The sequence below is a fragment of the Enterobacter cloacae complex sp. P18RS genome (assembly GCF_014982105.1).
Lineage (GTDB): Bacteria > Pseudomonadota > Gammaproteobacteria > Enterobacterales > Enterobacteriaceae > Enterobacter > Enterobacter hormaechei_C.
This window is the reverse complement of sequence record NZ_JADCKV010000019.1, coordinates 1-57,229: the sequence shown is the minus strand read 5'-3', so window position 1 is coordinate 57,229 and position 57,229 is coordinate 1. Positions and strand designations below refer to the sequence as shown.

Annotated in this window: 54 protein-coding genes; 16 read left to right on the top strand and 38 right to left on the bottom strand. The window is 56.6% G+C overall.

The window, feature by feature from the left end; all coding sequences use genetic code 11:
- The first annotated feature begins 115 nt into the window (after nt 1-115).
- Both INF61_RS15810 and INF61_RS15805 read left to right on the top strand, forming a co-directional pair.
- A complete protein-coding gene (locus tag INF61_RS15810; RefSeq protein WP_032103688.1) occupies nt 116-1,516 on the top strand; it encodes a sensor domain-containing diguanylate cyclase in 1,401 nt (466 codons plus the stop codon).
- A 265-nt stretch (nt 1,517-1,781) separates the two neighbouring features.
- The gene (locus tag INF61_RS15805) at nt 1,782-3,347 is read left to right on the top strand and encodes an EAL domain-containing protein (RefSeq protein WP_015570189.1); all 1,566 of its coding nucleotides are present in this window, start codon (nt 1,782-1,784) and stop codon (nt 3,345-3,347) included.
- 6 nt (nt 3,348-3,353) lie between these two features.
- Here INF61_RS15805 and soxS read toward each other — a convergent pair whose 3' ends face one another.
- A complete protein-coding gene (soxS, locus tag INF61_RS15800) occupies nt 3,354-3,680 on the bottom strand; it encodes a superoxide response transcriptional regulator SoxS (protein WP_003860277.1) in 327 nt (108 codons plus the stop codon).
- A 98-nt stretch (nt 3,681-3,778) separates the two neighbouring features.
- On the opposite strand from soxS, the gene soxR reads away from it, so the two are divergent.
- From soxR to INF61_RS15780, 4 genes are all read left to right on the top strand, one after another.
- Entirely contained in the window at nt 3,779-4,237 is a 459-nt protein-coding gene (soxR, locus tag INF61_RS15795) for a redox-sensitive transcriptional activator SoxR (protein ID WP_003860275.1), read from the top strand.
- Nucleotides 4,238-4,593: 356 nt separating this feature from the next.
- Nucleotides 4,594-5,265, top strand: coding sequence for a glutathione S-transferase family protein (locus INF61_RS15790; protein WP_017694715.1), 672 nt, complete (start codon nt 4,594-4,596; stop codon nt 5,263-5,265).
- 297 nt (nt 5,266-5,562) lie between these two features.
- Nucleotides 5,563-6,912 carry a guanine/hypoxanthine transporter GhxP gene (gene ghxP / locus INF61_RS15785; protein ID WP_006810466.1) on the top strand — a complete coding sequence of 450 codons (1,350 nt, stop codon included), beginning with the start codon at nt 5,563-5,565 and terminating at the stop codon, nt 6,910-6,912.
- Between the two features lie 152 nt (nt 6,913-7,064).
- Entirely contained in the window at nt 7,065-8,711 is a 1,647-nt protein-coding gene (locus INF61_RS15780) for a Na+/H+ antiporter (RefSeq protein WP_003860270.1), read from the top strand.
- Nucleotides 8,712-8,747: 36 nt separating this feature from the next.
- Here the strand turns inward: INF61_RS15780 and INF61_RS15775 are convergent, their stop codons facing one another.
- Nucleotides 8,748-9,662, bottom strand: coding sequence for a LysR family transcriptional regulator (locus INF61_RS15775; RefSeq protein WP_032672108.1), 915 nt, complete (start codon nt 9,660-9,662; stop codon nt 8,748-8,750).
- Nucleotides 9,663-9,764: 102 nt separating this feature from the next.
- Between INF61_RS15775 and INF61_RS15770 the strand changes: the two genes are divergently transcribed.
- Entirely contained in the window at nt 9,765-10,175 is a 411-nt protein-coding gene (locus tag INF61_RS15770; RefSeq protein ID WP_017382632.1) for a CidA/LrgA family protein, read from the top strand.
- Complete coding sequence (locus tag INF61_RS15765) at nt 10,168-10,857, top strand: LrgB family protein (protein ID WP_023295768.1); 690 nt, start codon at nt 10,168-10,170, stop codon at nt 10,855-10,857. The genes INF61_RS15770 and INF61_RS15765 overlap by 8 nt, the downstream gene beginning before the upstream one ends.
- 33 nt (nt 10,858-10,890) lie before the next feature.
- Here INF61_RS15765 and actP read toward each other — a convergent pair whose 3' ends face one another.
- From actP to acs, 3 genes are all read right to left on the bottom strand, one after another.
- Nucleotides 10,891-12,540 (bottom strand): cation/acetate symporter ActP, encoded by a 1,650-nt coding sequence (actP, locus tag INF61_RS15760; RefSeq protein WP_193547902.1) that lies wholly within the window; start codon nt 12,538-12,540, stop codon nt 10,891-10,893.
- Nucleotides 12,537-12,851, bottom strand: a complete 315-nt coding sequence (locus tag INF61_RS15755; RefSeq protein WP_017382635.1) for a DUF485 domain-containing protein — start codon at nt 12,849-12,851, stop codon at nt 12,537-12,539. The genes actP and INF61_RS15755 overlap by 4 nt, the downstream gene beginning before the upstream one ends.
- A gap of 126 nt (nt 12,852-12,977) precedes the next feature.
- Nucleotides 12,978-14,936: an acetate--CoA ligase gene (acs, locus tag INF61_RS15750; protein ID WP_045907627.1), complete on the bottom strand. Its 1,959-nt coding sequence runs from the start codon at nt 14,934-14,936 to the stop codon at nt 12,978-12,980.
- Between the two features lie 423 nt (nt 14,937-15,359).
- On the opposite strand from acs, the gene gltP reads away from it, so the two are divergent.
- Entirely contained in the window at nt 15,360-16,673 is a 1,314-nt protein-coding gene (gene gltP / locus INF61_RS15745; protein ID WP_015570199.1) for a glutamate/aspartate:proton symporter GltP, read from the top strand.
- A gap of 84 nt (nt 16,674-16,757) precedes the next feature.
- On the opposite strand, the gene INF61_RS15740 is transcribed toward gltP, so the two are convergent.
- From INF61_RS15740 to fdhF, 3 genes are all read right to left on the bottom strand, one after another.
- Nucleotides 16,758-17,432, bottom strand: coding sequence for a tetratricopeptide repeat protein (locus INF61_RS15740; RefSeq protein WP_015570200.1), 675 nt, complete (start codon nt 17,430-17,432; stop codon nt 16,758-16,760).
- Between the two features lie 121 nt (nt 17,433-17,553).
- Nucleotides 17,554-17,706, bottom strand: a complete 153-nt coding sequence (locus INF61_RS15735; protein ID WP_023295770.1) for a Hok/Gef family protein — start codon at nt 17,704-17,706, stop codon at nt 17,554-17,556.
- Between the two features lie 321 nt (nt 17,707-18,027).
- Nucleotides 18,028-20,175 (bottom strand): formate dehydrogenase subunit alpha, encoded by a 2,148-nt coding sequence (gene fdhF, locus INF61_RS15730; RefSeq protein ID WP_080024796.1) that lies wholly within the window; start codon nt 20,173-20,175, stop codon nt 18,028-18,030.
- Nucleotides 20,176-20,431: 256 nt separating this feature from the next.
- On the opposite strand from fdhF, the gene INF61_RS15725 reads away from it, so the two are divergent.
- Nucleotides 20,432-21,163 (top strand): response regulator, encoded by a 732-nt coding sequence (locus INF61_RS15725; protein ID WP_015570202.1) that lies wholly within the window; start codon nt 20,432-20,434, stop codon nt 21,161-21,163.
- Here the strand turns inward: INF61_RS15725 and INF61_RS15720 are convergent.
- The 6 genes from INF61_RS15720 to INF61_RS15695 all read right to left on the bottom strand — a co-directional run bounded on the left by INF61_RS15720 (nt 21,145) and on the right by INF61_RS15695 (nt 27,310).
- Complete coding sequence (locus INF61_RS15720; protein WP_193547901.1) at nt 21,145-22,164, bottom strand: carbohydrate kinase family protein; 1,020 nt, start codon at nt 22,162-22,164, stop codon at nt 21,145-21,147. The two genes, INF61_RS15725 and INF61_RS15720, sit on opposite strands and share 19 nt — an antisense overlap.
- A complete protein-coding gene (locus tag INF61_RS15715; RefSeq protein WP_193547900.1) occupies nt 22,164-23,024 on the bottom strand; it encodes a ketose 1,6-bisphosphate aldolase in 861 nt (286 codons plus the stop codon). Before INF61_RS15715 ends, INF61_RS15720 begins: the two co-directional genes overlap by 1 nt.
- Before the next feature lie 10 nt (nt 23,025-23,034).
- The gene (locus tag INF61_RS15710) at nt 23,035-23,721 is read right to left on the bottom strand and encodes a D-lyxose/D-mannose family sugar isomerase (RefSeq protein ID WP_017382640.1); all 687 of its coding nucleotides are present in this window, start codon (nt 23,719-23,721) and stop codon (nt 23,035-23,037) included.
- 106 nt (nt 23,722-23,827) lie between these two features.
- Nucleotides 23,828-24,769, bottom strand: a complete 942-nt coding sequence (locus tag INF61_RS15705; protein WP_003860240.1) for an ABC transporter substrate-binding protein — start codon at nt 24,767-24,769, stop codon at nt 23,828-23,830.
- A 28-nt stretch (nt 24,770-24,797) separates the two neighbouring features.
- The gene (locus tag INF61_RS15700) at nt 24,798-25,793 is read right to left on the bottom strand and encodes a ribose ABC transporter permease (protein WP_003860239.1); all 996 of its coding nucleotides are present in this window, start codon (nt 25,791-25,793) and stop codon (nt 24,798-24,800) included.
- Between the two features lie 2 nt (nt 25,794-25,795).
- Entirely contained in the window at nt 25,796-27,310 is a 1,515-nt protein-coding gene (locus tag INF61_RS15695; protein ID WP_023295773.1) for a sugar ABC transporter ATP-binding protein, read from the bottom strand.
- 182 nt (nt 27,311-27,492) lie between these two features.
- Here INF61_RS15695 and INF61_RS15690 point away from each other — a divergent pair, with 182 nt between their 5' ends.
- On the top strand, nt 27,493-29,790 hold the full coding sequence (locus INF61_RS15690) for a hybrid sensor histidine kinase/response regulator (protein WP_047056452.1): 2,298 nt from the start codon (nt 27,493-27,495) through the stop codon (nt 29,788-29,790).
- Here the strand turns inward: INF61_RS15690 and alsK are convergent.
- From alsK to alsR, 6 genes are all read right to left on the bottom strand, one after another.
- Complete coding sequence (alsK, locus tag INF61_RS15685; RefSeq protein WP_048973993.1) at nt 29,723-30,667, bottom strand: allose kinase; 945 nt, start codon at nt 30,665-30,667, stop codon at nt 29,723-29,725. The genes INF61_RS15690 and alsK overlap by 68 nt on opposite strands.
- Nucleotides 30,651-31,346, bottom strand: a complete 696-nt coding sequence (gene alsE / locus INF61_RS15680) for a D-allulose 6-phosphate 3-epimerase (RefSeq protein WP_015570210.1) — start codon at nt 31,344-31,346, stop codon at nt 30,651-30,653. Before alsE ends, alsK begins: the two co-directional genes overlap by 17 nt.
- A gap of 10 nt (nt 31,347-31,356) precedes the next feature.
- On the bottom strand, nt 31,357-32,337 hold the full coding sequence (gene alsC / locus INF61_RS15675; protein ID WP_017382644.1) for a D-allose ABC transporter permease: 981 nt from the start codon (nt 32,335-32,337) through the stop codon (nt 31,357-31,359).
- Entirely contained in the window at nt 32,316-33,848 is a 1,533-nt protein-coding gene (gene alsA, locus INF61_RS15670; RefSeq protein ID WP_017382645.1) for a D-allose ABC transporter ATP-binding protein AlsA, read from the bottom strand. The genes alsC and alsA overlap by 22 nt, the downstream gene beginning before the upstream one ends.
- A gap of 76 nt (nt 33,849-33,924) precedes the next feature.
- Complete coding sequence (gene alsB, locus INF61_RS15665; RefSeq protein WP_015570212.1) at nt 33,925-34,860, bottom strand: D-allose transporter substrate-binding protein; 936 nt, start codon at nt 34,858-34,860, stop codon at nt 33,925-33,927.
- 64 nt (nt 34,861-34,924) lie between these two features.
- Nucleotides 34,925-35,815, bottom strand: a complete 891-nt coding sequence (alsR, locus tag INF61_RS15660) for a D-allose utilization transcriptional regulator AlsR (RefSeq protein WP_015570213.1) — start codon at nt 35,813-35,815, stop codon at nt 34,925-34,927.
- Between the two features lie 351 nt (nt 35,816-36,166).
- Between alsR and rpiB the strand changes: the two genes are divergently transcribed.
- Nucleotides 36,167-36,616, top strand: coding sequence for a bifunctional allose-6-phosphate isomerase/ribose-5-phosphate isomerase RpiB (gene rpiB, locus INF61_RS15655; RefSeq protein WP_023295775.1), 450 nt, complete (start codon nt 36,167-36,169; stop codon nt 36,614-36,616).
- Between the two features lie 69 nt (nt 36,617-36,685).
- A complete protein-coding gene (gene yjdP / locus INF61_RS15650; RefSeq protein ID WP_017382647.1) occupies nt 36,686-37,009 on the top strand; it encodes a DDRRRQL repeat protein YjdP in 324 nt (107 codons plus the stop codon).
- 54 nt (nt 37,010-37,063) lie between these two features.
- Here the strand turns inward: yjdP and phnP are convergent, their stop codons facing one another.
- From phnP to INF61_RS15570, 16 genes are all read right to left on the bottom strand, one after another.
- Nucleotides 37,064-37,822, bottom strand: a complete 759-nt coding sequence (gene phnP / locus INF61_RS15645) for a phosphonate metabolism protein PhnP (RefSeq protein ID WP_128772141.1) — start codon at nt 37,820-37,822, stop codon at nt 37,064-37,066.
- A 9-nt stretch (nt 37,823-37,831) separates the two neighbouring features.
- On the bottom strand, nt 37,832-38,266 hold the full coding sequence (phnO, locus tag INF61_RS15640) for an aminoalkylphosphonate N-acetyltransferase (RefSeq protein WP_015570217.1): 435 nt from the start codon (nt 38,264-38,266) through the stop codon (nt 37,832-37,834).
- Nucleotides 38,259-38,810 carry a ribose 1,5-bisphosphokinase gene (gene phnN, locus INF61_RS15635; protein ID WP_032104477.1) on the bottom strand — a complete coding sequence of 184 codons (552 nt, stop codon included), beginning with the start codon at nt 38,808-38,810 and terminating at the stop codon, nt 38,259-38,261. Before phnN ends, phnO begins: the two co-directional genes overlap by 8 nt.
- The gene (gene phnM / locus INF61_RS15630) at nt 38,807-39,943 is read right to left on the bottom strand and encodes an alpha-D-ribose 1-methylphosphonate 5-triphosphate diphosphatase (RefSeq protein ID WP_015570219.1); all 1,137 of its coding nucleotides are present in this window, start codon (nt 39,941-39,943) and stop codon (nt 38,807-38,809) included. Before phnM ends, phnN begins: the two co-directional genes overlap by 4 nt.
- A complete protein-coding gene (phnL, locus tag INF61_RS15625; RefSeq protein ID WP_017382651.1) occupies nt 39,940-40,620 on the bottom strand; it encodes a phosphonate C-P lyase system protein PhnL in 681 nt (226 codons plus the stop codon). Before phnL ends, phnM begins: the two co-directional genes overlap by 4 nt.
- 207 nt (nt 40,621-40,827) lie before the next feature.
- The gene (gene phnK, locus INF61_RS15620; protein WP_015570221.1) at nt 40,828-41,583 is read right to left on the bottom strand and encodes a phosphonate C-P lyase system protein PhnK; all 756 of its coding nucleotides are present in this window, start codon (nt 41,581-41,583) and stop codon (nt 40,828-40,830) included.
- Nucleotides 41,580-42,425 (bottom strand): alpha-D-ribose 1-methylphosphonate 5-phosphate C-P-lyase PhnJ, encoded by an 846-nt coding sequence (phnJ, locus tag INF61_RS15615; RefSeq protein ID WP_006810438.1) that lies wholly within the window; start codon nt 42,423-42,425, stop codon nt 41,580-41,582. Before phnJ ends, phnK begins: the two co-directional genes overlap by 4 nt.
- Nucleotides 42,418-43,482 (bottom strand): carbon-phosphorus lyase complex subunit PhnI, encoded by a 1,065-nt coding sequence (locus tag INF61_RS15610; protein WP_015570222.1) that lies wholly within the window; start codon nt 43,480-43,482, stop codon nt 42,418-42,420. Before INF61_RS15610 ends, phnJ begins: the two co-directional genes overlap by 8 nt.
- Nucleotides 43,482-44,066: a phosphonate C-P lyase system protein PhnH gene (gene phnH, locus INF61_RS15605; protein WP_003860219.1), complete on the bottom strand. Its 585-nt coding sequence runs from the start codon at nt 44,064-44,066 to the stop codon at nt 43,482-43,484. The genes INF61_RS15610 and phnH overlap by 1 nt, the downstream gene beginning before the upstream one ends.
- Nucleotides 44,063-44,515, bottom strand: coding sequence for a phosphonate C-P lyase system protein PhnG (gene phnG, locus INF61_RS15600; RefSeq protein ID WP_193547899.1), 453 nt, complete (start codon nt 44,513-44,515; stop codon nt 44,063-44,065). The genes phnH and phnG overlap by 4 nt, the downstream gene beginning before the upstream one ends.
- Nucleotides 44,516-45,241 (bottom strand): phosphonate metabolism transcriptional regulator PhnF, encoded by a 726-nt coding sequence (phnF, locus tag INF61_RS15595; RefSeq protein WP_017694699.1) that lies wholly within the window; start codon nt 45,239-45,241, stop codon nt 44,516-44,518.
- 20 nt (nt 45,242-45,261) lie between these two features.
- Nucleotides 45,262-46,041: a phosphonate ABC transporter, permease protein PhnE gene (phnE, locus tag INF61_RS15590; protein ID WP_032620758.1), complete on the bottom strand. Its 780-nt coding sequence runs from the start codon at nt 46,039-46,041 to the stop codon at nt 45,262-45,264.
- Nucleotides 46,042-46,199: 158 nt separating this feature from the next.
- Complete coding sequence (gene phnD, locus INF61_RS15585; RefSeq protein ID WP_032652248.1) at nt 46,200-47,216, bottom strand: phosphonate ABC transporter substrate-binding protein; 1,017 nt, start codon at nt 47,214-47,216, stop codon at nt 46,200-46,202.
- 23 nt (nt 47,217-47,239) lie between these two features.
- On the bottom strand, nt 47,240-48,028 hold the full coding sequence (gene phnC / locus INF61_RS15580) for a phosphonate ABC transporter ATP-binding protein (RefSeq protein WP_003860210.1): 789 nt from the start codon (nt 48,026-48,028) through the stop codon (nt 47,240-47,242).
- 173 nt (nt 48,029-48,201) lie between these two features.
- Nucleotides 48,202-48,633, bottom strand: a complete 432-nt coding sequence (yjdN, locus tag INF61_RS15575) for a VOC family metalloprotein YjdN (RefSeq protein ID WP_017694695.1) — start codon at nt 48,631-48,633, stop codon at nt 48,202-48,204.
- 80 nt (nt 48,634-48,713) lie between these two features.
- Nucleotides 48,714-49,049: a zinc ribbon domain-containing protein YjdM gene (locus INF61_RS15570; protein ID WP_003860206.1), complete on the bottom strand. Its 336-nt coding sequence runs from the start codon at nt 49,047-49,049 to the stop codon at nt 48,714-48,716.
- A 591-nt stretch (nt 49,050-49,640) separates the two neighbouring features.
- Here INF61_RS15570 and crfC point away from each other — a divergent pair.
- A complete protein-coding gene (crfC, locus tag INF61_RS15565; protein WP_193547898.1) occupies nt 49,641-51,995 on the top strand; it encodes a clamp-binding protein CrfC in 2,355 nt (784 codons plus the stop codon).
- Nucleotides 51,992-52,870 (top strand): diguanylate cyclase regulator RdcB family protein, encoded by an 879-nt coding sequence (locus INF61_RS15560; protein WP_180240690.1) that lies wholly within the window; start codon nt 51,992-51,994, stop codon nt 52,868-52,870. The genes crfC and INF61_RS15560 overlap by 4 nt, the downstream gene beginning before the upstream one ends.
- Nucleotides 52,871-52,903: 33 nt before the next feature.
- On the opposite strand, the gene kdgT is transcribed toward INF61_RS15560, so the two are convergent.
- Entirely contained in the window at nt 52,904-53,896 is a 993-nt protein-coding gene (kdgT, locus tag INF61_RS15555; RefSeq protein ID WP_017382657.1) for a 2-keto-3-deoxygluconate transporter, read from the bottom strand.
- Nucleotides 53,897-54,542: 646 nt separating this feature from the next.
- Between kdgT and proP the strand changes: the two genes are divergently transcribed.
- Complete coding sequence (gene proP, locus INF61_RS15550; RefSeq protein WP_015570231.1) at nt 54,543-56,045, top strand: glycine betaine/L-proline transporter ProP; 1,503 nt, start codon at nt 54,543-54,545, stop codon at nt 56,043-56,045.
- Between the two features lie 33 nt (nt 56,046-56,078).
- On the opposite strand, the gene INF61_RS15545 is transcribed toward proP, so the two are convergent.
- Nucleotides 56,079-57,032, bottom strand: a complete 954-nt coding sequence (locus INF61_RS15545) for a nickel/cobalt transporter (RefSeq protein WP_193547897.1) — start codon at nt 57,030-57,032, stop codon at nt 56,079-56,081.
- Nucleotides 57,033-57,229: the final 197 nt, after the last annotated feature.

Below are 57,229 nucleotides of genomic sequence, written 5' to 3'. Positions count from 1 at the left end.
GATTTTGTATTCTTTGTTTTACACTCGGCATGCTCTTTGATTTCGTGGTCTTATTCTTTTATTCAGATATGAATTATTGCGGTTGCTCTCTCGATTAATGACCTGCGAAAAGATAATGAAAGAAAAAAGACGCGAGATTATTAACGACAGCATGCAGGCGCTGCACGCCCTGGCGAAGCTGATGCCGCAACTCAACGCGCAGTGTTCGCCGGTTGAAATGCTGGAAATTATCAACAGCGCACTGGGGGCAAATCTCTCATGGGTCAGTGTCGAATCCGCAGACGGGCCGCGCGTGGTTTGTGCCGGCGACGTGACGTGTCACGCCTTTAACGTGGCGGATTTTCTTGCCAGCACCCTGTTGCAGCGGCATCACCGCGCCTGGCGGGTGATCTACTGGAAAGAGCATATTGGCCGGGCGGTATTTTCCCCTCAGCACCCAGGCTATGCGCGGCTGCAAAGCGGCGTGCTGTGTAAATTCTCAGCGCATGGCAGACAGTGCAGTGGTTATTTCTTTTTGGCTTTTAATGAAAAACTGACCTCGTTGCCGATATTGAAAAATATCGTGGTGGTATTGGTTGAGAAGCTAAAAGATTATTTTGATGACATCATCGTGCGGGAAAAAACGGCGCAGGAAATGCAGCGCGTCGTCACGCAATATAAAACCTTATTTGAGCGTGCTCCGGTATTAATGAACGCCTTTGACAGGCATAACCGGTGTGTATTGTGGAATGCCGAATGCGAAAAAGTCTTTGGCTGGAGTATGACTGAAATCGGCGAGCATCCCGATCCGCTGGCCCTGTTTTACCCGGATCCTGAGGAGCGGCAGCGCGTGCAGGAGTCGGTTCGTTTCGCACCACTTAAGGATATGTACGAATGGCACCCGGTGCGTAAAGACGGGACGCAGTTAACCATTCTCTGGTCAAACATCCTTTTGCCGGATAACTCCATTCTCAACATTGGCCTGGATATCACCGAACGTAAAAAAGCAGAACAGCAGCTGACCGTCAAAGCCACCACGGACGATCTGACGGGCTGTCTGAATCGCTCGACAATCTTACAGCGTCTCAAAATAGCGCTGGCAGCCAGTTCGCCGCAGGATGTCAGTAGCCACTTCTGTCTCCTGATGTTCGATCTCGATTATTTCAAGCAGATCAACGATCGGTGGGGACATCAGGTTGGCGATGCGGCATTGATCCACTTTTGCGACCGTATTCGCGAGGTGAGCCCGGCAGGGTCGGCGCTGGGACGGGTAGGGGGCGAAGAGTTTGTTCTTCTGCTGGCGCACACGGATGGTATGGCCGCTACGTTGCTCTCTTCCCGGCTGCGTGCCGCGCTGATCTCAAAACCGCTGCGTGTGGGCGATAAAACGCTGGTACTCTCTTTCAGCGCCGGGGTGGTTGAAGTCTGTCAGGGGCAACGGGATACTTCTGCCATACTGATGCGTGCCGATAAGGCATTATATGACGCCAAGCGTACGGGAAGAGGAAAAACGGTCCTGGCGTCTGATTATTTATAAATCAGCATAAGAACAAAGAGCAGGCTATTTCAGCCAGCGAATTTTCCACACCTGTCGCGGGTAATTATTTTCCTTATCAGAAACGAAATGAATACTTTTAGTTTGGCTTACGGGAAAATATTATCGGCATCACGAATTTTAGGATTTTTAATACCAAAAGTCAGTTGCTAACTTCCCATGATTCATGCAACGTAATCACCTGTTTATCAAAGCAGCCGGTCTTCATTGCTACAGGCGTACAACATGCAGGGATACAGAGCGGGAAATGAATCGTAGCGCGCTGCGCAACATGCTCAAAGTGGTCGGGATTATCATGGTAGTTATGCTGCCGGTGATGCTTGCGCTATGGTTTGCCCAGCTTAGAGCCGTGTCGGAAATCAGCGCCCAGCTGCGCACGTTTGCTGAACTTGCTTTAAACAAAACTGAACGGGTTATTCAACAGGTTGATCTGGCCCGGGAAGACGCGGAAAAATATCAGGGAAAAGTGTGTACGCCGGAGCATCGTCAATATATGTTGAACGTTTCCCGCGGTCGTCTTTTTGTTGCCGATTTAATTTATGCTGAAGGCCAGTCGTTTCTCTGCTCGACCCTTTTTACGCCGGATCATCCTTACACCATTCCCGCTGCCAATTACACACGTAAACCCGACGTTGCTATCTATTATTTTCGCGATACGCCATTTTTTGATGGTTATAAAATGATATATATGCAGCGCGGAAATTATGTCGCAGTGGTCAACCCGCTTTCGTACAGTGAGGTGATGTCAGACGATCGTTCCCTGTCGTGGGGGGTGTATGACACCGTCAGCAATGCATTCTTTTCTGTAAGCCAGAAAGCCAATATTTCTTTATTGCATTCGATGCTTCGACATCAGGAAACGACTTTTCAGAAAGGTGACCGTTTTTATACGATCGTGAAATCCGGGCAGCGGCCGATTGCGGCCATCGTTTCAACCTCCAGCGCCCGTTTTTATAAAACGCTTTATCATCAGGCTACCCTGACGCTACCGCTGGGGATAATTTGCAGCATTATTATTCTGCTGGTGTGGTCGCGTACACACCGTGAATTCAATTCGCCTGGCCGACTTCTGCACCGGGCGCTGAATAAACGCCAGCTGTGCGTCCATTATCAGCCCATTATTGATATTAAAAATAACCAGTGCGTGGGGGCAGAGGCGTTGTTGCGCTGGCCTGGATTCAACGGTCAGGTTATGAGCCCGGCGGAATTTATTCCCCTGGCAGAAAAAGAGGGGATGATTGAGCGCATTACGGATTACGTCGTGGAGGAGGTGTTCAGCGATCTGGGCCATTTTCTTGCCGCTCATCCCGATCTGTATGTCTCGATTAACCTGTCGGCGTCGGATTTTCACTCTTCGCGTCTTATCGCCCTGATCTCCGACAAAGCCCGCTTTTACTCGGTTCGCGCGCAGCAAATCAAAATTGAGGTGACGGAGCGGGGGTTTATTGACGTGCCGAAAACCACGCCGGTCATTCAGGCGTTTCGCCAGGCGGGGTATGAAGTGGCGATTGATGATTTCGGAACCGGCTACTCTAACCTGCATAACCTCTATTCGCTGAACGTCGATATCCTGAAAATCGACAAATCCTTTATCGATACCTTAACCACCAACAGCACCAGCCACCTGATTGCCGAGCACATCATTGAGATGGCGCAAAGCCTGCGGCTGAAAACCATTGCGGAAGGGGTCGAGACGGGGGAGCAGGTGAGCTGGTTGCTGAAGCGTGGCGTGCAGTATTGTCAGGGATGGCACTTCGCGAAAGCGATGCCGCCCCAGGCATTTATGGCCTGGCAGCAGCAACCCTTGCGTTAACACGCATTAATTGAGCTGATGGCGGTAGTCGCTCGGTGTACGGTCAAACTCGCGGCGGAAGACGCGGGAAAAGGTCTGCTGCGACACATAGCCCAGATCCATTGCGATATCAAAAATGGGCCGCTGCGTGGAGCGTAACGCCTGCGCCGCCAGCAGGAGCCTGCGCTGGCGAATGTAATCACCCAGCGTTTGATGCATTACGGTGCGGAACATTCTCTGTAAATACCATTTCGAATAGCCCGACTTCTTAGCGACCACATCAATGTTCAACGGCTGGTCGATATGTTCATCAATCCATTCAATAAGTGTCTGAATAATTTGCTGATGCGACATAAGGTTACCCCTCTGTGGAGACATCTGTCCTGGTTGATTCGTCGTTTTCTCTGCGGGGGAGTATAATTCCTCAAGTTAACTTGAGGTAAAGAGGTTTTATGGAAAAGAGATTACCGCGCATCAAAGCGCTGTTAACCCCCGGTGAAGTGGCTAAGCGAAGCGGTGTGGCGGTGTCGGCACTCCACTTCTATGAAAGCAAAGGGTTAATAAAAAGTATCCGTAACGCCGGAAACCAGCGGCGCTACACCCGCGATGTGCTCCGCTACGTGGCGATCATCAAAATTGCGCAACGTATCGGCATTCCTCTGGCCACCATCGGTGACGCGTTCGGTGTATTGCCGGAAGGGCACTCGCTGAGCGCGAAGGAGTGGAAGCAGCTGTCGTCCCAGTGGCGAGAAGAGCTGGATCGTCGTATTCACACGCTGGTGGCCCTGCGCGATGAGCTGGACGGCTGCATTGGTTGCGGGTGTTTATCACGCAGCGATTGTCCGCTGCGTAACCCGGGTGACAGGCTGGGCGAGCAGGGAACGGGGGCGCGGTTGCTGGAGGAGGATTGAGAGGTGTTTGCCGGATGGCGCTTCGCTTACCCGGCCTACGCTCTCGGTTTTGCAGGTCGGGTAAGGCGCAGCCGCCACCCGGCAACAAGCATAAAGAACTAAAGCGCCACTAAGGGCGCTTTAGTTTTTTCCGGTCTTTGTCTTTCTCTCTATCCCGCTGGCTCACGGGAGGGTTTCCCCCGACATCAGTACCCCTCGTGTCGAGCTTGTGGAGGAGGTTCCGGTTTGTACTGACACTTTAATTCTATGCCCGGCCGCCGTTTTTGCCACCGGAGACGGTGAGATTTTAGCCAAATTTTTTTCGTGAAGTTGTTCAGTTTTCTATAGTTAAAAAGTATGAATCACCGGAGAACATCATGCTAACGGTCCACCACCTTAATCAGTCTCGTTCACATCGCGTCCTCTGGGCGCTGGAAGAGCTGGGTCTGACGTATGAGATTGTGCGCTACCAGCGCGAGAAATCCATGCTTGCACCGGATTCGCTCAAAAAAGTGCATCCGCTGGGGAAATCCCCGGTACTGGAAGATAACGGACTGGTGCTGGCCGAATCAGGCGCGATTCTGGAATATCTTCAGGAAACGTACGATTCGGCGTCACGATTCAAACCGTTAGATCCCGCCCATAAAGTGCAGTATCGCTTCTGGCTGCATTACGCCGAAGGGTCTTTGATGCCGCTACTGTTAATGAAGCTGGTGTTTAACAGCCTCGGCAAACCACCCGTCCCGTTTGGCCTGCGCACGCTGGGTAAGGCGCTGGGGCAGGGGGTGCAAAAAGCGTATCTCAACCGCCAGCTGGAAACGCATGCGCGCTTTATTAACGATCATCTTGCCGAAAACAGCTGGTTTGCCGGCGACACGCTGACCATGGCTGATATCCAGATGAGTTTTCCCCTCTTCGCCCTGCTGGCGAGAGGCGGCATTGACAATCTCGACCACATAGCGGCGTGGAAACAGAGAGTGGAGGCACGTCCGGGCTGGCAGACAACGCTTGCGAAAGGCGGCCCGCTGACAATCCCCGGCGAGGGATGAAATGTAACGAAATTGCGCATGGACGATAACGTTTGCGCATCCTCTGCTTAATTGTTCATCGTCATGAGGTAATTTTAGCGAAAAACGAGAAAGTTCAGTTGAAAAGGGCGGGTATTAGGCTAGATAATCGTTTGCCTACATTTGACCACCCGTTTTGTAAGCGCGGAGCTAAACGTTTGCTTTTTTTGTGACGCCCCTTTCGTCGCAAACGCAGCACAAGGATTTGACGTTTCGCTGGCAGTGGAGTCTCCACCACGCTTACGGACTTTCAATAAAAATTTTCAGGGGATGTTTTCTATGTCTACGCCATCTGCGCGTACCGGCGGTTCACTTGACGCCATGTTTAAAATTTCTGCTCGCGGCAGCACCGTGCGCCAGGAAGTTGTTGCCGGTCTGACCACGTTTCTGGCGATGGTGTACTCCGTCATCGTGGTGCCAGGCATGCTCGGCAAAGCGGGCTTCCCGCCAGCGGCGGTCTTCGTTGCCACCTGCCTGGTTGCGGGTGTGGGTTCGATTGTGATGGGCCTGTGGGCGAACCTGCCGCTGGCGATCGGGTGCGCCATCTCCCTGACCGCGTTTACCGCCTTCAGCCTGGTGCTGGGCCAGCATATCAGCGTCCCGGTAGCGCTCGGCGCCGTGTTCCTGATGGGGGTGCTGTTCACCGTAATTTCAGCAACCGGTATTCGTAGCTGGATTTTGCGCAACCTGCCGCAGGGCGTGGCGCACGGCACCGGCATCGGTATTGGCCTGTTCCTGCTGCTGATCGCTGCCAACGGCGTGGGTCTGGTCATCAAGAACCCGCTGGACGGCCTGCCGGTTGCGCTGGGTAACTTCGCGAGCTTCCCGGTGATCATGTCGCTGGTGGGTCTGGCGGTGATCATTGGCCTGGAAAAACTGAAAGTGCCGGGCGGCATTCTGCTGACCATTATCGGCGTGTCCATCGTCGGCCTGATCTTCGACCCGACCGTTCATTTCTCCGGGATTTTCGCCATGCCGTCGCTGAGCGATGACAAAGGTAACTCCCTGATTGGCAGCCTGGATATTGTGGGCGCGCTGAACCCGGTGATCCTGCCAAGCGTGCTGGCGCTGGTAATGACCGCGGTGTTTGATGCCACGGGCACCATCCGCGCGGTGGCCGGTCAGGCTAACCTGCTGGATAAAGACGGACAGATTATTGACGGCGGCAAAGCGCTGACCACCGACTCCCTGAGCAGCGTTTTCTCTGGCCTGGTAGGTGCGGCACCTGCGGCGGTGTACATTGAGTCCGCAGCGGGTACGGCGGCAGGCGGTAAAACCGGCCTGACGGCCATCACCGTTGGCGTGCTGTTCCTGCTGATCCTGTTCCTCTCTCCGCTCTCTTATCTGGTGCCGGCTTACGCGACCGCACCTGCGCTGATGTACGTCGGCCTGCTGATGCTGAGCAACGTGGCGAAAATCGATTTCGCGGATTTTGTTGATGCCATGTCAGGCCTGATCACTGCGGTATTCATCGTGCTGACCTGTAACATCGTGACCGGCATTATGATCGGCTTCGCCTCGCTGGTGATTGGGCGTCTGGTCTCCGGTGAGTGGCGTAAGCTGAACATCGGTACCGTGGTCATCGCCGTTGCGCTGGTGGCGTTTTACGCGGGCGGCTGGGCCATCTGAATTGACTTTTTATGCGAAAACGGGTGGCTCAGGCCGCCCGTTTTTATTTTCAGGACTCATCCTGTTGCCTTTTACGTTACTCTGGAGAGGATAGAATAAGAGGCACGACGCCTCAGGTTTGGCATATAAGAAACACAGCAAACAGGGAACGCATGGAAATTTTCTTCACAATACTCATCATGACCCTTGTGGTCTCATTATCCGGGGTGGTTACACGCGTACTGCCCTTCCAGGTCCCCCTGCCTTTAATGCAAATAGCTATCGGTGCGCTGCTGGCGTGGCCGACGTTCGGTCTGCACGTGGAGTTCGATCCGGAACTGTTCCTCGTGCTGTTTATCCCGCCGCTGCTGTTTGCCGATGGCTGGAAAACGCCGACGCGCGAATTTCTGGAGCACGGGCGAGAGATCTTCGGCCTGGCGCTGGCGCTGGTGGTGGTCACCGTGGTCGGGATTGGTTTTCTGATCTACTGGGCCGTACCGGGGATCCCGCTCATACCCGCCTTTGCGCTGGCCGCCGTGCTGTCGCCTACCGACGCCGTGGCGCTGTCCGGCATTGTGGGCGAAGGGCGCATTCCAAAGAAAATCATGGGCATTTTGCAGGGCGAGGCGCTGATGAACGACGCTTCTGGCCTGGTCGCCCTCAAGTTTGCCGTGGCGGTTGCCATGGGCACCATGGTCTTTACCGTCGGCGGCGCGACCCTGGAATTCTTCAAGGTGGCGATTGGCGGTATCCTCGCGGGCTTCGTAGTGAGCTGGCTGTACGGACGCTCGCTGCGCTTCCTTAGCCGCTGGGGTGGTGATGAACCGGCGACGCAGATCGTCCTGCTGTTCCTGCTGCCGTTTGCCTCTTACCTGATTGCCGAACACATTGGCGTGTCGGGCATTCTGGCGGCGGTAGCCGCGGGGATGACCATCACCCGCTCCGGCGTTATGCGGCGCGCGCCGCTGGCGATGCGCCTGCGCGCGAACAGTACCTGGGCTATGCTCGAGTTTGTGTTTAACGGCATGGTGTTCCTGCTGTTGGGTCTGCAACTGCCGGGCATTATGGAATCCTCGCTGATTGCGGCCGAAGCGGATCCAAACGTTGAAGTCTGGATGCTGTTTACCGATATCGTGCTCATCTACCTTGCGCTGATGCTGGTGCGTTTCGGCTGGCTGTGGACGATGAAGAAATTCAGCGTGCGCTTCCTGACCAAAAAGCCGATGGAGTTTGGCTCGTGGACCACGCGCGAGCTGCTGATTGCCTCATTCGCGGGCGTTCGCGGGGCGATCACCCTTGCTGGTGTGCTCTCCATTCCTCTGCTGCTGCCGACGGGTGACGTCTTCCCGGCGCGCTACGAGCTGGTGTTCCTGGCGGCGGGCGTGATCCTCTTCTCCCTGTTTGTCGGCGTGATTATGCTGCCGATTCTGCTGCAACATATTGACGCGGGGGACTCCTCGCAACAGCACAAAGAAGAGCGGATTGCCCGAGCGGCGACGGCGGAAGTGGCGATTGTCGCCATCGAGAAGATGGAGGAGCGTCTGGCCGCCGATGCCGAAGAGAACATTGATAACCAGCTGCTGAAGGAAGTCAGTTCACGCGTGATCGGTAATTTGCGTCGCCGTGCTGACGGACGTAACGACGTGGAAAGTTCGTTGCAGGAAGAGAACCTCGAACGCCGTTTCCGCCTGGCGGCGCTGCGCTCCGAGCGTGCCGAGCTGTATCACCTGCGCGCCACGCGGCAGATCAGTAACGAGACGCTGCAAAAGCTGCTGCACGATCTGGATCTGCTGGAAGCGTTGTTGATAGAGAATCAGTAGCGCTGTAATTGCCCGGTGGCGCTGCGCTTACCTGGCCTACGTGCTCGATCGGTACCCTCTCCCTGTGGGTGAGGGTACCCAAAACCCCTCACAACATTGCAACCACGCCTGCGCGCTGTGCGACAGATAGACCCCTTCACGCCAGATCATCCCCAGCTGCCAGTGCAGGTCGCTCTCCAGCGGGATCCAGCGCAGCGTATTTTTATCCAGCCGCTCGCAGATCGGCTGCGGCAGAATGGCAATCCCCACGCCCGCCTGTACCATCGCCGCCAGAAAATCCCACTGGCCGCTGCGCACCGCAATGCGCGGCTTCACGTTATGCTGGTTAAACAGCGCCATCAGCTGGCGGCTTAAGGCGAAATCTTCGTTGTAAATAAGCAGAGGGTGCTCGCCGAGCAGCTCGGGCTTTACCGAGTCTATCTTCAGCCATTCACCGGAGCGGGGAACCAGCACGCACAGCGGGTGGCTAAAGAGCGGCAGCGTCGCCAGTCCGCTCTCCTCCTCAACGGGAAGGGCGGTCATCGCCACGTCCAAATCGCCGTTGGTGACCGCCTGCTGGACGGTTAAGCCGCCAAATTCTGAAATTTTCAGCTCAACGCCGGGATAGCGCTGACGAAACAGGCTTATCGGGCCGGCCATCATCATGCCGACCATCGGCGGAATACCGAGCCGCAGCAGCCCTTTTGTCAGATGGTTGATGTCCCCAAGCTCGGCCTCCAGCTGGCGGAACTCCGCCAGAATTGCCAGCCCGCGCTCGAACACCACGCGACCGGTATCGGTCAGCAGCAGCTTGCGCCCGTCGCGGATCAGCAGGGTACAGTTCAGCTCATCTTCGAGGTTTTTCAGCATCTTGCTGATGGTTGGCTGGGTTACGAATAACTTCTCCGCTGCGCGGGTAAAACTTTGCTGGCGAACCACCTCGACAAAATAGCGCAGCGTTCTTATGTCCATGATTATTCCTCGAAACTATACCTTCGATGATTTTAATTCATTTCAGTCGATACCGTACGCTCACTATACTGGCGCCTCGTCTCATTTCTGAGGAAAACCCCCATGGCCGTGGCGTTAAGCCGTGTTACGCCTGCCGTTGTTCAACGACTCCAGGTACCGGTTCAGGTACTGCTTTACGCGGGACTGTTTGTTTTCGCGGAATATCTTGTCGACTGGCTGCATCTGCCTTTACCCGCCAACCTGGTGGGGATGGTGCTGTTGCTGACGCTGATCCTCTGTCGCGCGTTGCCCCTTAGCTGGGTGCGGGCCGGCGCACGCTGGTTGCTGGCGGAGATGCTGCTGTTCTTTGTGCCGGCCGTGGTGGCGGTGGTGAACTATGCCCAGCTGCTGATGGTCGACGGCTGGCGCATCTTTGCGGTTATCGCCCTGAGCACGATGATGGTGCTGGGCGCCACCGCCTGGGTGGTGGATAAAGTGTATCGCTTTGAAATCAGCAGGCAGAAGCATGACTAACTTTCAGATAAGCGTGCTGTGCCTGATTGCGACAGTCGTCATCTACTTTGCCAACAAGCGCCTGTATCGCCGCTTTCGCGCGCTGCCGCTGATGCCGCTGGTATTTACGCCGATCCTGCTGGTGCTGATGCTGGTCTTCGGCCATATCTCCTGGCAGAACTACATTGGCGAATCCCACTGGCTGCTGTGGCTGCTCGGCCCGGCGACCATTGCCTTCGCCGTACCCGTTTATGACAACCTCGCCATTATCAAACGCCACTGGATGTCGCTCAGCGCGGGCGTCGTCACCGCGACGGTGGTGGCGGTGTGCAGCTCGGTCTGGCTGGCGCGGCTGTTTACGCTGCCTGATGAAATCCAGCGCAGCCTGGCGGTGCGTTCGGTGACCACGCCGTTTGCGCTGGCAGCCGCCAAACCGCTCGGTGGCCAGCCGGATCTGGTGGCGCTGTTTGTGGTGGTGACAGGCGTCTTCGGCATGGCTGTGGGGGATGTGCTGTTTCTGCGGCTTTCCATTCGCGAAGGGATGGCGAAAGGGGCGGGGTTTGGCGCGGCGTCGCACGGGGCGGGGACGGCACGTTCGTATGAGCTGGGACAGCAGGAGGGCGTTGTTGCGAGCCTGGTGATGATGCTTTCGGGCGTCACGATGGTGCTGATTGCGCCGCTGGTGGCGTGGGTGATGTTTTAAGCTCCCCGGCCAGAGCGACCGGGGAGAAAAGGCTTAGTGCGCGCGGCCCTGCTCAACGCCCAGGCCGGTTTGCGAGCGGATAAACTGGGCGCGGAATTTTTCACGCTCCAGGTTACCCTCCGGTGAATTATCGGTGGCAGAGAAGATCCAGATCCCGATAAACGCCACGGCAATGGAGAACAGCGCCGGGTATTCATACGGGAAGATAGCGCTTTCGTGACCGAGGATCTGCACCCAGATGGTCGGGCCGAGGATCATCAGAATCACCGCCGTCAGCAGGCCCAGCCAGCCGCCAATCATCGCCCCACGGGTGGTCAGTTTTGACCAGTACATGGAGAGCAGAATGATCGGGAAGTTACAGCTTGCCGCAATCGAGAAGGCCAGCCCCACCATAAAGGCGATGTTCTGCTTCTCGAACAGGATACCCAGCAGGATCGCCACCACGCCCAGCACCAGCACGGTGATTTTGGAAACTTTCAGCTCATCGCGCTCGCTCGCGCCTTTGCGGATGACGTTGGCGTAGAGGTCATGCGATACCGCAGATGCGCCTGCCAGCGTCAGCCCTGCAACCACCGCAAGGATGGTGGCGAAGGCCACGGCGGAGATAAAGCCGAGGAACAGGTTGCCGCCCACCGCGTCGGCCAGATGCACCGCCGCCATGTTGTTACCGCCGATAAGCGCGCCCGCCGCGTCTTTAAACGCCGGGTTTGCCCCCACCAGCATGATTGCGCCGAAGCCGATGATAAAGGTCAGAATGTAGAAGTAGCCCATAAACCCGGTGGCGTAGAACACGCTTTTACGCGCTTCACGCGCATCTGACACCGTGAAGAAACGCATCAGGATATGCGGCAGGCCAGCGGTACCGAACATCAGGCCGAGACCGAGCGAGAGCGCGGATATCGGATCTTTCACCAGCCCGCCCGGGCTCATGATCGCTTCCCCTTTCGGGTGGACCGCCATCGCTTCGGTAAACAGATTATTGAAGCTGAACCCGACGTGCTTCATCACCATAAAGGCCATAAAGCTGGCGCCGAACAGCAGGAGTACCGCTTTGATGATCTGTACCCAGGTGGTGGCCAGCATGCCGCCGAACAGGACGTACATCACCATCAGCACGCCGACCAGCACCACCGCGACGTGGTAGTTCAGGCCGAACAGCAGCTCGATCAGTTTGCCCGCGCCGACCATCTGGGCGATCAGATAGAGTGCCACCACCACCAGCGAACCGCAGGCGGAGAGGGTACGAATCGGCCCCTGCTTCAGGCGATAGGAGGCGACGTCAGCAAAGGTATAGCGCCCCAGGTTACGCAGGCGCTCGGCAATCAGGAACAGAATGATTGGCCAGCCCACCAGGAACCCGAGGGAGTAGATCAGGCCGTCATACCCTGAGGTATACACCAGCGCGGAGATCCCAAGGAACGAGGCGGCGGACATAAAGTCCCCCGCGATCGCCAGCCCGTTCTGGAAGCCGGTAATATTGCCGCCCGCGGTGTAGTAATTGTTACGGGAGCGTACGCGTTTCGACGCCCAGTAGGTGATGTACAGCGTCAGCACCACGAAAATCAGGAACATGATAATCGCCTGCCAGTTGGTTGGCTGGCGCTGGACCTCGCCGGTAATGGCATCCGCCGCGTGTGCCGCAAAGGGAAGTGTGGCGGCTAGCGCCGTCAGGACTCGCTTCATGATGCTTTTACCTCGCGCAGAACTTCTCTGTTAAGACGATCGAATTCACCGTTGGCGCGCCAGACGTACACACCCGTCAGCACAAACGAAATGATGATCACGCCAATCCCAATCGGAATACCGCGCGTGACGCTGGTACCCTCATGCAGCGGGGTGCCCAGCCAGTGCGGCGCAAAGGCGATCAGCAGAATAAAGCCGACGTAGATAATCAGCATGATGATGGAAAGGATGAAGGCAAACCGTTGCCGTTTTTCGACGAGCTCCCTGTAGTGCGCACTATTCTCTATCTGCTGACAAATATCGTTATTCATCACAGAGTCTCCAGAAGTAAGGTTGGTTTGTTTTTATCCCCTCTCCCTGTGGGAGAGGGTGAGGGGAGAAAGGTGCGGTCTGATGCCCTCACCCCGGCCCTCTCCCACAGGGAGAGGGAGAAAACACTAGGAAGGCATTGCGATGGCCTGCTTCTCTTCGAGCAGTTTGTCCACCACGCCAGGATCGGCCAGCGTGGAGGTATCACCGAGGTTACTGGTGTCGCCCGCCGCGATTTTGCGCAGGATACGGCGCATAATCTTGCCGGAACGGGTTTTCGGCAGCGAGTCGGTCCAGTGCAGTACGTCCGGCGTGGCAAGCGGGCCGATCTCTTTACGCACCCAGTTGCGCACCTCGGTATACAGCTCTGGCGACGGCTCTTCGCCGTGGTTCAGGGTGACGTAAGCGTAGATCGCCTGGCCTTTGATGTTGTGAGGAATGCCGACAACCGCCGCTTCGGCAATTTTCGGATGCGACACCAGCGCAGACTCAATTTCCGCCGTGCCCAGACGGTGGCCGGAGACGTTCAGCACGTCGTCCACGCGTCCGGTGATCCAGTAATAACCGTCTTCATCCCGGCGAGCGCCGTCGCCGCTGAAGTACATGTTTTTGAAGGTCGAGAAGTAGGTCTGCTCGAAGCGCTCATGGTCGCCGAACAGGGTGCGCGCCTGGCCTGGCCAGGAATCGACGATCACCAGGTTGCCTTCGGTGGCGCCTTCCTGCGGATTGCCTTCGTTGTCTACCAGCGCAGGCTGCACGCCGAAGAACGGGCGCGTGGCCGAACCGGCTTTCAGCTGCGTAGCGCCCGGCATTGGCGTGATCATGAAGCCGCCGGTTTCGGTCTGCCACCAGGTATCCATCACCGGGCACTTCTCGTTGCCGATCTTCTTCCAGTACCACTCCCAGGCTTCGGGGTTGATCGGCTCGCCCACGGAGCCGAGGATACGCAGGGAAGAGCGGTCGGTCCCTTCGATGGCTTTATCTCCTTCTGCCATCAGCGCGCGGATCGCCGTTGGCGCGGTGTAGAGAATGTTGACCTGATGCTTATCAACCACCTGGCACATACGCGCCGGGGTCGGCCAGTTCGGTACGCCTTCAAACATCAGCGTCGTTGCGCCGCAGGCCAGCGGGCCGTACAGCAGGTAGCTATGACCGGTCACCCAGCCCACGTCGGCGGTACACCAGTAGATGTCGCCCGGATGGTAGTCGAAAACGTATTTAAAGGTGGTGGCCGCGTAAACCAGATAGCCGCCGGTGGTATGCAGCACGCCTTTCGGCTTACCGGTGGAGCCGGAGGTATAAAGAATAAACAGCGGATCTTCCGCGTTCATCTCTTCAGGCTGATGCTGGTCGCTCGCGTTTTCAATCAGATCGCTCCACCACAGGTCGCGCCCCTCGTGCCAGTCGATTTTGCCGCCCGTGCGTTTGAAGACAATGACGTTACTGATGGATTTCACGTTCGGGTTTTTCAGCGCTTCATCAACGTTTTTCTTCAGCGGAATACCGCGCCCGGCGCGCACGCCCTCGTCAGCGGTGATCACCAGCTTCGAATTCGAGTCGACAATACGCCCGGCAACCGCCTCCGGCGAGAAACCGCCGAAGATAACGGAGTGGATCGCACCGATGCGCGCGCAGGCCAGCATAGCCACGGCGGCTTCCGGCACCATTGGCATATAGATCGCCACCACATCGCCTTTTTTAATGCCCTGGGCCAGCAGCACGTTGGCAAAGCGGCACACGTCGCGATGAAGTTCGTTATAGGTGATATGTTTACTCTGAGAGGCATCGTCGCCTTCCCAGATGATGGCCGTTTCGTTGCCGCGTTCAGCAAGATGGCGGTCCAGGCAGTTCGCCGCCAGGTTCAGCGTGCCGTCTTCATACCATTTAATGGAGACGTTGCCCGGCGCGAAAGAGGTGTTCTTTACCTTCTGATAAGGTTTGATCCAGTCGAGGATGTGGCCCTGCTCACCCCAGAACGCGTCAGGGCTGGAAACGGACTGCTGGTATTTCTCCTGGTATTGCTCCGGGCTTATCAGGCAACGGTCCGCAATGTTTGCGGGAATGTCGTGTTTGTGTATTTGGCTCATGGCTTTTTTTCTCCTTGTAAGATGTTAATAATATGTCGCAAAAACGTTAATAGTAGGGGCTTTACAAGCTTTGTTTAGTATTTGGGCGACAGATCACGCAATGTCTGAAGAGTATGAAAATTGAGCGAATGAAACTTTGAAGAGAAATAATTCACCTGAAGAATTATTCACTTTTTTGAAGTGAAAATATTTTGTATAACAAATGGTTATTTATGCGAATTGCTATAAATTGCCGTCAATGACACTTTTTGCAGTGAAATGCCTTGTTCTTTAAGGCTTGCGCAGCATGCCGTGCAAATGATACTCATACGGCGCGTTAAAAAATCCCATAAACCAACGCAACACAATTCATACCCTTTCAGTATGTCTCCATATTCATGCAGTTTTGATGGTACGGAGATTTCATTGAGGAAGTCAGTTTCTATGAAAAATTTGAAAGTCAGCCTGGCCTGGCAGATCCTGCTGGCCCTTGTGCTGGGCATCTTGCTGGGCAGTTACCTCCATTATCATAGCGACAGCCGCGAGTGGCTGATTGCGAACCTTCTCTCACCTGCGGGCGATATCTTTATTCATCTGATCAAGATGATTGTTGTGCCGATTGTGATCTCGACGCTGGTGGTTGGTATCGCGGGTGTCGGTGATGCGAAACAGTTAGGCCGCATCGGCGTTAAAACTATTCTCTATTTCGAAGTGATCACCACGGTTGCCATCGTTCTTGGCATCACCCTGGCGAATGTGTTCCAGCCTGGTGCCGGGATCGATATGTCGCAGCTGGCGACGGTGGATATTTCGAAATACCAAAGCACAACCGCCGATGTGCAGAGCCATTCGCATGGGCTGATGGGGACTATTCTCTCGCTGGTGCCGACCAACATTATCGCGTCCATGGCGAAGGGCGAGATGCTGCCGATCATCTTCTTCTCGGTACTCTTTGGTCTGGGGCTTTCTTCCCTGCCTGCGACGCACCGTGAACCGCTGGTCACCGTGTTCCGATCTGTCTCCGAAACCATGTTCAAAGTCACCCACATGGTGATGCGTTATGCGCCGGTCGGGGTATTCGCGCTGATTGCGGTGACCGTAGCGAACTTCGGCTTTGCCTCCCTGTGGCCGCTGGCGAAGCTGGTGATTCTGGTGCACTTCGCGATTCTGTTCTTCGCGCTGGTAGTGCTGGGCATTGTGGCGCGCCTGTGCGGGCTCAGCATCTGGATCCTGATCCGCATCCTGAAGGATGAGCTGATTCTGGCCTACTCCACGGCAAGCTCCGAGAGCGTACTGCCGCGTATCATTGAGAAGATGGAGGCCTACGGTGCGCCGGCGTCCATTACCAGCTTCGTGGTGCCAACGGGTTACTCCTTTAACCTGGATGGTTCGACGCTGTATCAGAGTATTGCGGCAATCTTTATCGCGCAGCTGTACGGCATTGACCTGTCGCTGTGGCAGGAGATCGTGCTGGTTCTGACGCTGATGGTGACTTCAAAAGGCATCGCAGGCGTGCCGGGCGTCTCCTTCGTGGTGCTGCTGGCGACGCTGGGCAGCGTCGGTATTCCGCTGGAAGGCCTGGCGTTTATTGCCGGTGTGGACCGTATCCTAGACATGGCGCGTACTGCGCTGAACGTGGTGGGTAATGCGCTGGCGGTGCTGGTAATCTCCAAGTGGGAACACAAGTTCGACCGTAAAAAAGCGCTGGCGTATGAACGCGAGGTGCTGGGTCGTTTTGATAAAACGGCTGACCAGTGATGTAAAAATGCCGGGTGGCGGCTTCGCCTTACCCGGCCTACATAAGCCGTAGGCCCGGTAAGCGCAGCGCCACCGGGCAACAATTTATTCCCCGCTCAACGCATCAAACTCTTCACACCCGGTATCAAACCCTTCGGTACAGCTCAGGTTTAACCAGTAAAGCGCTTTCTGTTTATTCGGTGTGATAAAACCTTTCTCACCCTGCCTGAACAGCATTCCTGCCCAGTACTCCGCATAGCCCGTCCGGGACAGAGCCGAACTCCGCTTGAACCACGATGCGGCCTGCACGTCATCCTGAGGAACTTCAACGCCGTTGGCATAGATCAGCCCCAGCAGCTGTTGCGCGTCTACCGCCGAGTCGCTATCGATGTCTTCGGTCGCCGATTGCAGCAGTGCGATGGCCTGCGGGTAGTCGGTTTTGCCCGCCTGCGTGTTCACCAGCACCCGCGCCAGCATGATCGCGCCGCGTTTGCTGCCCGCAATGTTTGCCTGCTGGGCCAGGGCTTTAGCCTGCGCATAGTCACCCTGCGAAAAGTGGATTTGCGACAGCAGCGCCATGGCGTCGACATCACCGCCTTTTGCCGCTTTTTCCGCCCACAGCGCCGCCTGCGCGCTGTCACCGGAACTGAACCAGGTATCGGCAAGATAATACTGCGCGCGCGCATCGCCCGCTTCAGCCTGCTTTTTATACTGGCTGCCTATCTCATCGGCATGGGCAAACGCGGTTAAAAATAACAACATCAGAAAAAGGGTTTTCATGGATTCTTATCATCTGGGTACACGCCGCGCAGTATAATCGCGGCGACAGAAGAAAAAAACGGGTGCGTTAAGACCTCAGCATCCCACAAGCCGGGCGGAACACGCGTTCCGCCCGAAGAGGTTAGCCTGCGTTACAGGCTAATTTCGCCGCCACCTCCTGATGTTCACTCTTTATTGAAAACTCACATAACTTATCGCGAGTAATAAAGGTAAAGATCACTATCGTCAGGCAAATAATAAAGACGATGCCTAACGTAGTTTTTAATGGCGTCATGCCTTTTACTCCTTGTGAAAAAAAGAATAAGAGGCTACTCTCAACCTGTTGGTTGTTGAGGGGTAGCCTCGGGTAAATGCAAATTTCCCGGGGCTTTCCACTTTCTGTCCCTCAACAATGCTCAAGACAGAAAGTCTTAAGCACCCGCCGCATATCTTATCTCGCTGAATTAAAATGCAAAGATGTAATTAATTTTCGTGCAAATTACATTTTTTCTGCGAGACATCTTCAGAAATATATATAGATGTAATTAATAGCGATGCCAGAAATAATAATGGGGTGAATATCTCACCCCATTTAGTCAGCGATTAATTAACGGCTTCATCCCATTGCGCTTTCGCGCAGGCGGGCTTTCAGCTTGTTATATTCGTCGATCACATACTGTTCCGCAGCGTGTTGATCCGCTATTGGCTCCACGTTTACGGCGCAGTATTTATACTCCGGCGTTTTGGTTATCGGGCTTAAGTTCTCCGTCACCAGCTCGTTACAGGCGCCAATCCACCACTGGTAGGTCATATAGACTGCCCCTTTGTTTGGACGGTCGCTGACCTGCGCGCGGGTAATGATGCGGCCTTTACGCGAGTTCACCCACACCAGCGCTTCATCTTCAATACCGAGACGTTCGGCATCGGCGGTGTTGATCTGCGCGTAGCCCGGTTCATCCGCCAGCGCCGCCAGCGCGGCGCAGTTACCGGTCATGGAACGGCAGGAGTAGTGGCCCACTTCACGCACGGTGGAGAGCACCATCGGATACTCGTCGGTGAGCTTATCGATCGGCGCGACCCAGTCGCAGGTGAAGAACTGCGCCAGCCCGTTCGGGGTGTCGAACTTCTCTTTAAAGAGGTATGACGTCCCCTGATCGGATTCTGATTCATCCCGGCACGGCCACTGGATGTAGCCCAGCTCACCCATTTTTTCATAGGTTGCCCCATAAAAGTCCGGGCACAGATGCCGCAACTCGTCCCAGATCTCCTGGGTGTTGTTGTAGTGCATCGGGTAGCCCATGCGGGTGGCGATTTCGCTGATGATTTGCCAGTCTGTTTTCAGATCCCACTTCGGCTCGACGGCCTTGAAGAAGCGCTGGAAGCCGCGGTCTGCCGCCGTATAGACACCTTCATGCTCGCCCCAGGAGGTCGACGGCAGAATCACATCCGCCGCCGCCGCGGTTTTGGTCATAAAGATATCCTGAACAATCACCAGCTCCAGATCCTCAAAGCCTTTGCGCACCGCAGACAGTTCGGCGTCGGTCTGGAGCGGATCTTCACCCATGATGTAGGCCGCACGTACTTCACCGTGAGCCGCGCGGTGCGGCAGCTCGCTGATGCGGTATCCGGTGTGTGCCGGCAGACTTTCCACGCCCCAGGCCTTCGCAAACTTCTCGCGGTTTTCCGGGAATTTGACGTACTGGTAGCCCGGATAGGTGTCCGGCAGCGCGCCCATATCACACGCACCCTGCACGTTATTCTGACCACGCACCGGGTTCACGCCCACATGCGCTTTACCCAGATTGCCGGTCAGCATGGCGAGGCTGGTGAGCGAGCGCACGGTTTCCACGCCCTGGTAGAACTGGGTCACGCCCATGCCCCACAGAATGGCGGCGGTTTTCGCTCCGGCGTACATCCGCGCCGCCTGGCGGATCTCCTGCGCGCTGACGCCGGTTATCGCCTCTACTGACTCCGGCGTATAGCCTTCGACAATCTTGCGATACTCTTCAAACCCTTCCGTACGGCTCGCGACAAACGCCTGGTCGTAGAGGTTCTCCTCAATAATGACATGCCCCATCGCATTCAACAGCGCGATGTTCGAGCCGTTTTTCAGTGCGATGTGCATATCCGCAATGCGCGCGGTTTCAATTTTACGCGGATCGCAGACGATGATTTTCGCCCCGTTCTGTTTGGCGCGAATAACGTGATTCGCGACGATAGGGTGAGAATCCGCCGGGTTATAGCCGAAGATGAACACCAGATCGGTGTTATCTATCTCATTGATGGCATTACTCATTGCGCCGTTACCGACCGACTGGTGCAGACCTGCAACCGATGGGCCGTGTCAGACGCGAGCGCAGCAGTCGACGTTATTGGTACCAATAACGGCGCGCGCGAATTTTTGCATCACATAGTTGGTTTCATTCCCGGTTCCGCGTGAGGAGCCGGTGGTCTGAATCGCATCCGGGCCATACTTGGCCTTGATGGCGCTGAGGCGCGTGGCGACGTAATCCAGCGCTTCATTCCAGGAGACGGCTTCCAGCTTGCCGCCGCGCTCGCGGCGGATCATAGGGGTTTTCAGGCGCGGCGTGAGGATTTGGGTATCGTTAATAAAATCCCAGCCGTAGTACCCTTTCAGGCACAGCGTGCCCTGATTGGTTTTACCCTGCGCCGCTTCCGCCCGGACGATTTTGCCGTTATCGACCACCAGGTGGATCTTGCAACCTGAGGCACAATAAGGGCAAACCGTGACGACTTTTTTCATCACTTTGCTCCAGTTAAACAGTTCTTACCTGCCCAATATGCAGCTTCTATGCCATGTTTTTACTATGGGTATTTCCTGACTTTACGACCCTTTGCGGGGCAAAACCCTGACGAAAAACAGCCAATCGTCAAAATTGACGTGTCGAAAGGGCAGGGGATGTGACATGGATTGAATTTCCGTCACGTAAAAAACAATTCGGCTGGAGCCAGCGGCAGAATGGTTCAGACTTAACATAATCCCCTGACGGAAGCATGCGATGAAACCGGCGATTCTGGTGGTTGATGATGATGTCGCAGTCTGCGAACTGCTACAGGATGTGCTCAGCGAGCACGTCTTTACCGTGCTGACGTGTCACACCGGTCAGGACGCGGTGAACCGTGTCCAGCAGGACCCTGGCATTGCGCTGGTTCTGCTGGACATGATGCTGCCGGATATCAACGGATTACAGGTTTTGCTGCAACTGCAAAAGCAGCGACCATCGCTACCGGTGGTGATGCTGACGGGGCTGGGAAGTGAATCAGATGTGGTCGTCGGGCTGGAAATGGGCGCCGATGATTACATCGGAAAACCGTTCAATCCGCGCGTGGTGGTCGCCCGCGTTAAGGCGGTGCTGCGTCGAACCGGCGCGCTGGACGCGGAGCCTGCCGCGCCGCGCGTTGAAGGTATTACCTTTAACGGCTGGACGCTGGACACCACCCGCTGCGAGCTGAGCGATCCGCAGCGTAATACCGTGCCATTAACCCAGGGCGAATACGGCCTGCTGCTGGCATTAACGCAAAACGCCCGCCGGGTACTGAGCCGTGAACAGCTGCTGGAGCTGACCCACAGCGAAAGCGCCGAGGTTTTTGACCGCACTATCGACGTGTTGATCATGCGGCTACGGCGAAAAATTGAGGTCAATCCGCATCAGCCTTTGCTGATCAAAACCATTCGCGGTCTGGGCTATGTTTTTGCCACGGACGTTTCCCATCATGAGAAAGCCGCCTGACCGTTCACCTGAATAAACGCCTGAAGCTCGGCCAGCGTTTTCGCGCCGTCAATCGCATTGGCCGCCAGCAGGCTGGCCCGCGCGCAGGCGTGCGCCAGATAAATACTCTCGGTAAGCGACAGCGATTCATGGCAACCGTATAAAAAGCCTGCGCAAAACGCGTCGCCCGCACCGACGCTGCCGATAATCTCGTCCTGCGTCAGCTTCCACGACGGAACCCATTGCCCTTTTTCACCCGGCGCTTCACCCCATGCCCCTTCCGGACAGTGGATCACTACCCGCTGCCGCACGCCTGCCGCCAGCAACTGTGCGGCAGCGTCGGCGATATGGACCATGTTCAGCGCACCATGACCGTCGCGGATCTCAAGCCCGCTAAACTCACCGGCTTCCAGCTCGTTAATCACCAGATAATCAAGATGACGCAGGGCAGGGAGCACCAGCGGCTGATAGCGCGGATCGCCCTTGCGGGAGACCAGATCGAGCGAGGTTTCATACCCCTGATCGCGCATCTGTGCCAGTAACCGCGCGCTGCGGGTGCCAAACTCCTCGTCCGGCATGTCCAGGCTGTCGAGCAGCAGCAGATAGCCGAGATGGAAGATCTTCAGCGATCCGTCTAAACGATCGAAGGCGGGAAGATCCAGCAGGCGGTTGGCGCCCGGCGAGTGGAAAAAGGTGCGCTGTCCGCTGGGGTCGGTCATCACCTGCGACATCGACGTTGGGGCGAACGTTGTACGCTGCACGCGCTGGCGATTGACGTGATACTGGTCGAGCATCGCCAGAATATAGTCTCCGTCGCTGTCTTCCCCAATCAGCCCCACCGCCTGTAACGGCAGGCCGACGTGCATTTTCGCCAGCGTCAGCAGAACGTTGAGCGGCGCACCGCCGGTTGAGCGTTCGCTGTGGGTGATTTCCGCCAGCCAGCCGCGCTCCGGCCACTGTACGATCTGGTGGACGTGATCCACCAGCATGTTGCCTGCGGCGATAATCCCTTTGCGTTCCATTATGCCTGCCCCGCGCTGCCGAAGATGCGCATCTGCTCCGCGACCGTATCGGTAATGGCCTCTTCAATGCCCAGCAGCAGTTCGGCAAACTCATCGTACAGCGGCTGGCGGTTCGCCATGCGCTGCTCAACGGCGGCGAGCGCGGCCTGCGACATGCCGGTATAAAAATTGATTTTATGAATGCCCAGCTCGATAGCGCGGCGGAAGTCGGCATCGCTAATCCCGGAGCCGCCGTGTAAAACCAGCGGCAGGCCCGTCTGCTGGCGAATGGCGTCCAGACGCGGGAAATCAAGCTTCGGCTCGCCCTTGTATTTGCCGTGCGCGTTGCCAATGGCGACCGCCAGCGCGTCGATACCGGTTAAATCGACAAACTCGCGCGCCAGCTGTGGGTCGGTAAAGAACGCTTCATCCGCATGCCCATACAGCGCGCCGCCTTCATCTCCGCCGACTGCGCCCAGCTCCGCCTCCACCGAGACGCCCACCGCGTGGCACATCTTCACCACTTCCCGGGTCTGGCGGATATTATCCTCATAGCTCAGCGTCGAGCCGTCGAACATCACCGAGCTGAACCCTAAGCGCAGGGCGCGCACGACGGCCTCAAAATGCAGGCCATGGTCGAGGTTAAGCACCACGGGAATATCGCGACGGGCGGCTTCGAACTTCACCGCTTCCACCAGCGACTCCAGAGACACGTACTTAAAATGCACTTCGGCGATGTTGATAATAAACGGCGAGCGTTCCTGCTTCGCGGCGGCAAACAGCGCGCGCAGAAAATGGGAGTCGAGAACGTTGAACGCGCCCAGGGCGTAGCGGTGTTCTCTGGCGTGTGCCAGACCGTCGGCAAGAGAAATCAATGGCATCATTCACTCCTTATATCCGAAACAGGTTGTACTCGTTGCACAGCACCAGCACCGCCGGTTCGTCTTCTTCGATGGTGTTGTAGCGATCGATGGGCTGTAAAAAGTGGTTGTCGTGTTCATCGTCATTGACTGACGACACTTCGCCCACCAGCACGTCGCCAAAGCCGCGTTCACCCCAGAAACTGTGGTACAGGCCGGGCGTCAGGCAGATGCTCTCCCCTGGCGTGAGGCGCAGCTGGCTGCCGGGCGCGTGCGTCTGCCGACAGCCGTCTATCGTGACGATCACGTCGGTGTTTTCGGTCTCCTCATGCGCCCCCGCATTCCATAACTCAATAATCAGATTCCCGCCGCCGCGGTTGATGATGTCCTCCCGCTTGCGCCAGTGGAAATGCATCGGCGTCACCTGGCCGTCGCGCACGTGCATGATTTTTTCGGCATAGCACTTTTCATAAGGCACGCCGTTGGGGGAGCCGTTGCGCAGGGTAAACAGCGTCAGCCCCTGTGCGGCAAAGTGGTTGCCGCCAAACGCCGTCACGTCCCAGCCGAGCCTGAGGTCGAACACCTCCTGCCAGGCGGCCTGGTCAAGCTGCTGCCATTTTGTTGGCGGAAAGCTGGCAAACGGCGGGAGATGCACGTCGTGCATGGAGAAGAACTGCCGCGTGTGGCCGAGGATTTCATTGATGTCGGAGCGTTTCATGGGGACTCCTTGCGTTTTATGCCACCCCCTCACCCTAACCCTCTCCCCCTCTCCCTCAAGGGAGAGGGGGAGAGGGTTAGGGTGAGGGCATCAGGCCGCACCGGGGTTACTTAACCGTCCACCCCTTATACGTGCCGACGTTCTTTTTATCGATCATCGTCACCGGGATCAGCACCGGCTCTTTCGGCGCAGGTTTGCCCTGAAGAATGTCATAGCCGATCTCCACCGCCTTCGCCGCCATCACCTGCGGATCCTGCGCCGGCGTCGCCACAAACAGGGAGTTTTCGCGCTTCAGCGCTTCCTCACCGTCCGGGGAACCATCCACGCCGACGATAAAGAACTCGTTGCGCTGCGCCTGTTTCGCCGCCAGATCGGCGCCGATCGCCGTCGGATCGTTAATTGCGAATACGCCGTCGATCTTCGGATTGGCCGCCAGCAGGGAGGTCATGACCTCCAGTCCGCCTTCGCGGCTGCCTTTGGCGTTCTGATTATCCGAGAGCACTTTGATATCCGGGTGGCGCCTGAACTCGGTCTGGCAGCCCTCCACGCGGTTTTGTACCGCAGAAACCGGCGGCCCGTTGATGATCACCACGTTGCCTTTACCTTTCAGGCGGTCGGTTATGTACTTACAGGCCATCTCCCCCGCCTGGGTGTTATCGGAGGTGATGGTCGCATCAGCCCCTTCCGCCGCCACGTCAACCGCCACGACCACGATCCCCGCCTCTTTCGCACGCTTCACCGCCGGGCCGATCCCTTTGGAATCCGCGGCGTTGAGGATGATCATGTCCACTTTCGCCGCAATGAAGTTATCGATCTGTGACACCTGCTGGCCCAGATCGTACCCGCTGGAGACCAGCGTCACCTTGACGTTATCTCCCGCCAGTTTGCGCGCTTCCAGCTCGGCACCTTTGGTGATCTGCACGAAGAACGGGTTAGCCAGGTCGCCCACCGTCACGCCGATGGACTTCAGATCTTTTGCCTGCGCAAACGGGGTTGCGGCCAGCAGCGCGCCAGCACAGAGCGCGGTCACTAAGGGCTTCAATCTCATGCTGTATTCCTCACGTAGGGTATTGTTGTTATGCACTTTGATGGTGTCGGGTACGGTATTTGTCGATCAGCACCGCTATGATGATCACCGCCCCTTTGATCACCAGCTGCCAGAAGTAGGAGACGCCCATCAGCGTCATGCCGTTATTGAGGGTGGCGATGATCAATGCACCGACCAGCGTGCCGGTGATCGTGCCGATCCCGCCGACGAAGCTGGTTCCGCCGAGGATCACCGCCGCAATCGCATCCAGCTCGTACCCCGTGCCGAGGTTGCCGTTGGCGCTGTAGAGGCGCGAGGCGCTCATCACGCCGCCTAATCCCGAGAGCAGGCCGCTCATGCCGTAGACAAACAGCAGCACCAGCCAGACCTTGATGCCGGTTAAGCGTGCCGCCTGCATATTGCCGCCGACCGCATAGATGTGAACGCCGAGGGTTGTGCGACGCAGAATAAACCAGCACACCACAATCACCGCCAGGGCGATCACCACCAGCCACGGAATCGGGCCGAGGTAGTTGTTGCCGATCCACTCGAAGTTAATGTTGGAGTTAATGACCGTCGTGCCGTCCGCCAGCAGATACGCCGCGCCGCGCAGTGCCGTATAGGTGCCGAGGGTGACGATAAACGGCGGCAGCCCGGCAAAGGCCACCAGCGCGCCGTTGAACAGCCCCAGCACCATACCGAGCATCAGCGCCGCCGGAATGGAGAGCATCGCAAATTCCGGGATAAGCGAGACCACCATCGCCGCTACCGCCGTAGTGCCCAGAATCGAGCCCACAGAGAGGTCAATCCCGCCGGTCAGGATGATGAAGGTCATCCCCGCCGCCAGCACGATGTTGATCGACGCCTGCCGGGTAATATTCAGCAGGTTGCTCTCGGTGAAAAAGTTCGGGGCGATAAAGCCAAATACCGCCACAATCAGGATTAAAATTGGCAAAATGCCGATCGTTTGCATCAGATCGCTCATCAGCATTTTTTTGGCGGAGGCGGATTTCGCCACCTGCTGCGGATGGGTTGGAGTTGTCATAATTACACCGCCTGATGATGTGTGTCGTTCACGCCGGTTGCCAGCGTCATAATGTTTTCCTGAGAGATGTCGCGTCCGTGGAGTTCACCCGCGATGCTGCCTTCCCGCATCACGTACACCCGGTCGCTCATGCCCACCACTTCCGGCAGCTCGCTGGAGATCATCAGAATCGCCACCCCTTTGCGCGCCATCTGGTTCATGATGCGGTAGATCTCGCTTTTCGCGCCGACGTCCACGCCGCGCGTAGGTTCGTCCAGAATCAGAATGCGCGGGCCAATCGCCACCCAGCGGGAGATCAGCAGCTTTTGCTGGTTGCCGCCGGAGAGCCCGCCCGCGCGCACCTGAGAATGCGGCACGCGGATATTGAGCAGGGCGATGGCGTCATCGGAAATAGACTGCGCTTTTTTGCGGTTCAGCCAGCCGAAGGTGGCGTCGCGCTCCAGCGTCGCCATGGTGATGTTCTCCTGCGCCGCCAGCTCCAGAAATAGCCCCTGCTCCTTGCGGTTCTCGGTAAGAAAACCGATGCCGTTTTCAATGGCCGCGCGCGGGGAGTGGATCACCACCGGTTCGCCGTCGACCTCGATCATGCCGCCGGTGGCTTTGCGCACGCCGAAGATCAGCTGCGCCAGCTCGGAGCGACCGGCCCCGACCAGCCCCGCCAGCCCGACGATTTCACCGGAGCGAACCTGCAAACTGCACGGCAGCACTTTTTTGCCATCTGTCAGGTGGTGCACGTTCAGACGCGGGCTGCCGAGCGGAATATCGCGCTCTTTGTTAAACAGATCGCTGAGCGGACGGCCCACCATCATGCGCACCAACTCAGAGGCATTCAGCTTGTCGCGCGTCAGGCTGCCGACGTACTGCCCGTCGCGCAGGACGCTGACGCGATCGGAAAGCTCATACACTTCCGCCATGCGGTGGCTGATGTAGATAATCGCCATCCCTTCATCGCGCAGGCGCAAAATCAGTTCGAACAGACGGTGGGTTTCGCGCGAGGAGAGGGCGGCGGTGGGTTCATCCATCACCAGAATACGGCTGTTGCGGTGCAGCGCGCGGGCGATCTCCACCTGCTGTTGCTCGGCGATGGTCAGCTTCATGACCAGGTCGGTGGCGCTGAACTGCGCGCCCAGACGGTCAATGACCGCCTGAGCCTGGGCTGCCATCTCTTTGCGCTGGACCAGCCCGCCGCGCGACAGCTCGCTGCCGAGAAAAATGTTTTCCGCCACGGTCAGGTTAGGAGCAAGCTGCATCTCCTGATAAATCAGGGTAATGCCTGCGGCCAGCGCATCCTTCGGACCTTTGATGTGAAACGGCGTACCGTCGATGAGGATGTCGCCGCTGCTGGCGGTATAAGCGCCTGCGAGGATCTTCATCAGCGTGCTTTTTCCGGCGCCGTTTTCCCCCATCAGCGCGTGGATCTCTCCGGGGAAAACCGTCAAATCCACACCCTTGAGCGCGTGGAAATTGCCAAACGTCTTGGCAATATTGCGCATCTCTAAAACCGGGGTTCTGCTCATGGCGGATCTCCTGTGAATGTCGATATCTGCACTTCATCACAGGTGCGTAAATGCAAAATGTCAGAAGCTGTTCATATTTGTCATAGTTATGAATAGCGAATCGCCATCACATTTTCCTTTTCCCTCTCCCTGTGGGAGAGGGCCAGGGTGAGGGCACCAAACCGCAGAGGAGCCCAAACCCCATGTCTTCACGCCCCCCGTTCTTCACCAGCGCCCGCGGTCGCCTGCTGATATTTAACCTGCTGGTGGTGGCGGTAACGCTGATGGTCAGCGGCGTGGCGGTGCTCGGCTTTCGTCATGCCAGCCAGATCCAGGAGCAGGTGCAGCAGCAAACGCTGGATGATATGACTGGCAGCATGAACCTCGCGCGTGATACCGCGAATGTGGCGACGGCGGCGGTGCGGCTGTCGCAGGTAGTCGGTGCGCTGGAGTACAAAGGCGAAGCTGAACGGCTGAAACAGACGCAGATGGCGCTGCGCCACTCGCTGGAGCAGCTTGCCGATGCGCCGCTGGCGCAGCAGGAGCCGGCGCTGGTGGCGCGTATTATCCGCAGGAGCAATGAGTTACAGCAGAGCGTGACGGGAATGCTGGAGCGCGGGCAAAAACGGCATCTGGAGCGTAACGCGCTGCTCAGCGCGCTGTATCAAAGCCAAAGCTACCTGCGTCATTTGCAGGATATCAACCGCCGTTACGCGAGCAATGTGCCAGACGCCCGGCAGCTTGCAGAGATGGACAGGCTGATCGTTGCCGCCATTGATACCCCTTCACCGCGCGCCACGGTGCAGCAGCTGGATGCAGTAACCGCGATGTTACCCGCGAGCGCCCTGCAACCGGTGGTCAACCTGGTGCTCCCGGATTTTAATGATGAGCTGCGCAAGCTCGCGCCACTGTCGAAGCAGCTGGAAGAGAGCGATCTGTCCATCAGCTGGTACATGTTCCACATCAAGGCGCTGGTGGCGATATTAAACCGCGACATTAATCAGTACGTTGAACAGGTGGCGCAGGCCTCCCGGCTGCGTACCGCCCAAAGCCACCAGGAGCTGCGCTCCATCAGCGTGTTTATCAGCGTCTTCGCGGTGCTGGCGCTGATCATCACCGGCTGCGCCTGCTGGTATATTTACCGCAATCTGGGCTCCAACCTGACGGCTATCTCAAGGGCAATGTCGCGCCTCGCTCACGGCGAGCAGGATGTGTCGGTGCCCGCGCTACAGCGGCGTGATGAGCTGGGGGAACTGGCGCGCGCGTTTAACGTTTTTGCCCGCAATACCGCTTCGCTGGAGCACACCACGCGGCTGCTGAAGGAGAAGACCTCGCAGATGGAGGTTGACCGCATCGAACGTCAGGGGCTGGAGGAGGCGCTGCTGCACAGCCAGAAAATGAAGGCGGTTGGGCAACTGACGGGCGGGCTGGCGCATGATTTTAATAACCTGCTGGCGGTGATTATCGGCAGTCTGGAGCTGACCGATTCAGCGTCACCGGACGCGCCGCGCATCACTCGTGCGCTCAAAGCCGCGGAACGCGGGGCCATGCTCACCCAGCGTCTGCTGGCCTTCTCGCGCAAGCAATCCCTGCAACCCCATGCGGTAGAGATGAAGCCGCTGCTGGAGAACCTGAGCGAGCTGATGCGGCACTCGCTTCCCGCCACGCTGACGCTGGATATTGAAGCGCAAACCCCGGCCTGGCCCGCATGGATTGACGTCAGCCAGCTGGAAAACGCCATTATCAACCTGGTGATGAACGCCCGTGATGCAATGGAGGGGCAAAATGGTGTGATCAAAATCCGCACCTGGAACCAGCGTGTGACCCGCAGCGACGGGCGCAGGCAGGATATGGTCGCGCTGGAGGTGATTGACCACGGCTGCGGGATGTCGCAGGAGGTGAAATCGCAGGTCTTTGAACCGTTCTTCACCACCAAACAGACCGGCAGCGGCAGCGGGTTAGGGCTGTCGATGGTGTACGGCTTTGTGCGTCAGTCCGGGGGACGCGTTGAGATCGAAAGCGCGCCGGGGCAGGGAACCACCGTGCGGCTCCAGCTGCCGCGCTCGACGCTGCCCGCGTTCTCTGATGATGCCGCGCTGGCGACCACGGCCCCGGCAGAGAGTGAGCTGCTTGTGCTGGTCCTGGAAGATGAGGCGGGCGTGCGGCAGACCCTGTGCGAGCAACTGCACCAGCTTGGCTACCTGACCCTTGAAGCAGAAAACGGCGAGCAGGCGCTGAACATGCTGGACGCATCGCCGGATATCGGCATGTTTATCAGCGACCTGATGTTGCCGGGCGGCCTGAGTGGTGCGGAGGTGATCGGCCATGTACGCAGCCACTGTCCGCAGTTGCCGGTGCTGCTGATCAGCGGGCAGGATTTGCGCCCGGCGCATAACCCGCAGCTGCCGGACGTTCAGTTACTGCGAAAACCGTTCACCCGCGCACAGCTGGCGCAGGCGCTGCGCAAGGTGATGGCAGGAACCGGCAACGAGCCAGGGTAGCGGCCCCCTGAGCGCCGTTAAAAGACGACGACGAGGCAGGGATAAATTTCACGGACTCATGCGGCAGCGGGCGGCGCAAATGCTGCTTTATCCCGACAATCAGCGCTTCGCGCGGAAAGCCAGGCATATCCATTACGCCGCCACCGAGGATCACCGCATCCGGATCGAACAGATTTACACTGGTGGCAATGGCGCGGGCTGCATGATTCAGGAGTTGCTGTACGAAGGGGTCATCGGGTACGGCTGAAAAGATATCTCCCATCGCATACTCGCGGGGCTGCTGCTCGTACCACTGTTTCAATGCGATACCGGAACAAACTGTTTCCAGACAGCCCGGGTTGCCACAACCACAGTGCCGCGTCATATCCCCCTGTGGAATATGCCCGAGCTCGCCCGCTACGCCGTGCGCGCCCGTCCATGGAGCACCGTTTAGCCAGATGGCAAATCCCATGCCGGTGCCAAGATAGGCCGCCAGAACCTCTTGCTGGTGGAGATTGTGTTGCGCCACGTCAAACGAAAGCTGAAGGTTAACGTCGCGGGAAAATTCGACCGGGCAGCCTAGCGCATCTTCAAGTTTTCCCGCCAGATCGCGGAGCTCATTCGCCTGCAAAGGCAGATTTGGCGTCGAAATAATGGTGCGTTTGTCTTTGCCGACCAGTGCCGGAAAGCCCATGACCAGACCGCGACAGTGAACCTGTAAATGACGCAGCTGAGCCGCGATCATTTCCGTCACGCCGCACACCACACCAGAGCGGATAACCTCCGCGGTGCGCTGTTTTTCACAATGCAACACCGCACCGTCGGCCGTTTGCAGGCAAAAACGGATATGAGTGGCCCCCATATCCACTCCGGCGACGACATCAGGCTGTTTTTGCATGAGGAACAACCTCGTTTCGTGCCGACAGGATCTGCCCGGCCATAAGCTGCCATGCATCCCCGATATTCTCTGCATGGTTGAACAGACCAGACGTTCCGACGATAAAGACATCTGCGCCGGCGGCCATCAGTTTTTTATAGGTGGCCTGATTGCATGAGCCATCGATCTCAATCTCATAGCTCAGCCCTTCGCGTTCGCGCCAGGCTTTCAGCTCGGCAATTTTCTCCAGCATTTCCGGAATGAACGGCTGCCCGGCAAAGCCTGGATCGACGGTCATCACGGTGATTTTGTCCGCCTTATGAATATAGTATTTCATCGCCTCAACCGGGGTTTCCGGGTTGAGAATGAGTCCCACCTTCATACCGTGACGACGGATCTCTTCAATCAGGCGGAAAGCCTGACCGTTGATGGTCTCCGGGTGCAGTGTGATGAAGTCTGCTCCGGCCTGCGCCAGCTGGCTTATGTAGTCCTGCGGGCGAGTCACCATCAGGTGACAGTCCAGTGGTTTGGTGGCGAGCTTCTTCACCTGGCCGACAAAGAACGGAGACAGCGTCAGATTAGGCACAAAGTGGCCGTCCATGATGTCGATATGGAAGTAGTCCGCGTGCTGGTCAATAAATTCGATCTGTTCTTTGAATTTCAGCAGATCCATACACATCAGGGAGGGTGAAATTTTCATAGTGATTTCCTTACTTACTGATCAATCTGTCGAGGGCAACAGCGGCGATAATCAACCCGCCCATTACCACCAGCTGGTAGTAGGTTTGTACCTGTAAGATATTGAGTCCGTTATTGATGGTGCCGATGATGAGACCACCAATCACGACCGAGAAGATGCGGCCTTTACCGCCGAAGAAGCTGGTTCCGCCGATGATGGCGCTGGCGATGGCGTATGTTTCAAATCCCATCCCGGCCAGCGGCTCCGCTGCGCCCAGACGCGCGGTCGACACCACGCCCGCCAGCCCGGCGCATACGCCAGAAATAATGAACACCACCAGAATATGAAACTTCACGTCGATGCCGGAGTAGAACGCCGAGTTTTTGTTACCGCCCAGGGCGTAGATATTGCGCCCCAGCCGCATACGGGTGGTGAGGAACCAGAGGATCACCGCGACGATCAGCGAGAAGATGACCGGTACGGGTATCCCGAGGACGCTGGCAGCGAAGAAGTTTACAAAATCGAACGAGAAGCCATAGACGGAGTTAGCATCGGAAATCACCAGCGTGATGCCGCGAAAAATGGCGTTAGTACCGAGAGTGATAATGAACGGATGTAGCCCGGTCCAGTTGACCAGACAGCCATTGATCGCCCCCAGCGCGCCGCCGACCAGTACGCCGCCAATCAGTGCTGCAAAAAACGGGTCGACACCAGCCAGCATCAGTTTGGCAGTCACCATGCCGGAGAGTGCCAGAATGGCTCCGACGGACAGATCAATACCCGCGACAAGGATGGCAAAGAATTCGCCCATCCCGATCAGCACCGTTACAGAGCTCTGGACAAAAATCTGCGTGATGTTGTTGGTGGTGAGGAAGTACTCCGATGACAGCGTGCCAAAGATGGCGACTATAATCGCGAGGATAAAAAAGGTACCGTACTTGTCCCAGAACAGCGCGAAGTTAAATGGCTTTTTCTCCGCCATATCGCCTTTCACTCTTGTGGTAATGCCCATGCCATGATCTCCTCTTCGCTCATGTCGTCGCGATTGGTCAGGATTTGCGTCAGCCGCCCTTCGCAGAACACGGCGATGCGGTCGCAGACGGCGATAATTTCAGGTAATTCAGATGACACCATCAGGATGACCTTGCCTTCGTCAGCCAGCTGGCGCATCACCTTGTAGATTTCGGCCTTTGCGCCGACGTCGATGCCTCGCGTGGGTTCATCAAAAATGATGACGTCCGGGTTGCAACACAGCCATTTAGAAATCAGCACCTTTTGCTGATTGCCGCCGGAGAGTTCGGTGATGTTTTGCTCTACGCTATGGCACTTCAACGCCAGCAACTGGCGCTGTGCTTCGGCGGTCTTGCGTTCTTCATGCTCGCGAAAGAGCCCCATGGCCCCTTTATAGCCACCGTTTTTCAGGCTCTGGCTGACGGCCATGTTTTGGGCGATAGAGAAATTAGGGAAAAAGCCATTTTCGCGGCGGCTTTCGGTGATGTAAGCCATCCCTTTTTTCAACGCATCCAGAGGCGAACGCGGGGAGATGGTTTTGCCGTTGAGGCGAATTTCACCGCTCGCGCGTTTATCCACGCCGAAGAGACAGTCCATCAGTTCGGTACGTCCCGAGCCGACCAGACCCGCAAAACCCAGTATTTCGCCGCGGTTCACGCTGAACGAAATATCTCGCACTTTTTTCTTGTCCCGGCTGGTGACGTTGTTAACCTCAAACACCGTGTCGCGTTCGATGTTGCCGGTGCTCTCTTTCATGGCGTTAAAGCGGTTTTGCAGTTCGCGGCCGACCATCAGGCGCACAATGTCGTCGTTTGAAACGTCACTCACCAGGCCACTGCATACGCTGGAACCGTCTTTCATTACCGTGTAGCGGTCGCAGATGCGGCGGATTTCCGCGAGCTTATGCGAGATATAGACAATGGCGGTGCCTTCTTTACGCAGCTGATTCATGATCAAGAAAAGATAATCCACCTCTTTATTGGTTAATGAAGATGTGGGTTCATCCATAATGATCACTTTGGCATCGAGCATTAAGGTTTTCGCGATTTCCAGCATCTGTTTATGGCTGATGGATAAATTCGCTACTTTTTCATCTAAATCGACTTTTAATCCGACGCGTAAGAGCATCATCGCACCGCGAATGCGCATCTCTTTCCAGTCAATAATCCTGATGCCACAAACCTTTTTAGTCAGGTGACGGCCTATATATAGATTTTCCAGCACGGTTAATTCATCAATAACGCTGAGTTCCTGATATATAATGCCGATGCCCAGTCTTGCTGCCAGTTTATGATCCAATTTGTCGTAATTCTTTTCATTAATAATAATGGAGCCTTTGGTCGGTTCATGAATTCCCGACAATACTTTCATTAAGGTTGATTTACCGGCACCATTTTCCCCTAATAACGCGTGGATCTCATGAGGGTATATAGTTAAATCAACCGATTTTAATGCGTGAACCGGACCAAAGGATTTGCCGATCCCCGCCATCGAGATATATGGCGTGACCATGTTTATTTCCTTCTCTGTTCACCCTCTCCCTGTGGGAGAGGGCCGGAGTGAGGGCATCAAGCCGCACAGTTCTGCGTTATTTTGTCACCAGAATCGAATCCACCAACTTGAATTCAGGCGTTTTTTCCAGCGGGATGACTTTCCCGGTTTTCGCGGCATCCACCATTAATTTCAGGCCGGTCGCCCCGATGTCCGCCGGGTTTTGTGCGACGGTTGCCGTCATCTGACCGGCTTCGACCATCTTACGCGCCTCTGGGATACCATCGGTGCCGACCACCAGCACTTTGCCGATTTTACCGGCGTTTGCCACCGCCTGTGCCACGCCCATTGCCATGGTATCGTTCGCGCAGTAGAAGGCTTTCAGATTCGGGTTTCGTTGCAGCACGTTGGTTGCCACATCCAGAGCTTTAATGCGATCCCAGTCAGCGGGCTGGCTGGCAACCAGCTTAATTTGGTTTGCTTTTTTGAAGGCTTCTGTTGCGCCATTGCGGCGCGCCTCGCCCGATGCGTTACCGGCTTTACCCTCAATGATTGCGACTTCGCCCCCCTCCGCACCAAGTTTATTGATAATAAAATCGGCCCCTTTTGCGCCGACGGCCACGTTGTCCGTTGTGACAAACCCCTCTACATTGCCACCTGCTTTTTTCAGGTTATCCATATCGATTTTTTCATCGAGATTCACCAGATAGAGACCTTTCTGCCAGGCGCGCGCGACGGGCATGACCAGATTCACGGAGGAGAGTGGGGCAAAAGCGATACCCTTGTATTTTTTATTACTCAGATCTTCGAACAGCTGTAGCTGGGACTGAAAATCCCCTTCTGACGGCGAGGCAAAAATATCAACGCTTACTCCCAGGGTTTTGGCTTCATCTTCAATCCCTTTCTTCATATCCACCCAGAATGGATTGGAGAGCGTTTTTAATACCACCGCATATTCCGCAGCAGCAAACGCGCTGGTGGATAACATTAAGCCCATAGCGGCGCCGCTGAAATATTTCAGATATTTATTCATAGCAGTGTTCTCAATGTAGGGTATGTTGTTGTTAATCCCGCCTGAGCAGGATTAACCTTTTAATTTACTTCAGTGCGCCAGGAGAGAAGAAATCCACAATAGCGCCGGTTTTTTGCATATTAAGTGTGGCCTGTTCGATGTTTTGTTGTGCAACGGAAACAAATAACGCATCTAATAATGTAAGCTGTAATATACGCGCGGAGGCGTTGCGCCCTAATAACGGGGTCTCTGGTGCTGGCGAACAAATAATATAATCAGCAAGTTTAGCAATCGGTGAATGGTAGCTATGAGTAATACAGATAATTTTGGCGCCGTTCTTTTTTGCTAACTCAACTGCTGCTTTCACATCACTGGTGCGGCCGGAATGGGAGACCACCAGTACCACATCCCCTTCCTTCAGCAGCGATGCCGACATCATCATAATGTGCGCGTCCTGATACGACTGGCAGCGCACGCCGATGCGTAGAAACTTATGCTGGATGTCGGCGCAAATAGCGTTAGAACCACCCACACCGTACAGATCGCGCTGGTTGGCCTGGGCGAAGAAACGTGCCGCGCGGTGAATTTCATCCACGTTCACTATCGACTGGCCTTCCATAATGGTGCGCAGCGTAATATTGAACACTTTGTTAACCACATCCTGTGGTGCTTCATCAAAAGCGAGTTCCGCAGGTAATACTTGTTCGGATTGCGAGAAGTAGTCGACCAGCGCCGCACGCAGGTTACGGAAACCGCTAAAGCCGAGCAGTTTGGCCACTTTCACGATCATCGCTTCCGACACCATCAGCGTTTCGGCAACGTCTTTAATCGCAGGCGCGCCGCTCAGGTTACCCGGCTGGAGCAGCCAGTCGACGATACGGCTTTCGTTGTCGGTCATGCCTTCCTGCTTCATGCGCAGGTACGGTGCAAGGCCAATGCCGTTAGGCAGCTCTTTTTTAAATTCTGACTGACTCATCGCTCTCTTTTGTCCTTAAAAATGAAGACGACACTATATCACCACACTCTGGCATGAAAATATGCTGGCAACTTCACAATGTTTGAAAATTCATAAAGTTTTATTGTCTGTGAAGTTTTGATGGACGGTTGCTTTAGGATGACCTTAAAAATCAATAATATAATTATGACACGTTAACGGATTTTAATGCATGCCGTAAGAAATATACCGTCATGAGAGAGTTGAAATGTCAAAGTCAGGGGTGTAGAACACGCGCAGAACTCGATGGTTTTGAGGTTTTATTGCACAACTGACCGGTCTTAAATCACAACTCCATCGAGTTCGTAAAGTTAACCCACGATGAGGTTTATTATGAAAAAGATTGCATTTGGCTGCGATCACGTAGGTTTTATGCTGAAAGAGGATATTCTGGCCCATCTGCGCGCGCGTGGCATCGACGTGGTGGATAAAGGCACCTGTTCCCCGGAGCGTACTGACTACCCGTATTATGCCAGCGCGGTTGCACAGGCTATTATCGATAAGGAGGTGGATGGCGGCATCCTGATCTGCGGAACGGGGGTAGGGATCTCCATTACGGCCAATAAGTTCCCGGGCATCCGCGCAGTGGTCTGTAGCGAACCTTATTCAGCTCAGCTTTCAAGGCAGCATAACAACACGAATGTGCTGGCATTTGGTTCGCGCGTGGTCGGACTGGAGCTGGCAAAAATGATCGTCGATGCCTGGCTAAATGCACCGTTTGAAGGGGGACGACATCAGGCGCGAGTCGATGCGATAGGGGCGATTGAACAGGCCAGGAATTGAGATTCCTCCGCTACCCCGGTTCCCTGCCATTCATTACCGTAAGGCCAGTTCACCTGCGAGTCTGGCCTTATGAAACGTTACTCTACCGCTCTGTTATTGGGTCTGCTGACTTTAACCAGCCAACTGGCGCATGCCGATGTGATTGATGATGCCATTGGCAATATTCAGCAGGCGATCAACGACGCCTATAACCCCGGCAGCAGCCGTAATGATGACGACGACGATCGTTACGATCGCAGCCGTCAAACCGACAGCCGCCAGTACGACGATCGTCGTCGACAGTTAGAAGATCGACGCCAGCGTTTAGACGAGCGTCAGCGGCAGCTGGATGACGATCGGCGTCGGTTAGAAGAGGATGAGCGCCGGTTGGAGGATGATTACGATCGGTGGTAACCCCGGTATTGCAACGCACAGGCCGGGTAAGGCGCAGCCGCCACCCGGCAAAACCTAATCCAGTACCAGCATCATCCCGTCATACCCCGCTTCAATGCCGGACGGCAGCGGGTTATCCATCATCCACACGTCAAACTGATGGCTGATATGCGTCAGGATCACCTGCGGACAGCCAATCACCTCGTTCAGCGCAATCACCGTATTCAAGTCACAATGGTTGCGCGGCGTCTCCGGGCGCGGTTCATGGCTACAGTCGATAATCATCGCCTGCGGCTGATTGTTTAGCAGAAACGTCACCGTTTTATCCGGTAGCCCGGCGGTATCAGAAAGCCACGCCACGCGGCTGTGGGCGGACTCCAGCAGATAGCCAAACGTGAGTTTTGAATGGTTGAGCGGCAGCGGCGTGACCCGCAAGCCCTGAAGTTCAAACATCACAAACGGCTCCACCGTGTGGCTGAAATCGAGAAGGCCCGGATGCCTGAACAGGTCGTCACAGCCTGCGTCGTCCGGCGGACCGTAAACCGGAATGGTCGCTCCCACGCCCCAGCGCAGAGGAAAAAGCCCCTGAACGTGATCCATATGATAATGGGTAAGCAAAATCTGCCTGAAACTCCCCGCGGGCCAGTCGTCCATCAGGTGTGGAATACCCGCGTCCAGCAAGGTGACCGATTCGTTGAATTTCACCGCCGCGCTACAGGGGCGACGGCGATAATTTTCCTGTAAACGCGCCCGTCGGCACGCCGCGCAGTCGCAGCCAAACACCGGCACCAGCTGCGCCCCTCCGGTTCCTGTCAGCGTGATCGTCAGACTCATAACGCACCTCTACAGCGGTTTGGTGAAGCGGAAATGGCTTTGCGTATATCCTTCACGAACATAAAAACGGTGCGCGTCCACGCGCTTCACGCTGGTGGAAAGCTCGGTCAGCTCGGCGCCTGCCTGTCGCGCGACGTCCTCTGCCCAGGCCAGCAGCTGGCTGCCCACTTTTAATCCGCGCGCCTGCGGCATCACCACCAGCTCCTGGATCTCGCCGATCCAGCGGGCGTGATGCAGGTGAAACTGCATATGCAGGCCGATCATACCGATGATCTGCCCGTCCAGCTCGGCCAGCTGGTAACGCATATTGTGATCCTGCAAGTTGGCCAGATACCCGGCGTGAAACGCCTGATGATCGAACTCGGCCTGCTTAAGTTCGCAGATCAGCGCGTAAACGATCGGCGCATCGTCGGCGGTGGCGGGGCGAAGCTGGCAGTCAGGCATGCTGTTTCTCCTTCTGGCGAATAAGCGATAGCAAGGTCTCGACTGACTGTAGCAAACTTCCGTCGTTATTGAGGAGATGGCAACCCGACGGGGTGTAGCGCGCCGCCCGTTCCAGCCGCTGGTCGATCTCGCGCGCGTTTTCGCGCCCCCGCTTTTGCAGCCGGCTACGCAGAACGTCCGGGGAAACCTGCAAACAGACCGGGAGCAGCGCCGCTTCGTACCGGGCGCGAGCCTGCGGGAGATGCGCCCGCGAGCCGTTAACCAGCACGTCGAACCCCGCATGCAGCCAGAGGTCAATCTCAATACCGACGCCATAGTAGTAACCGTTGGCATGCCAGCTCAGCGCCAGCAGGTTTTGTCCGGCGCGGGTAAAAAACTCCTGCTCGCTCAGGGCGATATGGTTCTCGCTTCCGGCGTTGGCATCGCGCGTGATATAGCGGTGCGCGACCAGCAGCTGTGAATGTTCCCGCTGCCGTAACGCCGACAGCAGGCTGTCCTTCCCAGAGCCGGACGGGCCCATTAACCAGATGAGTCTTCCCATCAGAATACCCTTTTTCCCTGACGCCAGACGTGGTCGATATGAATGTGCTCGCCCTTACGGTGGGCGAGCACCAGATCGGCCCGTTTCCCCTCGGCAATTTCACCGCGATCGTGAAGATTAAGCGCGCTGGCCGGGTTTTTCGTCACCAGGCGAATCGCCTGTGGCAGCGTGAAGCTGTTGTTCTCGTCGTCCGCGACGCGGAAGGCCGCGTCCAGCAGGCTGGCGGGGTAATAGTCAGAGGAGAGGATATCCAGCAGGCCGAGCGAGGCGAGCCTGCTTGCCGCCACGTTGCCGGAGTGCGATCCGCCGCGCACGATATTTGGCGCGCCCATCAGGACGTTCATGCCGTGCTTACGCGATGCCTCTGCCGCTTCAAACGTGGTGGGAAATTCAGCTATCACGCTGCCAAGCTGGTGGGATTCGCGCACGTGATCGTGCGTGGCGTCGTCATGGCTGGCCAGGGCAATATTCCGGTCCCGGCACATCGCGGCAATGGAGAGGCGATTCGGCTGCGACCACTGGGCCGCAAGCTGGAGCTGCTCTTCTTCGTAGCGCGCCATCTCCGCGTCGTTGAGCGAATATTTGCCCTGATAGTATTCGCGATACTTTTCAATGTTGGCGAACTGGCGCTGCCCCGGCGAGTGATCCATCAGGGAAACCAGCGAGACCGGCTCGCGGCCCACCAGCTTCTCAAACAGCGGCAGGGTGGTGTGGTGCGGCAGCTCGCAGCGCAGGTGCAGGCGGTGCTCGGCGCGGTTGAGGCCGCGCTTTTGCGTCTCCTCCACGGCGTTGATCATCTTCTCCAGATTCTCCAGGCGATCGCCGCCGTCGCGCACGTCGCCAATCGCCACCGCGTCCAGCACCGTGGTGATGCCGCTGGCGACCATCAGCGCGTCGTGGCTGCTCATCGCTGAATGAGCAGGCCAGTCCACCTTTGGGCGCGGGGTGAAGAATTTATCGAGATTATCGGTATGCAGCTCAATCAGCCCCGGCAGCAGCCAGCCGCCTTCGCCGTCCATCGCTTCAGGAGTGCGGCTCCGGGTTTCGGCAAAGGCGCGGATGACACCGTCCCGCACCTCAACCGAGCCGTTCACGACCTCATTTTCCAGCACCAGCCTGACATTATTGATAATCATACGTTTGTCCCCATCGGGTGCAGTCTGTCCGCCACGCGTTGGCGTACGGCGTCGTCGTGGAAGATCCCGACGATCGCCGCGCCGCGCGCTTTGGCCTGTTCGATCAGTTCCATCACCGCTGCGCTGTTCTTACTGTCGAGCGAGGCGGTGGGTTCATCCAGGAGTAAAATCGGGTAATCGACGATAAAGCCGCGGGCGATGTTGACGCGCTGCTGCTCGCCGCCGGAAAAGGTCGACGGGGCGAGGTGCCACAGACGCTCCGGTACGTTGAGGCGCGTCAGCAGGCTGGCGGCTTTAGCGGCGCAGGTTTCGCGCGGCACGCCGAGATCCAGCAGGGGTTGCATGACCACGTCCAGGGCGGAGATCCGCGGGATCACCCGCAGGAACTGGCTGACCCAGCCGATCGTCGAGCGGCGCACTTCCAGCACTTTGCGCGCGGGAGCCTGAACCAGATCGACCCATTCATTGTTATGGCGAATATGAATATGGCCTTCGTCCGGCAGGTAGTTGGCATACAGGGAGCGCAGCAGGGTGGATTTTCCGCTGCCGGAATGGCCATGCAGCACCACGCATTCGCCGTTGCTGACCTCTAACGAGGCATTTTGCAGTACCGGCAGGCGCACGCCGTTTTGCTGGTGGAGTACAAAGGTTTTACTTACGTTTTGTACGTGGATCATGTTGGCCTCGCGATTCGTTTTGCCGGGTGGCGGCTTCGCCTTACCCGGCCTACGGGTGCGGTGTTCGTTTTGCCGGGTGGCGGCTTCGCCTTACCCGGCCTACGGGTGCGGTGTTCGTTTTGCCGGGTGGCGGCTTCGCCTTACCCGGCCTACAAGGTGCGGTGTTCGTAGGCCGGGTAAGCGCAGCGCCACCCGGCAACCGCGCCCTCAGTTCTGCAATACGGACGACACCAGCAGCTGGGTATACGGATGATGGGGATCGTCGAGCACGCGGTCGGTTAACCCACTTTCCACCACCTGACCCTGCTTCATCACCAGCAAGCGGTCTGCCAGCAGGCGCGCGACGCCTAAATCGTGGGTGACAATCACCACCGCCAGGTTTAGCTCCACCACCAGGCCGCGCAGCAGGTCGAGCAGGCGAGCCTGTACAGAGACGTCCAGCCCGCCGGTCGGTTCATCCATAAACACCAGCTTCGGATGGGTGACGAGATTGCGGGCAATCTGTAAACGCTGCTGCATGCCGCCGGAGAAGGTGGTCGGCAGGTCGTCGATGCGCGAGGCGGGAATTTCAACCTCTTCCAGCCAGTGCTGCGCCGTGGCGCGGATGTTGCCGTAGTGGCGCGCGCCGGTGGCCATCAGCCGTTCGCCGATGTTGCCCCCCGCCGACACCTGGCGGCGCAGGCCATCCATCGGGTGCTGGTGCACCACGCCCCACTCGGTGCGCAGCAGGCGGCGGCGATCGGCTTCACTCATGCCATACAGCGACACGCCCTCATACAAAATGTCGCCATTCTGCGGCGTCAGGCGCGCGGAGATGGACTTCAGCAGGGTGGTTTTACCGGAGCCGGACTCGCCGACAATGCCCAGCACTTCGCCCGGCCACAGCTCAAACGACACGTCGCTAAAGCCTTTGCCCGGCGCATAAAGGTGAGTCAGGTTATTAACCGAAAGCAGCGGTTTCATTGGCTGTTCGCCTCGCTCTGTTGGCGGCAGTAATCGGTGTCGGAGCAGACAAACATCCGTTTGCCCGTGTCGTCCAGCACCACTTCATCCAGATAGCTATGCTTCGAACCGCAGATGGCGCACGGCTCGTCCCACTCCTGCACCGTAAACGGGTGATCGTCAAAATCCAGACTCTCCACACGGGTGTACGGCGGTACGGCGTAGATGCGTTTTTCACGTCCGGCACCAAAAAGTTGCAGGGCGGGCATCATGTCCATCTTCGGGTTATCGAATTTCGGGATCGGCGACGGGTCCATCACGTAGCGGCCGTTCACCTTCACCGGGTAGGCGTAGGTGGTGGCGATATGGCCGAAGCGGGCGATGTCCTCATACAGTTTGACCTGCATGATCCCGTACTCTTCCAGGGCGTGCATGGTGCGGGTTTCGGTTTCCCGCGGCTCAATAAAACGCAGCGGCTCCGGGATCGGCACCTGGAAAATCAAAATCTGATCTTCAGTCAGCGGGGTCTCCGGAATGCGGTGACGGGTCTGGATCAGCGTCGCGTCTTCGGTTTTTTCGGTAGTATTAACACCCGTTACGCGCTTAAAGAAGTTGCGGATCGACACGGCGTTGGTGGTGTCGTCTGCCCCCTGGTCGATGACCTTAAGCACGTCCGCTTCGCCGATCACGCTGGCGGTGATCTGAATACCGCCGGTGCCCCAGCCGTAGGGCATTGGCATTTCGCGGCCGCCGAATGGCACCTGGTAGCCGGGGATCGCCACTGCCTTAAGGATGGCGCGGCGGATCATGCGTTTAGTTTGTTCGTCCAGATAGGCAAAGTTGTAGCCGCTTAAGTTAGCCATTGGCGCGCTCCCGTTGCAGGCGTTTCAGCAGTTCCAGTTCGGCCTGGAAATCGACGTAGTGCGGCAGCTTGAGGTGCGAGACAAAGCCGGCGGCCTCAACGTTATCCGCGTGGGCCAGCACGAACTCTTCGTCCTGTGCCGGGCCTGCAATATGCTCGCCGTAGTCCGGCGCCTGGAGCGCACGGTCAACCAGCGCCATCGCCATCGCCTTGCGCTCGCTCAGGCCATACACCAGCCCGTAGCCGCGGGTAAAGTGCGGATCTTCATTCTCTGGCGCGACAAAACCGTTGACCATTTCGCACTCGGTCATCAGCAGTTCGCCGATGTTCACCGCAAAACCCAGCTCTTCCGGCACGATTTCAATGTCGATATAACCGCTGCGGATCTCTGCCGCGAAGGGGTGGTTGCGCCCATAGCCGCGCTGCGTGGAGTAGGCCAGCGCCAGCAGATACCCTTCATCGCCGCGCATCAGCTGTTGCAGGCGGGACGAGCGCGAACAGGGATAGACCGGCGGCGTGCGGGTGATGTCATCCGGTGTGCTGCCGGTGTCCTCTTCCGCCTTCGCCAGCCCCTGGTTTGCCAGCAGGCTAAAGACGTGCGGGGAGGCGTCTTGTTCAGCGTCAGAGACGCTGAGCTGCGGTGTTTCACCGTTCGCCAGCAGAGTGAAGTCCAGCAGGCGATGGGTGTAGTCGTAGGTGGGACCAAGCAGCTGGCCGCCAGGAATATCTTTGTACACCGCAGAAATACGGCGCTCTAATCGCATTTCCGCCGTATTCACCGGCTCGCTAACCGCCAGCTTCGCAAGCGTAGTGCGGTAAGCGCGCAGCAGGAAGATGGCTTCCACGTTATCGCCGCTGGCCTGTTTCAGCGCCAGCGCCGCCAGTTCGCGGTCCGCGATGCCGCCTTCGGTCATCACGCGGTCGACGGCCAGGTTTAACTGCTGTTCAATCTGGGCGACGCTCAGCTCGGGAAGGGCGTCATCCCCCCGGCGTCTGTGCGCCTGCAAGGCATGGGCGGCGGCGATCGCCTTCTCGCCCCCTTTGACGGCAACGTACATCAGCACACCTCCACGTGAGTGGTTCTCGGGATCGCCAGCAGGCGCTCGCCGCAGGTCAGGATCAGGTCGATACCGAGCGGGAACGGATGCGGGCGCTCGGTCAGCTCATGAATGATGCACTCCGGCAGCTGGGGGGCGACCATCCGCTCGTCGGCAATCCCTGCACCCGTCAGGCGCAGCATGCGGCCACCGCTCAGGCTGGAGACCTGCAAAATCAGCGTGGCGCTGGTTTCCGGTGCGACGGCGCTGCCTTCGCTCAGGGCGTTAAGCTGTTCATGGCTGATTTGCTCGTCGGCCACGGCAAAGACCGCCTGCTGGGGCTGCTCGACCAGCGGCGCGTTGGTGTGAAAGCGCAGGTTCTGGCTGGCGATATCGTTCAGCAATGCGCCTGACAGCCATACCGGGGTGTCGTTGTCCGCCAGCGTCAGCAGCACGCTGGTCGAGGCGAGGTTCAGCGGCAGCCAGCCCTGGGAGAGCTGGTGCAGCGAGACAATGACGCCCGGCTCGCTCATGGCTTTCAGCAGGCGACGGAAACTCTGTTGGGCATCCTGGACGGCCAGGGTAAAAGCAGGTTGAAGCGTCATGCGTTGTCTCCGCGAACGAGCGTAAAGAAGTTGACCCGGCTGGTATTCACTTCGGCCTGACGCGCGGCAAGGCGTGCGGCGCGGTCGGCTTCCAGCGGGGCAATAAGGGTTTCCATTAACGTCTGAAAATGCGGCTGTTCCTGTAAAAGCGCGTCGATCGCTGCGCAGCGTTCGGCGTGCGTTTTGTCGCGCCCAAGTACGTAGCCGTAGCCTAGCGTGCCGCTTTTCAGGCGGATCACCGCGCGGGTGAGGGTGGCATCGCCGGCGAAGAAGCGCTCGCCGGTGCCGCCCATGCGTGCCTGGATCTGCACCAGGCCGATCTCCGGCGCGCGGATCGTGTCGTAGTCCGGCGTCAGGCCGAGCGCGCTCATGCGGGCAGCCAGCGCATCAGGCTGGCTGTGGGCCAGCACGCGCATCCAGCGCTGACGAGTGGAGGTGTCGAAGTGCATTCAGTGCTCCATGGTAAATTCAATCATGTCGGCGCGGGTCAGGCTGACGGAGTATTCCGTTGCGTTGACGTCGCCGTCACGGTGGTTGAGGGTGCGCACGCAGAGCAGCGGGGCCATGTTGGGGATCTCCAGCACCTTGCTCTCTTTCGCCTGCGCGCGGCGGGCGCTGATGCGCGTCTGGGTGCGTTTGAGCGCGATACCCGTCGCGTCCTGAAGAAAATCATGCAGGGAACCGCTGGCGAAATGTTGCAGCACGGGCCAGAGGGTGAGGTCCGCGAAGTAGTGGTCGATCTGACAGACCGCCACGCCGTTCACCCGGCGCAACGTGCGCAGGTAAACGACGTTGTCGCCCTCCTGAATCCCCAGCGCGTCCGCCACGTGGCGGGAGGCGGGGCGCAGGACTGACAGCAGCTTTTCGCTGGTGGGGTGGCTGCCCTGATCGAGCAGGTTCTGGCTAAAACGCGCCTGGGCATTGAGCGGGTAGTCGAACGGACGCATCAGCACCAGTACGCCGACGCCCTGACGGCGCTGGACCCAGCCGCGCTCCACCAGTTGATCGATGGCGCGACGCAGGGTGTGGCGATTCACTTCGTAGCGGTCGGCAAGCTGCTGCTCGGCGGGCAGGTAGTCTCCGCAGCGGTAGTGCGTGCGCAGCTCCACTTCGAGCTTTGCCGCAATCTCTTGCCAGCGGGTGGGGTAACTGGTCGGATGTCTGGATAAGTGCATACAAATCAAAGCCTCGCTTCTCAGATGAAGTGCTTACGCAAACGTTGAGAGAGGAAATCCAGCAGGCTGACGGTGACGATGATGAGCACCATCAGGGCGCAGGTTTGCTGGAACTGGAAACCACGAATGGCTTCCCACAGGGTGACGCCAATGCCGCCTGCGCCCACCATGCCGACCACGGTGGCGGAGCGAACGTTGGACTCGAAGCGGTACAGGGAGTAGGAGATGAGCAGCGGCATCACCTGCGGCAGGACGCCGTACAGGATCTCTTCGATTTTGTTCGCTCCGGTTGCGCGGATGCCTTCCACCGGGCCGGGCTCGATGGCTTCAACAGCTTCGGAGAGCAGCTTGGAGAGCACGCCGGTGGTGTGGATGAACAGCGCCATCACGCCCGCGAACGGACCCAGGCCGACGGCGACCACGAACAGCATCGCAAAGACCATTTCGTTGATGGCGCGACAGGCGTCCATCAGGCGACGCATCGGCTGGTAAACCCACCACGGCACGATGTTTTCGGCGCTCATCAGGCCAAACGGAATGGAGAGGATCACGGCGAGGGCGGTGCCCCAGACGGCAATTTGCAGGGTGATCGCCATTTCACCGAGGTAGTCCTGCCACTGGCTGAAGTCCGGCGGGAAGAAGTCGGCGGCGAAGGTCGCCATGTTGCCGGAATCTTTGAAGAGCAGCAGCGGATCCATCTCCGCGCCCTTCCAGGAGATAACGAGCACCGCCAGCAGAACGGCCCAGCTTATGAGCGAGAACCAGCTGCGCTTTGGCGGCGGGAGGGTGATGGTTTGCATGTTTTACTCCGCGGGTCTTTGTGTGCCGGATGGCGCTACGCTTATCCGGCCTACGATCTGTTCCCCCTCTCCCTGTGGGAGAGGGCCGGGGTGAGGGCATCAGCGTGCGCATTTCCCCCTCACCCTAACCCTCTCCCTCAAGGGAGAGGGGACGTAAGTTACTGCACCGCTTTATTCACGCTGGTCATGGCGCCGAGCGCGGCGGTCAGGCGGTCGAGATCGTCCAGCTGCGCCTGAATTTCCGACACTTTGCTGGTCTTCTCTTCTTCCTTCAGACCTTTGTTGTCCTTCACGCCCTGCATCTGCTTGAACAGCGCCAGCTGGCGAATCGGCACCAGCTGCAAATCGCTGGACGCGCGGAACGGCGCCCAGCCCAGACGCGCCAGAACCGCTTTCTCTTCCGGCGTTTTGCCGTAGTTCATAAAGAAGTCGTAGACCTTGTCCTTGGTGCTCTCGGAGAGGTTTTTGCGCCACACGATCGGGTCGCCCGGGATCAGCGGCGATTTCCAGATAACCTTGATTTCCTTCAGCTTGTCCGGCGCGGAGGTCTTCAGCTTGTCGAGGTTTTCAGTGTTGTTGGTGGCGACGTCAACCTGCTTATTCGCCACGGCCAGGGCGTTGGTTTCGTGGCTGGCGTTGACCGTGCGCTTAAAGTCGCTGGCGGAGACGTTGTTTTTCGCGAAGACGTAGTAGCCAGGGACGAGGAAGCCGGAAGTGGAGTTCGGGTCGCCGTTACCAAAGGTCAGCTCTTTGCGTTTGGCGAGCATGTCGTTGAGATTGTTGATCGGGCTGTCTTTGTTAACGATCAGCACGCTCCAGTAGCCCGGGGAGCCGTCTGCCGCAACGGTCTGGGCGAAGACCTGGCCGTTCGCGCGATCTACCGCTTCCATAGCAGAGAGGTTGCCATACCAGGCGATGTCGACTTTGTTGAAGCGCATTCCCTGAATGATGCCCGCGTAGTCCGGAGCGAAGAAGGCGTTTACTTTGATCCCCAGTTTGGTTTCCATATCTTTCAGGAACGGTTCCCACTGCGGCTTCAGGTTTTGCTGTGATTCCGTTGAAATGATGCCAAAGTTCAGCGCTTTTTCCTGTTCCTCAGCGTAAGCAGGGCTTAGCAGGGTGCTGATGCTGAACATGCTGGTGAAGGCCAGCGCGGCAACGGCTTTGTAGTTCATGTCCATTCCTCGTTATGGGGACGTTAAGCAGCCTGCGCGCGCTCTTCGACGCGGTTTACGCTGCGGTAGAGATGATCAAAACGTTCGTTATCAAACTGGTGGCTTGCGCCATCGAAGAACACATGGCCCTGACGCAGGGCGACGATGCGCTCGCAGTAGCGCAGGGCGTAATCCACCTGATGCAGCGTCACCACCACGGTGATGCCGTCGTTCTGATTGATGTCGCGCAGGGTTTCCATCACGATGCGGGCCGATTCCGGGTCCAGCGAGGCGATAGGTTCATCGGCCAGAATGATTTTGGCTTTCTGCATCAGGGCGCGGGCGATGGCGACGCGCTGCTGCTGTCCGCCGGAGAGCGTGGAGACGCGCTGGTGGGCGAAATGCGCCATGCCGACGCGGGTCAGCGCCTGTAAGGCTTCTTGCTTCTGGGATGGGGAGAACCAGCGCAGGCAGGTGCGCCAGAACGGGGTGCTGCCGAGCGCGCCAATCAGCACGTTCTCGAGCACGGTCAGGCGGTTCACCAGGTTGAACTGCTGAAAGATATAGCCCGTCTGAGCGCGGCTTTTGCGAATATCGCTCGCCAGACGCCCCGCATGTTGCACGGTGTTCCCCAACAGTTCGACGCGGCTTTCCGGCGTTTTGTCACAGGTAATCAGGCCGCTCAAGTGACGAAGAAGGGTTGATTTACCTGAACCAGACGGCCCCAACAGCGCCACCATTTCGCCCTGCTGGACGGTCAGATCAACGGCATGCAGCGCCTTGTTGTGATGGAAGGTTTTGCTCAGTTTCTCGACGCGAATGACAGTTTGCATGTGCCGGGCCTCACGATAAATGTGGCCTCATGCTGGCGCATCAATATGACATTCAGGTTAAGTGTTGGTTGCGGGAGTTTGAAGAGTTGAGGGGAGTTTGATGACAATCACCGCAGGCCCGGTCAGCGCAGCGTCTCCGGGCGCTGTTGCCGGATGCGCTGCGCTTATGTGGCCTACGATTTAACGACGTTAATCATCCACGGCACGCCGTATTTATCGGTGACTTTCCCGAATCCGTGCGCCCAGAAAGTCTCCTGCCAGGCCATTTCGACATTGCCACCATCAGAGAGGTTGTCGAACCAGCGTTTGCCTTCATCCACGTCCTGCGTGTCGAGCACCAGCGTAAATCCGGCGTACTGCGTGCTGCTACCGGGTGGCAGACCATCGCTCATCATGATATCGCTGCCGGCAATGCGGACATTAGAGTGGGCGATGGCGGTATCCGGGAAGTTCATGCCTGACGGACAGCCTTCTTCGCTGTTTTCGTCTTTGGGCATTTCGCCGAAGGTGATTTTGTAGAGGAGTTCTGCGCCGATGGCCTGCTGATAGAAGGCGGTCGCCTCCGCACAGTTGCCGGCGAAAGAGATGTAGGGACTTAACGGCATAATCTTTACCTCACGTAAGAAAAGCCCGTTAAGTGTAGTTCCCGAACGCCCGGTAAGCGAAGCGTCACCGGGCGGGACAATCAGTTCTTTTTCACGAACTCAGATTTCAGTTTCATCGGACCGAAGCCGTCAATTTTGCAGTCGATATTATGATCGCCTTCAACCAGACGGATATTTTTGACTTTAGTGCCGATCTTCAGCATGGAGGAACTGCCTTTTACCTTCAGATCTTTCACAACGGTAACGCTGTCGCCGTCTGCCAGCAGGTTGCCGTTCGCGTCTTTCACGATCAGCGCATCGCTGTCCTGTGCAGGCTCCGCATCGTTCCATTCATGGGCGCATTCCGGGCAAACGAACATGCCATTGTCTTCATAGGTGTATTCAGAATTGCATTTCGGGCAGTGTGGAAGTTGCATGTTGGTATCCTCAAAAGTGTTAACACGCTGGAAAACGCCAGCTAAATGACGGCAGTGTGCCGAAAAAGGCAGCGAGTATAACGCAAATCCCCACTTTTGTCGGTGATATTGTTTTATAAAAATAGCGCATAAATGCGCAAGCGATGACACGAACTGTCAGTGAATTAAGGGAATCTTAAGCCCTGAACGGCAGAGATCGTAATCATGCTAAATGTATCGAATATTTTATTACAGCAAATTGCTACGTTGTGCCATTTCGGATAAGGTGAAGGAACAAGCCGTTATTTATCTATCCTTTTCTGACGCCATACATCTTTTGGCGCCAGGGAATACCTCTCTTTTTTGGTGGGTAAATAACGATGATATATCCTGATGTTTCCTGAAAATGCGTTTTGTCTATTCACTTTTGGCTTTCTGGCCAGGGGATGTTTTACACGTATTACGAGGGTGGTTTTTAAATTCTCATTATCTTCAGTTAGTTGTATTAAATGAACATGTTTTCCATACGTGATCATATAAGCCTGAAAAGTATAATTAAAACATTGTGGCTTAATAAAAGTAATAAATTTGCGTTAAGGGAAGGCTTTTATCATGCACACACAGACCATATTTGAATTAAGCCAGGAAGCTGAACGATTGTTACAGCTCGCTCTGAACAATCTTGATTCATTAAAATCTATGCCGATTGCAAAGCTGGATAGCACAGCCGCTACGATGAGCGGCGTTAATAACAACGTTTTGCCGTTACATTTTAGCGCACGGGGTGTCGACGCTCAGCAGGCGATGCTGAATAACGAATTACGCAAAATAACCCGCCTCGAAATGGTGCTGGCGATTGTGGGTACCATGAAAGCGGGAAAATCGACCACCATTAATGCGATTGTGGGCACGGAAGTGCTGCCGAACCGCAATCGTCCGATGACGGCACTTCCCACGCTGATCCGCCATACGCCGGGCCAGAAGGAGCCGGTGCTGCATTTTTTGCACGTTTCGCCCATCGATACCCTGATTACCCAGTTGCAGAAAAAACTGTGCGATAAAGATCGCGGCAAGCTGGCGCGGCGTCTGGAAATCGACAAGGACATGAATACGCTGCTGGAGCGCATAGAAAGAGGTGAGGCGTTTGAAAAACATCACCTGGGCGCGGAGCCCATCTTTCATTGTCTGAAAAGCCTGAACGATCTGGTGCGGCTGTCTCAGGCGCTGGGCGTGGAGTTTCCGTTCTCTGAGTATGCCGCGATAGAACATATTCCGGTGATTGAGGTGGAGTTTGTGCATCTCGCCGGTCTGGATGCGCACCTGGGGCAACTGACGCTGCTCGACACGCCGGGGCCGAACGAGGCCGGTCAGCCGCACCTGCAAAAAATGCTCAGCGAGCAGCTGGCGCGCGCCTCCGCCGTGCTGGCGGTGATGGACTATACACAGCTTAAATCTATTTCTGATGCGGAGGTTCGTCAGGCAATTTCGGCTGCCGGCAAATCCGTACCGCTTTACGCCCTGGTCAACAAATTCGATCAGAAAGATCGTAACAGCGACGATGAAGAGCAGGTGCGGGCGATGATTTCCGGCACGCTGATGAAAGGAAATATTTCTCCGGGGCAAATTTATCCGGTCTCTTCTATGTGGGCCTATCTGGCAAACCGCGCCCGCTATGAGATGAACGTTCATGGGCGCCTTCCCGATCATCAGGATCAGCGTTGGGTACAGGATTTTGCCGAGGCCGCGCTGGGCCGCCGCTGGCGAACGGCCGACCTGGACGATATTGACCATATTCGCCATGCGGCGGATCTGCTGTGGGAGGATTCGCTGTTCGAACAGCCCATCCGCAAACTGATTTACGCGGCTTACGCCAACGCCTCGCTGTTCGCTTTGCGTTCGGCATCGCATAAGCTGCTGAACTATGCGCAAAATGCCAGAGAATACCTGGATTTTCGCCATCAGGGACTGACGGTCGCTTTTGATGAGCTGGAGCTGAATATTGCGCGCCTGGAAGAGGATATGACGATGCTGCGTCAGCGGCAGAGCGTGGTGAGCGATGAGGTCCAGCATGAAGTTGAAGAGGCGCTTAACGCAACGGATGCATTCCTGCTTCGCCAGAAAGGGGAACTTCACCAGGCGCTGGGCGACATTTTTAGCCGCCCGTCTATTCTTGATTTAGCAGGGCGCGAGCCATCCAGTTTGCGTGCAGACGACGCGGATGCGATCCAGCAGCTGGTGCTTGACGATGAAGGGCAGGCGCAGATTGTCCTGAGCAAGATCCGATCGTCATGCGAGCAGATTATGCTGAATGCGCAGAGCAGAATTGGCCGGGAGCTGGCGTTACGCTTTGATCAGCTGGAGTCTACGCTCGCCCGATCGTTGAATGAGGCGATGCGACCCATCGAGACGCGAATTAAGGAGCAGATCAGTCATGCCGGATTTCGGGCGCGGATTAGCTTCCCGGCGTTTCAGGCAAACCAGCTTAATTTCAATACGCGCGGCTTATTTAATGATGCCATTGTGCAGGACACCCCTCCCGCCAGTCAGCCAGCAGGGGCAGGCAGCGTACGTAATACCGTCTCGCGCTGGCTCAATAATCCCGGCTGGGGCTGGGAAGAGTATGTCGTGACGCGCACACGCTATGTCATCGACATCGTTCAGCTTCATGGCAAATTTACGCAACATATCGATCAGTTTTGCGATCAAATACGTAAAGCTTTGGCCGCGCAGGTCGATGTCTCTGTTACGGCAGGTATGGCAACGTTCTTTGCAGAGTTTTCGTTGTGCCTGACCGGGTTACAGGAAAGCTTGCGTGATAGCCTTGCCGTGCGGCAGCAGAATGAACATTCAACCCGGGCGCTTAGCCAGTTGTTGAAGCAAAGTATGACTACTGCGGCGTGGATTCAGGAAGATACCCGACTGTTACGCGATGATATTCAAACCTTATTCGCGGCAGAGCAACCATGACAACACAGCTACTGGACGGTCCCGGGCGGACGCTGGAGTGTATTCATCCAAAATTTATGGTCGATTTGGTCCAGGGGGCGGACACTGCACGTCACTCCCTCCTGGGGCCACAGCAACTGCAATTTCGTGAGCGTTTGACGCAGGAGATCATTACGCAGACCCGGCTGCGGCCGTGGGCAATGGCGGGAATGCTCAACGAAAATGCAGCGCTGCGGCTGGGTCTGGCGGAGAAACTGGCCGGTATGCTCGACCCCGGACACCTTGCGCTGACCCGTATGTCCGACAGGCTGGTAGCCCTGCGCCAGCAGGTGAATCCACGCCTCCCTCAACCGCCCGGATTGTTGCAACAGTACGAAGAGCTCTCCTCACATTTCAACCAGCGTGCCGCCTATAAAGAGAAAGCGCTCGCGCAGCGCGGCCTGACGGTTCAGGCGGGTGAGCACAGCGAGCAAATTTTTACCCGCTGGCGAGCCGGGCAGTATGACGGCTGGTCGCTGGCTGGCCGCTGCTTTATCGTGCTGGAAGAGTTGCGCTGGGGGGCGTTTGGCGATGCCTGTCGTCTGGCGAATAGCGATGTGGCGGCCATGCTGAAAGATAATCTGCGCAGCATGGCCGCAAACTATCTGGCACAGGGAATTAATGCTTCTCCCACCACCCGGCATTTTTACCATCAGTGGCTGACGACGCCCGCTTCTCCCGGTCTGATTGATTATAAAGATATGCTGGGCTGGCTGGGGGACTGGTGTCAGGCGGATAAACATCCGGTGAGCTGGTCAGTGACGCAGAGCTGGCAAACGGTCGCGCTGGGAATGCCGAGACTCTGTTCGGCAAAACGGCTGGTGGATGGCATGGTGGAAGAGATATTTGGTACGTGATTGCCCCCTCTTTTTAAGGAGGGGGCGAAAGGGTTAGTGGTGCATTTCTACCGCTTCAGGTTCTGTCCGGGACTCAGGCACATGCCCAAAGCGTCTGGCATACAGTGCCGTGATGACAGGGACCAGAATTGCCGTCACAATCACGCTGGCGGCAACCAGAGCCGTGGCGGAAGCGGCCACGGGTTCAAAGGCCGGGTTAATCTGGGCGATAATCACCGGGTTGGCTACCGCAGCGCCTGCGGCCGAAGAGGCGGCCACGCCCGCGGTTCCGTTGCCGCCCCCGATGACGCGGTCTGCAATAATCAGTGGAATACCCGTGATGACGATGACGGCAACACCCAGCACAATGCCCAGCAGGCCGGTTTCCAGAATCACGTTCAGGTTGATGGTATTGCCCAACGCGAAGCCGAAGAACGGGATCAGTACCGGGGTGGCTTTGCTGAAGAAATCACGCAGATCGTGATCGAGGTTGCCCAGCGCAAAACCAATCAGGAACGGCAGGATCGCCCCGACAAAATGGTGTGGTTCAAAAGAGGCAAGGCCGGCAGAACCCAGAATCAACATCGTCATCAGCGGACCCGACTCCAGGGACATCAGCACGAACGCGCCCGATTCTTCTTTGGTGCCATATTGATTCATCAGGCTGGCATAGAGACCGCCGTTGGTCATATCCATTGCTGAGACTATGGCCAGAACGGATAATCCGGCGAAGAAGCCGGTCTGAATTCCATTCTCCGGAATGAACATTGCACAGATCATGGCAACAACCCAGGCGACCGCAATTTTAGTAATGACCAGCGTCCCTGATTTACGTAATACCGTACCTGTTGCACGCAAGTTAATTGATGCGCCGATGCAAAAGAACCAGACTGCCAGAATCGGTACCGTTCCGGTAATCATACCTTTTGTAAAACCGCCAAAATAAGCACCGGTATTCGGGGCTAGCGTATTTAATATCGCGCCAAGTACCAGCGGGACCAGCATCATCCCGCCCGGGATGCGTTCTATTGTTGCTTTAATCTTCATCATTAACCCTCACATCTCGTCCGCATGGCTGGCGGAAAGCTCAAAAAATAGATCAACAAATTCAAAAGATTGCCTTTTTTAGGGCCAATCGATTCGTTATTTATGCTGTAGAGCGAAATTCAGGTGTTCAGCATTCCTTCATTTGAAAGCCGCTGGGATATCGTGTTCGGATTTATCATGCGATCTTTGGAATTGTGATTCAATGAAAATAAAACGCTGTTTTAGTTATCTTCGTCACATATTGAATGTAAACAGGATTGCCCACTGTTAATAATTGAATTTTGTGTAAATTCGCTGTGAAGAAATGTGCTTGCATTTTGTTTGGGGAAGAATAATAACGGGCGTTAAGATCTGTTTGATAAGGGGGTTTAGAATGACCTTATTTATCGTGAATTGACAAAAGCTGAAGGCAACTTACGAACAGGAAAAATATGTGTGAAGTTGATCACATATATAAACGCTGGTAGGGTAAAAAGGTCTTTAACTGCCCAGACAGGCGTCAACAGGTTCGGTTGTATTGAGGTAAAACGTCAATGTAAGTAAACCTGCTACGCTTGAATAAGGAGATTCGCATGGAGCGGGTCTCTGGTTCACAGCTTGCAAAATGCGCTGTGAAACGGACGGGGCTGAGTCTACGAGGAAAGCTATGCTTAGAAGGAAAAAAGTAAAACCCATCACGCTGCGCGATGTCACCATTATTGATGACGCGAAACTGCGCAAAGCGATTACAGCGGCCTCGCTCGGTAATGCGATGGAGTGGTTCGATTTTGGTGTTTACGGCTTTGTGGCCTATGCACTTGGTAAAGTGTTCTTCCCTGGTGCCGATCCCAGCTTGCAGATGATTGCTGCGCTGGGTACGTTCTCCGTTCCCTTCCTGATTCGTCCTCTCGGTGGCCTTTTCTTCGGCATGCTGGGTGATAAATATGGTCGCCAGAAGATCCTGGCTATTACCATTGTCATCATGTCGATAAGTACATTCTGTATCGGCCTTATTCCGTCGTATGCAACTATTGGTATATGGGCGCCGATTCTGCTGTTGATCTGTAAGATGGCGCAGGGCTTCTCCGTTGGTGGCGAATATACCGGCGCATCGATTTTTGTCGCTGAATATTCTCCGGACCGTAAACGTGGCTTTATGGGCAGCTGGCTGGACTTTGGTTCGATTGCCGGTTTTGTCATGGGCGCGGGGGTTGTGGTTCTGATCTCAACCGTAGTGGGTGAAGAGAACTTCCTTGACTGGGGCTGGCGTATTCCGTTCTTCCTGGCGCTGCCGCTGGGCATCATTGGGCTTTATCTGCGTCACGCCCTGGAAGAGACGCCTGCGTTCCAGCAGCACGTTGAAAAGCTGGAGCAGGGTGACCGTGAAGGGTTACAGGATGGCCCGAAAGTGTCGTTCAAGGAGATTGCGACCAAACACTGGCGCAGCCTGCTGACCTGTATTGGTCTGGTGATTTCCACCAACGTCACCTATTACATGCTGTTGACCTACATGCCGAGCTACCTGTCGCATAACCTGCACTACTCGGAAGACCACGGTGTGCTGATTATTATCGCCATCATGGTGGGTATGCTGTTTGTGCAGCCGATTATGGGTCTACTGAGCGACCGCTTTGGCCGTAAGCCATTCATTATTCTCGGCAGCGTCGCCCTGTTCGCACTGGCAATCCCGGCCTTTATTCTGATTAACAGCAATGTGCTGGGGCTGATTTTCGCCGGTCTGCTGATGCTGGCGGTGATCCTCAACTGCTTCATCGGGGTGATGGCTTCTACGCTGCCGGCAATGTTCCCGACGCATATTCGCTACAGTGCGCTGGCGGCAGCCTTTAATATCTCCGTTCTGATTGCGGGCCTGACGCCGACGCTTGCTGCTTCACTGGTGGAGAGCACGCAGAACCTGATGATGCCTGCTTACTATCTGATGGTCATTGCGGTGATCGGCCTGATTACCGGTATTACCATGAAGGAGACGGCGAATCGTCCGTTGAAAGGGGCAACGCCTGCGGCGTCTGATATTCAGGAAGCGAAAGAGATCCTGCGTGAGCACTACGATAATGTAGAGCAGAAGATTGAAGATATTGACGCAGAGATTGAGGCGCTCCAGACAAAACGCTCTCGCCTTGTCGATCAGCATCCGCGAATTAACGAGTGATAAAAAAACCCGCCGCTGGCGGGTTTTCTTTTATTAGCATCCAGCGGCAATATAGTCGCCGCCGGCGCTGACGGGGATCACCGTAAGGAACAGGATCGTCGCGAACAGTATCAGAACAACCCCTCCGGCAGTTTTGACCATCGGCATTACCCAGTTCAGGGACGTGCCGCCACCAAACCAGGCGACTGTGCGTTCACGCGCGTAACGTACTGCCAGCGACAGCCCCATAATCGACAGCGCCGTGCCCAGCGACATTGTCATCACAGCAGCAATCCCCCAGCTAATAATACCGAGCGCATTCGAGAACATCAGGATCATAATTGCCCCGCTGCACGGGCGTGCGCCAATGGCCAGCACCACGCCCAGACGGGTTTTCCAGTCGCTTTTAGTCAGATCCACCCCTACGGCGTGATGGCCGCAGCCACAGCGTTCATTATGCTGGTGAAGCGGCTTGATGGCGCTAATCGCCATTTTGCGCGGACGCAGGCTGCTGAGCGCCTGATAAATGATAAACGCGCCGAAGACGGCAATCAGCACGGCGCTGATTTTCTCGACGTACCAACGGCTGGTGCTGATATCTCCTGACGCGAGGTTCAATCCAACCGCCAGGATAAAGACAAAGACGATCGCGCTGACGCCCTGCATCATGCTACCGATAAACGGTACGACGCGTGCCGCGAGCTGGCTCTCTTTATTGGTGGTGAGATACGTGGTGACGATAAATTTGCCGTGCCCAGGTCCAACGGCATGGAGTACACCATAAAGAAACGCACCGGTTAACAACCATAGCCCACCGCTGTACTGATGATTATTAAGTTGCAGCAGATACATCACCAGATATCGGTGCAGGGTGATCTGGGTGGCGAGGCACCACTGAATAAAAGCATTCCAGTGCGTATGCAGTGCAAAACCTGCCATAAGTAACACCAGCACGGCTAGCCCGGCGGTTGGGATACGCCAGTCACGTTGAAGTCGTTGTGTCGTCATGAGGTTGGCCCGCGAGAGAAATATTTGCCGCTAGTATAGTGTTCAAATCGCTGGATCACACCGGGATCGTCAATGGATTGTGGATAAGTCTGTGCGTAAAAAGGTATAAAGCGGGGTTTTGCTGGGGAATACAGCAGTCAGTCATTTTTTTGCAACTTTTCTGTTGCGGTCGCTCGGGAACTCCCTATAATGCGCCT

Coding starts and splice junctions, on each gene's coding strand:
- INF61_RS15810 (WP_032103688.1), top strand. CDS start 116: ATGAAAGAAAAAAGACGCGAGATTATTAACGACAGCATGCAGGCGCTG.
- INF61_RS15805 (WP_015570189.1), top strand. CDS start 1,782: ATGAATCGTAGCGCGCTGCGCAACATGCTCAAAGTGGTCGGGATTATC.
- soxS (WP_003860277.1), bottom strand. CDS start 3,680: ATGTCGCATCAGCAAATTATTCAGACACTTATTGAATGGATTGATGAA.
- soxR (WP_003860275.1), top strand. CDS start 3,779: ATGGAAAAGAGATTACCGCGCATCAAAGCGCTGTTAACCCCCGGTGAA.
- INF61_RS15790 (WP_017694715.1), top strand. CDS start 4,594: ATGCTAACGGTCCACCACCTTAATCAGTCTCGTTCACATCGCGTCCTC.
- ghxP (WP_006810466.1), top strand. CDS start 5,563: ATGTCTACGCCATCTGCGCGTACCGGCGGTTCACTTGACGCCATGTTT.
- INF61_RS15780 (WP_003860270.1), top strand. CDS start 7,065: ATGGAAATTTTCTTCACAATACTCATCATGACCCTTGTGGTCTCATTA.
- INF61_RS15775 (WP_032672108.1), bottom strand. CDS start 9,662: ATGGACATAAGAACGCTGCGCTATTTTGTCGAGGTGGTTCGCCAGCAA.
- INF61_RS15770 (WP_017382632.1), top strand. CDS start 9,765: ATGGCCGTGGCGTTAAGCCGTGTTACGCCTGCCGTTGTTCAACGACTC.
- INF61_RS15765 (WP_023295768.1), top strand. CDS start 10,168: ATGACTAACTTTCAGATAAGCGTGCTGTGCCTGATTGCGACAGTCGTC.
- actP (WP_193547902.1), bottom strand. CDS start 12,540: ATGAAGCGAGTCCTGACGGCGCTAGCCGCCACACTTCCCTTTGCGGCA.
- INF61_RS15755 (WP_017382635.1), bottom strand. CDS start 12,851: ATGAATAACGATATTTGTCAGCAGATAGAGAATAGTGCGCACTACAGG.
- acs (WP_045907627.1), bottom strand. CDS start 14,936: ATGAGCCAAATACACAAACACGACATTCCCGCAAACATTGCGGACCGT.
- gltP (WP_015570199.1), top strand. CDS start 15,360: ATGAAAAATTTGAAAGTCAGCCTGGCCTGGCAGATCCTGCTGGCCCTT.
- INF61_RS15740 (WP_015570200.1), bottom strand. CDS start 17,432: ATGAAAACCCTTTTTCTGATGTTGTTATTTTTAACCGCGTTTGCCCAT.
- INF61_RS15735 (WP_023295770.1), bottom strand. CDS start 17,706: ATGACGCCATTAAAAACTACGTTAGGCATCGTCTTTATTATTTGCCTG.
- INF61_RS15725 (WP_015570202.1), top strand. CDS start 20,432: ATGAAACCGGCGATTCTGGTGGTTGATGATGATGTCGCAGTCTGCGAA.
- INF61_RS15720 (WP_193547901.1), bottom strand. CDS start 22,164: ATGGAACGCAAAGGGATTATCGCCGCAGGCAACATGCTGGTGGATCAC.
- INF61_RS15715 (WP_193547900.1), bottom strand. CDS start 23,024: ATGCCATTGATTTCTCTTGCCGACGGTCTGGCACACGCCAGAGAACAC.
- INF61_RS15710 (WP_017382640.1), bottom strand. CDS start 23,721: ATGAAACGCTCCGACATCAATGAAATCCTCGGCCACACGCGGCAGTTC.
- INF61_RS15705 (WP_003860240.1), bottom strand. CDS start 24,769: ATGAGATTGAAGCCCTTAGTGACCGCGCTCTGTGCTGGCGCGCTGCTG.
- INF61_RS15700 (WP_003860239.1), bottom strand. CDS start 25,793: ATGACAACTCCAACCCATCCGCAGCAGGTGGCGAAATCCGCCTCCGCC.
- INF61_RS15695 (WP_023295773.1), bottom strand. CDS start 27,310: ATGAGCAGAACCCCGGTTTTAGAGATGCGCAATATTGCCAAGACGTTT.
- INF61_RS15690 (WP_047056452.1), top strand. CDS start 27,493: ATGTCTTCACGCCCCCCGTTCTTCACCAGCGCCCGCGGTCGCCTGCTG.
- alsK (WP_048973993.1), bottom strand. CDS start 30,667: ATGCAAAAACAGCCTGATGTCGTCGCCGGAGTGGATATGGGGGCCACT.
- alsE (WP_015570210.1), bottom strand. CDS start 31,346: ATGAAAATTTCACCCTCCCTGATGTGTATGGATCTGCTGAAATTCAAA.
- alsC (WP_017382644.1), bottom strand. CDS start 32,337: ATGGGCATTACCACAAGAGTGAAAGGCGATATGGCGGAGAAAAAGCCA.
- alsA (WP_017382645.1), bottom strand. CDS start 33,848: ATGGTCACGCCATATATCTCGATGGCGGGGATCGGCAAATCCTTTGGT.
- alsB (WP_015570212.1), bottom strand. CDS start 34,860: ATGAATAAATATCTGAAATATTTCAGCGGCGCCGCTATGGGCTTAATG.
- alsR (WP_015570213.1), bottom strand. CDS start 35,815: ATGAGTCAGTCAGAATTTAAAAAAGAGCTGCCTAACGGCATTGGCCTT.
- rpiB (WP_023295775.1), top strand. CDS start 36,167: ATGAAAAAGATTGCATTTGGCTGCGATCACGTAGGTTTTATGCTGAAA.
- yjdP (WP_017382647.1), top strand. CDS start 36,686: ATGAAACGTTACTCTACCGCTCTGTTATTGGGTCTGCTGACTTTAACC.
- phnP (WP_128772141.1), bottom strand. CDS start 37,822: ATGAGTCTGACGATCACGCTGACAGGAACCGGAGGGGCGCAGCTGGTG.
- phnO (WP_015570217.1), bottom strand. CDS start 38,266: ATGCCTGACTGCCAGCTTCGCCCCGCCACCGCCGACGATGCGCCGATC.
- phnM (WP_015570219.1), bottom strand. CDS start 39,943: ATGATTATCAATAATGTCAGGCTGGTGCTGGAAAATGAGGTCGTGAAC.
- phnL (WP_017382651.1), bottom strand. CDS start 40,620: ATGATCCACGTACAAAACGTAAGTAAAACCTTTGTACTCCACCAGCAA.
- phnK (WP_015570221.1), bottom strand. CDS start 41,583: ATGAAACCGCTGCTTTCGGTTAATAACCTGACTCACCTTTATGCGCCG.
- phnJ (WP_006810438.1), bottom strand. CDS start 42,425: ATGGCTAACTTAAGCGGCTACAACTTTGCCTATCTGGACGAACAAACT.
- INF61_RS15610 (WP_015570222.1), bottom strand. CDS start 43,482: ATGTACGTTGCCGTCAAAGGGGGCGAGAAGGCGATCGCCGCCGCCCAT.
- phnH (WP_003860219.1), bottom strand. CDS start 44,066: ATGACGCTTCAACCTGCTTTTACCCTGGCCGTCCAGGATGCCCAACAG.
- phnG (WP_193547899.1), bottom strand. CDS start 44,515: ATGCACTTCGACACCTCCACTCGTCAGCGCTGGATGCGCGTGCTGGCC.
- phnF (WP_017694699.1), bottom strand. CDS start 45,241: ATGCACTTATCCAGACATCCGACCAGTTACCCCACCCGCTGGCAAGAG.
- phnE (WP_032620758.1), bottom strand. CDS start 46,041: ATGCAAACCATCACCCTCCCGCCGCCAAAGCGCAGCTGGTTCTCGCTC.
- phnD (WP_032652248.1), bottom strand. CDS start 47,216: ATGAACTACAAAGCCGTTGCCGCGCTGGCCTTCACCAGCATGTTCAGC.
- phnC (WP_003860210.1), bottom strand. CDS start 48,028: ATGCAAACTGTCATTCGCGTCGAGAAACTGAGCAAAACCTTCCATCAC.
- yjdN (WP_017694695.1), bottom strand. CDS start 48,633: ATGCCGTTAAGTCCCTACATCTCTTTCGCCGGCAACTGTGCGGAGGCG.
- INF61_RS15570 (WP_003860206.1), bottom strand. CDS start 49,049: ATGCAACTTCCACACTGCCCGAAATGCAATTCTGAATACACCTATGAA.
- crfC (WP_193547898.1), top strand. CDS start 49,641: ATGCACACACAGACCATATTTGAATTAAGCCAGGAAGCTGAACGATTG.
- INF61_RS15560 (WP_180240690.1), top strand. CDS start 51,992: ATGACAACACAGCTACTGGACGGTCCCGGGCGGACGCTGGAGTGTATT.
- kdgT (WP_017382657.1), bottom strand. CDS start 53,896: ATGAAGATTAAAGCAACAATAGAACGCATCCCGGGCGGGATGATGCTG.
- proP (WP_015570231.1), top strand. CDS start 54,543: ATGCTTAGAAGGAAAAAAGTAAAACCCATCACGCTGCGCGATGTCACC.
- INF61_RS15545 (WP_193547897.1), bottom strand. CDS start 57,032: ATGACGACACAACGACTTCAACGTGACTGGCGTATCCCAACCGCCGGG.